General features: G+C 75.3%; 55 protein-coding genes and 1 pseudogene. 38 read left to right on the plus strand and 18 right to left on the minus strand.

Annotated features, from left to right (window positions below; all coding sequences use genetic code 11):
• Positions 1-122 precede the first annotated feature (122 nt).
• Together ABZ249_RS19380 and ABZ249_RS19385 are read left to right on the plus strand one after the other, a co-directional pair.
• Positions 123-719, plus strand: coding sequence for a hypothetical protein (locus tag ABZ249_RS19380; protein ID WP_355264635.1), 597 nt, complete (start codon positions 123-125; stop codon positions 717-719).
• Positions 716-1,660 carry an aminoglycoside phosphotransferase family protein gene (locus ABZ249_RS19385; protein WP_355264638.1) on the plus strand — a complete coding sequence of 315 codons (945 nt, stop codon included), beginning with the start codon at positions 716-718 and terminating at the stop codon, positions 1,658-1,660. The genes ABZ249_RS19380 and ABZ249_RS19385 overlap by 4 nt, the downstream gene beginning before the upstream one ends.
• A 76-nt stretch (positions 1,661-1,736) precedes the next feature.
• Here ABZ249_RS19385 and ABZ249_RS19390 read toward each other — a convergent pair whose 3' ends face one another.
• The 3 genes from ABZ249_RS19390 to ABZ249_RS19400 all read right to left on the minus strand — a co-directional run bounded on the left by ABZ249_RS19390 (position 1,737) and on the right by ABZ249_RS19400 (position 4,765).
• Entirely contained in the window at positions 1,737-2,987 is a 1,251-nt protein-coding gene (locus tag ABZ249_RS19390; RefSeq protein WP_355264641.1) for an aromatic acid/H+ symport family MFS transporter, read from the minus strand.
• Between the two features lie 294 nt (positions 2,988-3,281).
• Positions 3,282-3,596 (minus strand): hypothetical protein, encoded by a 315-nt coding sequence (locus ABZ249_RS19395; protein ID WP_355264644.1) that lies wholly within the window; start codon positions 3,594-3,596, stop codon positions 3,282-3,284.
• Between the two features lie 293 nt (positions 3,597-3,889).
• Positions 3,890-4,765 carry a helix-turn-helix domain-containing protein gene (locus tag ABZ249_RS19400; protein WP_355264647.1) on the minus strand — a complete coding sequence of 292 codons (876 nt, stop codon included), beginning with the start codon at positions 4,763-4,765 and terminating at the stop codon, positions 3,890-3,892.
• 162 nt (positions 4,766-4,927) lie between these two features.
• Here ABZ249_RS19400 and ABZ249_RS19405 point away from each other — a divergent pair, with 162 nt between their 5' ends.
• From ABZ249_RS19405 to ABZ249_RS19415, 3 genes are all read left to right on the plus strand, one after another.
• Entirely contained in the window at positions 4,928-5,143 is a 216-nt protein-coding gene (locus tag ABZ249_RS19405) for a 4-oxalocrotonate tautomerase family protein (RefSeq protein WP_355264650.1), read from the plus strand.
• A 333-nt stretch (positions 5,144-5,476) separates the two neighbouring features.
• Positions 5,477-5,656, plus strand: coding sequence for a hypothetical protein (locus ABZ249_RS19410; protein WP_355264653.1), 180 nt, complete (start codon positions 5,477-5,479; stop codon positions 5,654-5,656).
• The gene (locus ABZ249_RS19415) at positions 5,653-6,474 is read left to right on the plus strand and encodes an alpha/beta fold hydrolase (RefSeq protein ID WP_355264655.1); all 822 of its coding nucleotides are present in this window, start codon (positions 5,653-5,655) and stop codon (positions 6,472-6,474) included. Before ABZ249_RS19410 ends, ABZ249_RS19415 begins: the two co-directional genes overlap by 4 nt.
• A gap of 34 nt (positions 6,475-6,508) precedes the next feature.
• Here the strand turns inward: ABZ249_RS19415 and ABZ249_RS19420 are convergent, their stop codons facing one another.
• Positions 6,509-7,285, minus strand: coding sequence for an SDR family oxidoreductase (locus ABZ249_RS19420; protein WP_355264658.1), 777 nt, complete (start codon positions 7,283-7,285; stop codon positions 6,509-6,511).
• Positions 7,286-7,482: 197 nt separating this feature from the next.
• Here ABZ249_RS19420 and ABZ249_RS19425 point away from each other — a divergent pair, with 197 nt between their 5' ends.
• A complete protein-coding gene (locus ABZ249_RS19425) occupies positions 7,483-8,352 on the plus strand; it encodes a helix-turn-helix transcriptional regulator (protein ID WP_355264661.1) in 870 nt (289 codons plus the stop codon).
• A gap of 39 nt (positions 8,353-8,391) precedes the next feature.
• On the opposite strand, the gene ABZ249_RS19430 is transcribed toward ABZ249_RS19425, so the two are convergent.
• Positions 8,392-9,188 (minus strand): IS5 family transposase gene (locus ABZ249_RS19430; RefSeq protein WP_355264980.1). Its coding sequence is split into 2 segments (ribosomal slippage): positions 8,392-8,852 and positions 8,852-9,188, totalling 798 coding nucleotides; the frame shifts between segments, so codons are not numbered across the junction.
• Between the two features lie 152 nt (positions 9,189-9,340).
• Here ABZ249_RS19430 and ABZ249_RS19435 point away from each other — a divergent pair.
• Both ABZ249_RS19435 and ABZ249_RS19440 read left to right on the plus strand, forming a co-directional pair.
• Entirely contained in the window at positions 9,341-9,709 is a 369-nt protein-coding gene (locus ABZ249_RS19435; RefSeq protein ID WP_355264664.1) for a VOC family protein, read from the plus strand.
• Positions 9,710-9,805: 96 nt separating this feature from the next.
• Positions 9,806-10,279, plus strand: a complete 474-nt coding sequence (locus ABZ249_RS19440; protein ID WP_355264666.1) for a carboxymuconolactone decarboxylase family protein — start codon at positions 9,806-9,808, stop codon at positions 10,277-10,279.
• Between the two features lie 57 nt (positions 10,280-10,336).
• Here the strand turns inward: ABZ249_RS19440 and ABZ249_RS19445 are convergent, their stop codons facing one another.
• Positions 10,337-10,966 (minus strand): LysE family translocator, encoded by a 630-nt coding sequence (locus tag ABZ249_RS19445; protein ID WP_355264669.1) that lies wholly within the window; start codon positions 10,964-10,966, stop codon positions 10,337-10,339.
• A gap of 149 nt (positions 10,967-11,115) precedes the next feature.
• Between ABZ249_RS19445 and ABZ249_RS19450 the strand changes: the two genes are divergently transcribed.
• The 5 genes from ABZ249_RS19450 to ABZ249_RS19470 all read left to right on the plus strand — a co-directional run bounded on the left by ABZ249_RS19450 (position 11,116) and on the right by ABZ249_RS19470 (position 15,119).
• Positions 11,116-12,684: a GMC family oxidoreductase N-terminal domain-containing protein gene (locus ABZ249_RS19450; protein ID WP_355264672.1), complete on the plus strand. Its 1,569-nt coding sequence runs from the start codon at positions 11,116-11,118 to the stop codon at positions 12,682-12,684.
• A 187-nt stretch (positions 12,685-12,871) separates the two neighbouring features.
• Positions 12,872-13,084, plus strand: a complete 213-nt coding sequence (locus tag ABZ249_RS19455) for a helix-turn-helix transcriptional regulator (protein WP_220561926.1) — start codon at positions 12,872-12,874, stop codon at positions 13,082-13,084.
• 114 nt (positions 13,085-13,198) lie between these two features.
• Positions 13,199-13,879, plus strand: a complete 681-nt coding sequence (locus ABZ249_RS19460) for a YceI family protein (RefSeq protein ID WP_355264675.1) — start codon at positions 13,199-13,201, stop codon at positions 13,877-13,879.
• 2 nt (positions 13,880-13,881) lie between these two features.
• Positions 13,882-14,412: a sigma-70 family RNA polymerase sigma factor gene (locus ABZ249_RS19465; RefSeq protein WP_355264678.1), complete on the plus strand. Its 531-nt coding sequence runs from the start codon at positions 13,882-13,884 to the stop codon at positions 14,410-14,412.
• Positions 14,409-15,119, plus strand: coding sequence for a zf-HC2 domain-containing protein (locus ABZ249_RS19470; protein ID WP_355264681.1), 711 nt, complete (start codon positions 14,409-14,411; stop codon positions 15,117-15,119). Before ABZ249_RS19465 ends, ABZ249_RS19470 begins: the two co-directional genes overlap by 4 nt.
• Before the next feature lie 11 nt (positions 15,120-15,130).
• On the opposite strand, the gene ABZ249_RS19475 is transcribed toward ABZ249_RS19470, so the two are convergent.
• Complete coding sequence (locus ABZ249_RS19475; RefSeq protein ID WP_355264684.1) at positions 15,131-16,480, minus strand: TIGR01777 family oxidoreductase; 1,350 nt, start codon at positions 16,478-16,480, stop codon at positions 15,131-15,133.
• A 108-nt stretch (positions 16,481-16,588) separates the two neighbouring features.
• Positions 16,589-17,368: an alpha/beta hydrolase gene (locus tag ABZ249_RS19480; protein ID WP_355264687.1), complete on the minus strand. Its 780-nt coding sequence runs from the start codon at positions 17,366-17,368 to the stop codon at positions 16,589-16,591.
• A 162-nt stretch (positions 17,369-17,530) separates the two neighbouring features.
• On the opposite strand from ABZ249_RS19480, the gene ABZ249_RS19485 reads away from it, so the two are divergent.
• The 13 genes and pseudogenes from ABZ249_RS19485 to ABZ249_RS19545 all read left to right on the plus strand — a co-directional run bounded on the left by ABZ249_RS19485 (position 17,531) and on the right by ABZ249_RS19545 (position 30,614).
• On the plus strand, positions 17,531-18,043 hold the full coding sequence (locus tag ABZ249_RS19485) for a TspO/MBR family protein (protein ID WP_355264690.1): 513 nt from the start codon (positions 17,531-17,533) through the stop codon (positions 18,041-18,043).
• Between the two features lie 216 nt (positions 18,044-18,259).
• Positions 18,260-19,249, plus strand: coding sequence for a substrate-binding domain-containing protein (locus tag ABZ249_RS19490; RefSeq protein ID WP_355264693.1), 990 nt, complete (start codon positions 18,260-18,262; stop codon positions 19,247-19,249).
• A gap of 46 nt (positions 19,250-19,295) precedes the next feature.
• A complete protein-coding gene (locus tag ABZ249_RS19495; protein WP_355264696.1) occupies positions 19,296-20,816 on the plus strand; it encodes a sugar ABC transporter ATP-binding protein in 1,521 nt (506 codons plus the stop codon).
• A gap of 14 nt (positions 20,817-20,830) precedes the next feature.
• On the plus strand, positions 20,831-21,841 hold the full coding sequence (locus ABZ249_RS19500) for an ABC transporter permease (protein WP_355264699.1): 1,011 nt from the start codon (positions 20,831-20,833) through the stop codon (positions 21,839-21,841).
• 20 nt (positions 21,842-21,861) lie between these two features.
• Positions 21,862-22,950 (plus strand): zinc-binding dehydrogenase, encoded by a 1,089-nt coding sequence (locus ABZ249_RS19505; protein ID WP_355264702.1) that lies wholly within the window; start codon positions 21,862-21,864, stop codon positions 22,948-22,950.
• Positions 22,947-24,155 (plus strand): DUF4380 domain-containing protein, encoded by a 1,209-nt coding sequence (locus ABZ249_RS19510; protein WP_355264704.1) that lies wholly within the window; start codon positions 22,947-22,949, stop codon positions 24,153-24,155. The genes ABZ249_RS19505 and ABZ249_RS19510 overlap by 4 nt, the downstream gene beginning before the upstream one ends.
• Before the next feature lie 71 nt (positions 24,156-24,226).
• A complete protein-coding gene (locus ABZ249_RS19515; protein ID WP_355264983.1) occupies positions 24,227-24,982 on the plus strand; it encodes an SDR family NAD(P)-dependent oxidoreductase in 756 nt (251 codons plus the stop codon).
• A 22-nt stretch (positions 24,983-25,004) separates the two neighbouring features.
• Positions 25,005-25,736, plus strand: a complete 732-nt coding sequence (locus ABZ249_RS19520; protein WP_220561936.1) for an FCD domain-containing protein — start codon at positions 25,005-25,007, stop codon at positions 25,734-25,736.
• Complete coding sequence (gene dgoD, locus ABZ249_RS19525) at positions 25,733-26,878, plus strand: galactonate dehydratase (RefSeq protein ID WP_220561937.1); 1,146 nt, start codon at positions 25,733-25,735, stop codon at positions 26,876-26,878. The genes ABZ249_RS19520 and dgoD overlap by 4 nt, the downstream gene beginning before the upstream one ends.
• 89 nt (positions 26,879-26,967) lie before the next feature.
• Positions 26,968-27,591, plus strand: a pseudogene (locus ABZ249_RS19530) (SMP-30/gluconolactonase/LRE family protein); the annotation flags it as partial.
• A 159-nt stretch (positions 27,592-27,750) separates the two neighbouring features.
• Positions 27,751-28,731, plus strand: a complete 981-nt coding sequence (locus ABZ249_RS19535) for a sugar kinase (RefSeq protein ID WP_355264986.1) — start codon at positions 27,751-27,753, stop codon at positions 28,729-28,731.
• The gene (locus ABZ249_RS19540; RefSeq protein ID WP_355264708.1) at positions 28,724-29,320 is read left to right on the plus strand and encodes a bifunctional 4-hydroxy-2-oxoglutarate aldolase/2-dehydro-3-deoxy-phosphogluconate aldolase; all 597 of its coding nucleotides are present in this window, start codon (positions 28,724-28,726) and stop codon (positions 29,318-29,320) included. Before ABZ249_RS19535 ends, ABZ249_RS19540 begins: the two co-directional genes overlap by 8 nt.
• Before the next feature lie 115 nt (positions 29,321-29,435).
• Positions 29,436-30,614 (plus strand): saccharopine dehydrogenase NADP-binding domain-containing protein, encoded by a 1,179-nt coding sequence (locus tag ABZ249_RS19545; protein ID WP_355264711.1) that lies wholly within the window; start codon positions 29,436-29,438, stop codon positions 30,612-30,614.
• A 9-nt stretch (positions 30,615-30,623) separates the two neighbouring features.
• Here the strand turns inward: ABZ249_RS19545 and ABZ249_RS19550 are convergent, their stop codons facing one another.
• Positions 30,624-31,460 (minus strand): sulfite exporter TauE/SafE family protein, encoded by an 837-nt coding sequence (locus ABZ249_RS19550; protein ID WP_355264714.1) that lies wholly within the window; start codon positions 31,458-31,460, stop codon positions 30,624-30,626.
• Between the two features lie 65 nt (positions 31,461-31,525).
• Between ABZ249_RS19550 and ABZ249_RS19555 the strand changes: the two genes are divergently transcribed.
• The gene (locus ABZ249_RS19555) at positions 31,526-32,305 is read left to right on the plus strand and encodes a helix-turn-helix transcriptional regulator (protein ID WP_355264717.1); all 780 of its coding nucleotides are present in this window, start codon (positions 31,526-31,528) and stop codon (positions 32,303-32,305) included.
• Positions 32,306-32,432: 127 nt separating this feature from the next.
• Here the strand turns inward: ABZ249_RS19555 and ABZ249_RS19560 are convergent, their stop codons facing one another.
• Entirely contained in the window at positions 32,433-33,104 is a 672-nt protein-coding gene (locus ABZ249_RS19560) for a GntR family transcriptional regulator (protein WP_220561944.1), read from the minus strand.
• A gap of 102 nt (positions 33,105-33,206) precedes the next feature.
• On the opposite strand from ABZ249_RS19560, the gene ABZ249_RS19565 reads away from it, so the two are divergent.
• The 7 genes from ABZ249_RS19565 (at position 33,207) to ABZ249_RS19595 (ending at position 39,342) form a co-directional block, all read left to right on the plus strand.
• Positions 33,207-33,965: an aldolase/citrate lyase family protein gene (locus tag ABZ249_RS19565; protein WP_355264720.1), complete on the plus strand. Its 759-nt coding sequence runs from the start codon at positions 33,207-33,209 to the stop codon at positions 33,963-33,965.
• Positions 33,965-34,762, plus strand: coding sequence for a carbon-nitrogen hydrolase family protein (locus tag ABZ249_RS19570; RefSeq protein ID WP_220561946.1), 798 nt, complete (start codon positions 33,965-33,967; stop codon positions 34,760-34,762). Before ABZ249_RS19565 ends, ABZ249_RS19570 begins: the two co-directional genes overlap by 1 nt.
• Positions 34,763-34,766: 4 nt before the next feature.
• On the plus strand, positions 34,767-35,882 hold the full coding sequence (locus ABZ249_RS19575; protein ID WP_355264723.1) for a C4-dicarboxylate TRAP transporter substrate-binding protein: 1,116 nt from the start codon (positions 34,767-34,769) through the stop codon (positions 35,880-35,882).
• Entirely contained in the window at positions 35,879-36,490 is a 612-nt protein-coding gene (locus ABZ249_RS19580) for a TRAP transporter small permease (RefSeq protein WP_355264726.1), read from the plus strand. The genes ABZ249_RS19575 and ABZ249_RS19580 overlap by 4 nt, the downstream gene beginning before the upstream one ends.
• Positions 36,487-37,905 carry a TRAP transporter large permease subunit gene (locus ABZ249_RS19585; protein ID WP_355264729.1) on the plus strand — a complete coding sequence of 473 codons (1,419 nt, stop codon included), beginning with the start codon at positions 36,487-36,489 and terminating at the stop codon, positions 37,903-37,905. The genes ABZ249_RS19580 and ABZ249_RS19585 overlap by 4 nt, the downstream gene beginning before the upstream one ends.
• A gap of 32 nt (positions 37,906-37,937) precedes the next feature.
• Positions 37,938-38,585 (plus strand): RraA family protein, encoded by a 648-nt coding sequence (locus ABZ249_RS19590; protein WP_220561950.1) that lies wholly within the window; start codon positions 37,938-37,940, stop codon positions 38,583-38,585.
• A 121-nt stretch (positions 38,586-38,706) separates the two neighbouring features.
• The gene (locus ABZ249_RS19595; protein ID WP_355264732.1) at positions 38,707-39,342 is read left to right on the plus strand and encodes a histidine phosphatase family protein; all 636 of its coding nucleotides are present in this window, start codon (positions 38,707-38,709) and stop codon (positions 39,340-39,342) included.
• A 78-nt stretch (positions 39,343-39,420) separates the two neighbouring features.
• On the opposite strand, the gene aroQ is transcribed toward ABZ249_RS19595, so the two are convergent.
• Positions 39,421-39,894, minus strand: a complete 474-nt coding sequence (aroQ, locus tag ABZ249_RS19600; protein WP_220561952.1) for a type II 3-dehydroquinate dehydratase — start codon at positions 39,892-39,894, stop codon at positions 39,421-39,423.
• A gap of 138 nt (positions 39,895-40,032) precedes the next feature.
• Between aroQ and ABZ249_RS19605 the strand changes: the two genes are divergently transcribed.
• On the plus strand, positions 40,033-41,841 hold the full coding sequence (locus ABZ249_RS19605; protein ID WP_355264735.1) for an acyl-CoA dehydrogenase: 1,809 nt from the start codon (positions 40,033-40,035) through the stop codon (positions 41,839-41,841).
• 15 nt (positions 41,842-41,856) lie between these two features.
• Here the strand turns inward: ABZ249_RS19605 and ABZ249_RS19610 are convergent, their stop codons facing one another.
• From ABZ249_RS19610 to ABZ249_RS19625, 4 genes are all read right to left on the minus strand, one after another.
• Complete coding sequence (locus ABZ249_RS19610) at positions 41,857-43,380, minus strand: MFS transporter (protein WP_355264738.1); 1,524 nt, start codon at positions 43,378-43,380, stop codon at positions 41,857-41,859.
• Between the two features lie 734 nt (positions 43,381-44,114).
• Complete coding sequence (locus ABZ249_RS19615) at positions 44,115-44,471, minus strand: hypothetical protein (RefSeq protein ID WP_355264740.1); 357 nt, start codon at positions 44,469-44,471, stop codon at positions 44,115-44,117.
• Positions 44,468-45,238, minus strand: coding sequence for a MerR family transcriptional regulator (locus ABZ249_RS19620; protein WP_355264743.1), 771 nt, complete (start codon positions 45,236-45,238; stop codon positions 44,468-44,470). The genes ABZ249_RS19615 and ABZ249_RS19620 overlap by 4 nt, the downstream gene beginning before the upstream one ends.
• A gap of 93 nt (positions 45,239-45,331) precedes the next feature.
• Positions 45,332-46,594: an FUSC family protein gene (locus ABZ249_RS19625; RefSeq protein WP_355264746.1), complete on the minus strand. Its 1,263-nt coding sequence runs from the start codon at positions 46,592-46,594 to the stop codon at positions 45,332-45,334.
• A 459-nt stretch (positions 46,595-47,053) separates the two neighbouring features.
• On the opposite strand from ABZ249_RS19625, the gene ABZ249_RS19630 reads away from it, so the two are divergent.
• Positions 47,054-49,072, plus strand: coding sequence for an ABC transporter ATP-binding protein (locus ABZ249_RS19630; RefSeq protein WP_355264749.1), 2,019 nt, complete (start codon positions 47,054-47,056; stop codon positions 49,070-49,072).
• 332 nt (positions 49,073-49,404) lie between these two features.
• Positions 49,405-50,526, plus strand: coding sequence for an SDR family oxidoreductase (locus ABZ249_RS19635; protein ID WP_355264752.1), 1,122 nt, complete (start codon positions 49,405-49,407; stop codon positions 50,524-50,526).
• A gap of 557 nt (positions 50,527-51,083) precedes the next feature.
• Here the strand turns inward: ABZ249_RS19635 and ABZ249_RS19640 are convergent.
• Positions 51,084-51,584 (minus strand): DUF2975 domain-containing protein, encoded by a 501-nt coding sequence (locus ABZ249_RS19640; RefSeq protein ID WP_355264755.1) that lies wholly within the window; start codon positions 51,582-51,584, stop codon positions 51,084-51,086.
• A gap of 146 nt (positions 51,585-51,730) precedes the next feature.
• Entirely contained in the window at positions 51,731-52,492 is a 762-nt protein-coding gene (locus tag ABZ249_RS19645) for an MBL fold metallo-hydrolase (protein ID WP_355264759.1), read from the minus strand.
• A gap of 229 nt (positions 52,493-52,721) precedes the next feature.
• Between ABZ249_RS19645 and ABZ249_RS19650 the strand changes: the two genes are divergently transcribed.
• Positions 52,722-53,618, plus strand: a complete 897-nt coding sequence (locus ABZ249_RS19650) for a dihydrodipicolinate synthase family protein (protein WP_355264762.1) — start codon at positions 52,722-52,724, stop codon at positions 53,616-53,618.
• 116 nt (positions 53,619-53,734) lie between these two features.
• On the opposite strand, the gene ABZ249_RS19655 is transcribed toward ABZ249_RS19650, so the two are convergent.
• A complete protein-coding gene (locus tag ABZ249_RS19655) occupies positions 53,735-54,304 on the minus strand; it encodes a TetR family transcriptional regulator (protein WP_355264765.1) in 570 nt (189 codons plus the stop codon).
• Positions 54,305-54,447: the final 143 nt, after the last annotated feature.

Raw genomic sequence — 54,447 nt, forward strand, 5'->3', positions numbered from 1 at the left:
GCGCCCCGCGGCCCCAGCCGGGCCACGAAGCGGCCGACGTTGGTGGCCCCGCCCATCGGCACGATCGCCGCGCCCAGGAGCCGCGGGCCGGCCCGGGGCCGCCGCCCGACACGAGAGCACCGATGCTGCCCGCCGCACCCGCGCCCATCGCCTCCTGGTCCTGGGAGGTCTCCTCCGACACCGACGACCTCACCCTCGCCGACGCCTGCGACCGGCTGCACACCGCCGCCGACGTGCTGGCCGGCGAGGGCCTGTGCACCCCGCGCACCCTGCGGGTGTCCTGGCTGCGCCCGGGCGAGGGCTACTCCGGCTTCGCCTCGCTCATGGACCTGGACCCGGCGGCCGGGGCCACCGCCGCCGACCTGGCCGAACGGGTGCCGGTGGGCCGCCCGGCGGGGCTCCCGGACGCCGAGCCCCAGGCGCTCACCCTGGCGGGGCCGGGCACCTGGATCGACGCCGCGGGCGAGGAGCGCCGCGCCCACGGCCTGGTGGAGGCCACCGTGTACCTGGCGCCCTGGTTCCTGGAGGTCACCGTGGGGGTGCGGCACGACGTCTGGCTGCGCGCCGACTTCTCCGGCCGGCCCCACCCGCAGGTGTACCGCCGCAACGCCCCGCGGCTGGCCGCCGCCCTGGAGGGTATCGAGAAGGCCCTGGGCCTGGAGACCTCCCCGGGCGAGCCGACCCCGCACGGCGTCCCCGACAGGTACGGCATCTCATGACCGCGCCCGTCCACCGGAGCACCCCTCTGTCGGGCGGCACCTACAACACGGTGCACCTGCTCGCCCACACCGACGGCACCGAGACCGTGCTCAAGACCGAGCCGCCGGCCGCGCAGCCGCGCCTGTCCTACGAGCACCGGCTGCTGCACACCGAGGCGCGCTTCTACACCCTGGCCCGGCCCCTGCCGGGAGCGCTGCTCCCCGATCCCCTGCGCCTGGAATCCCTGCCCGGCGAACCGGAGCGGTACCGGCTGCTCCTGACCCGGCTGCCGGGAGTCCCGCTGGAGGAGGTGCGCGCGGGGCTGTCCCCGACCGGGCTGGCCGCCGTCCGCCGCGCGCTGGGCGGGGCCCTGGCCGAACTGCACACGCTCACCGGCACCGGGTTCGGCTACCCGGACCGCCCGGCCCTGGCGGCCGCCGCCTGGCCCGACGCGTTCGCGGCGATGGTCGGGGCGCTGCTGGCCGACGCCGACCGCACCGGGGTGGCGCTCCCCTGGGGCCCGGACCGCATCCGCGGCGCGGTCGACGACCACCGCGGCCTGCTGGGGGCGGTGGACACCCCGGTCCTGGTGCACTTCGACCTGTGGGACGGCAACATCCTCGTGGACGGGGCCCCCGACGCGCCCGCGCTGAGCGGGATCATCGACGCCGAGCGCGCCTTCTTCGGCGACCCGGCCGCCGACCTGGTCTCCCTCGCCCTGTTCGGGGACATCCGGGAGGACACCGCGTTCCTGGACGGGTACCGCGAGGCCGGCGGGACCCTGGAGTTCACCCCGGACCTGCTGCGCCGCCTGGCCCTGTACCGGGTCTACCTGCACCTGATCATGTACATCGAACCCGCCACCCGCGGCGTCCCGGCCGACCGCGCCGACCGGCTGCGCGCCTTCCTGCGCCCCCTCCTGGACGCCGACCTCGCGGTCCTGTCCCGCCCCCTCCCCTGACCCGCGGGCCGGGGAGGCCCGGGCGGCCGGGCACGGCCCGTCCCGGCGGGGCCGGGACGGGCCGTGCGGGCGGGGGTCAGGCGCGGGTTCCGGCCTCGGTCCCGGCCGCCGGGTCGCCCGCGGCGGCCGGGCGCTTGGCCGCGAACACCGCGAGCCCGCCGACCAGGCCGACCACCGCGAAGATGTAGAACCCCCACGGGTAGGCCAGCCCCGCCGTCAGCAGCACGCCGCCGATGATCGGGCCGGTGATCGCGCCCAGGCGCCCCACGCCCGCCGACCAGCCCAGCGCCGTCGCCCGGTTCGCGGGCGGGAACATGCGGCCGATATAGGCGTAGACCAGCACCTGGGAGCTGAACACGAAGCAGCCCGCCAGGAACACCGCCACGTACGCGCCGACGCCCGGCAGCTTGATGCTCAGCGCCGCCAGCATCAGCGCCGAGACCCCGAACCACACCAGCGCCGCCCGGCGCGGGCCGACCCGGTCGGCCACGGACCCGGCGACCAGCAGGCCCGCGACCGCGCCCGCGTTCAGCGCCAGCAGCAGGCCCAGGGCCGCGTCCAGCTCGTACCCGGCCTCGCGCATGATCTGCGGCAGCCACGTGTTCAGTCCGTACACCAGCAGCAGGCCGGTGAAGGACGCCAGCCAGAACGCCAGGGTGGAGCGCGCGAACCCGTTCTGGAACAGCGACTTCACCGAGGCCAGGCCCGCGCCCACACCGCCGGTCCCGGTCCTGGCGGCGGGGGTCCCGAAGGACTGCGACTCGGGCAGGTGGCGGATCATCAGCGGCACCAGCACCAGGGCGGGCAGCGCGCCGATGACGTACATGGCCCGCCACCCCAGGGAGGGCAGCACGATGATGCCGAGCAGGGCGGTGAGGACGGCGCCCACGTGGTAGCCGGTCATCAGCGTGGTGGTGGCGCTGCCGCCCTTGCCGTTGCGGGCGTACTCGGTGGCCAGGGCGATCGCGGTGGGCAGGCAGCCGCCCAGGCCCACGCCGGCCAGGAAGCGCAGCAGCCCGAAGACGAACAGGGTGGGGGCCACCGCGCACAGCGCGGTGAAGAGGGAGAAGCTCGCGACGGCGAAGATCAGCACCTTGCGGCGGCCGATGACGTCGGTGACGGTGCCGATGGACAGGGCGCCGATCGCCATCCCGGCCAGGCCCGCGGTCGACACGGCGGAGCCGCTGTTGGGGGTGATGCCCCACTGGCCCTCGTCGAGCAGGGTGGGGAGCGTGGTGCCGAGCACCACCATGTCGAAGCCGTCGAGCATGACGGCGGTCCAGCACAGGGGCATGAGCCACCCGGCACTGCGGGCGGTCTGGTTCACGGTGCGCCTCCTCGGTGTTCCGGGCGCGCGGGGGCGCCTCGACGTACGTGTCGTGGATGTGACGCAGGGAGGTCCACTGCGTGAAGCGCGACACAATCACGCATATTGCCACTGTTTCGCAGAACGCACAAAGGTTCGCATAGCGAACACGGGTGGATGTGGTTCTCCCCGTGCCCGAGAACGCCGACCCCACCGGGGCTCCCGCGCCGGGGGACGCGTCACGGTCCGGTCGAAAAAGGAGGAATCCGCCCGCGCCCCGGCCGCCGGAGACACCGGGGACGCCCGGGACACCGCTCAGCGGGTCCGCAGCGGCGGCCGCCCCAGCACCTCGACGTACACGATCCGGCCGAACACCACGTCCAGGTTGAGCATGCCGACCTCCGGCAGCAGCGCCACCGTCCGGTGCCCCTCCCCGAACTTCGTCCCCGGGGGATGGTCCGCCGTGTAGAAGCTCTGGCAGAAGTCGTCAACGCACTCGCACGCACGCACCAGCCGGATGTCGTGGGCGACGATCGCCAGGTCCCGCTCGCCCTCCGCCTCCAGCAGGGCGGCGAGCTCGGCGACCAGCTCCGGGTGGACCTCGCGCACCAAGGGGGGTTCACGATCCATGGGCCGAGCCTAGGACGCCGCCCCGACATCCCGCCGCAGTACCTCCGCCGACGGCCGCGCCGCCCCGGGTGCCCCGAGCACGACACCGCCGGCTCCGGCCGGGCGAAGGCCCCGCACCCGGTCCAGGTGGTCGGCGGGCGCCGTCCGCGCCTCCGGGTGCCCCGTGATGCCGGAGCACGGGCCGCCGGACCGGCCTGCCCTGTGGGTGCGCCCCTTCGCCCGCTGCGCCCCGGGCGTTCGCCCGGTTCGACCTGACGGACACGTACCCCGCCCCCGGGCATCACCGCCCTGGGCTACGAGAAGGCGTGATCGTTCCCGGGCCGGGTGTCCGGCCCGAGGTCCTGGGTGCCCAGGACCGAGAGCAGGTCCAGCTGCTCCGCCGCCCCGGTGCCGATGACCGGGCTGAACCACAGCAGCCGCTGTCGGCCGTCCTCACCGAACAAGGTCAGACAGTTCACATCGACGGCGCCCAGGCGCGGATGCAGGATCCGCTTCCGGTCACCGCGGCGCACGGCGATGTCGTGCCGTTCCCACAGGGCCGTGAACTCGGCGCTGCGCCGCAGCAGGTCGGCCACCAGGGCATCGGCCTCCTCCCGTTCGCGACCGCTGCGGCGGGCGATCGCCGCGCGCAGGTCCGCGACGAACGTCCACGACTGGCGCGGGTGGTCCTCCACCGGGTAGAGGGACCGCGCCGCGGGGTCGGTGAACCACCGGTGGACGAAGCTCGCCCCCATGCCGGTGGCGGGCGGGGCCGCCCCGAACAGGGCGACGGCGAGGCGGTTCTGCACGAGCGTGACGTGCAGGTCGGTGATGACCTGGGCGGGTGTGGTGGTCAACCGGTCGAGCAGGTCCAGCATGCCGGGGTGGACGTGCGAGGACGGACCTCCGGAGGGCGGGACCGGGCGTCCGGCCAGGTGGTACAGGTGGTCCCGCTCGTCCGCGTCCAGGCGTAGTGCGCGGGCGAGCGCCACCGCCATCTGCTCGGAGGGCTGCGCGCTACCGCGTTCGAGCTCGATGTAGTAGTCGACGGACGCCCCGGCCAGCTGGGCCACCTCCTCCCGGCGCAGCCCCGGCACCCGCCGCCGGGGCCCGCCGGGCAGGCCGACGTCCGCCGGGCGGATCCGGTCGCGCCGCGACCTCAGGAAGACACCGAGTTCGGTCAGGTTCATCTTCCAAGTCTCCGGCAGGCGCGTGCGCTGATCCAGGGGGTGGCACCCCCCGGGTGAACGGCCACTGGAACCGCGGCGCCGGCACGGCGAGTCTGGTGCCGACACGAAGAGGGGCCGGCCATGAGCGCCGGCGGCACCACGGCATCACCAGGAGGAACGACCATGCCCTACGCCAACTTCAAGGTCCCCGCGGGCACGCTGACCGAGGAGCAGAAGGAGGTCATCGTCCACCGCACGACGGACCTGTACGCGGAGATCTACGGCGACCGGGTCCGCCCCAACACCATGGTCCTCGTCGAGGAGGTCGCCGACGGCGGCTGGGGGATCGGCGGTGACGTGCTGACGCTCGCCATGATCCAGGGACCGCCCCGGGCCTGACGGGCCCTCCCCCGCCCGTGTGCGACGACCGCACACGGGCGGCCTCCGCCCGCGGTGCCCGTATTCCATGACGATGGGATCCCGGGAACACCCGAGGCCCCCGTCGCCGTGGGAACGGGAAGGAGGCGCACAGGCGGACGCGGACGCCGGCCTCCCGCTGCGTCCACCGGTTCGCCCGAGGGGCCTGGCGGGGGCCGGAGCGGGGCGGTCGTGGCCGGAACCGGCATGGCCCCCCTGTCCCGACACGGTTTCTGCGATCATCGTGGCCGACCCGTCCCTGCACGCCGCCGTCCTCGGGCACGGCCCGTCCGGTTCCCCTGGGCGGAACCGGTCGTGAGGAACCACAGCGGCCCGCCGTACACCTCCGAGTTCACCCCGGCCGTCTGGGGCAGTATGGCCCTGCACCTGCCGGTCGTCCCGACCGTCGTGGCCACCGTCCTGTTCGTGCGCAGGCCGGGGGCCATGCAGGCGTCCCGGCTCACCGCCCGCCCCGAACGACAGGAGCACCCGTGACCGCGCACACCACCACTCCCGAGGGCGTCCACGTGTGGGAGGCCGCCGGGCCGCCCCGGGCCCTGGTCCAGCTCCAGCACGGCTACTCCGAGTACTCCGAGCGGTACGTCACCCTCTACGGCGGCCTCATCCCGCACCTGGTGGAACTCGGCTTCGAGGTGTGGGCCCAGGACCTGGAGGGACACGGCGACTCCCCCGGCCGCCCCGGGTCGCCGGACGTGCGCCGGTCCGTGGTCGACCACGTGCTGACGCGGCGGCGCATGCGCGAACGGGGCCTGCCGGTCCTGCTCTTCGGGCACTCCCTGGGCGGGCTGGTGACGGCGGGCTCGGTCACCGTCGACCCGCAGGACGTTGCGGGCGTGGTGCTGACCTCCCCGGCCCTGATCCCGCTCCCGCCGCCACCGGTACTCGAGGCCGTGAAGCTGGCGGGGCTGCTGTTCCCCCGGCTGCCCGCGCCGATCCCCCGGCGCGGACCCGCCCGGCTCACCCGCGTCGCGGAGTACGTCGAGGCGGGCGAGCGGGACACACGGGTCTTCCGGGGGCGCATGCCCCTGCGGACTGCGGCGAGCGTGCTGGAGGTCAACGCGGGCGTCCGCCGAAGGATCGCGCACTGGCGCACCCCGTGCCTGGTGGTGCACGGCACCGGGGACAACGTCACCGACGCCGGGCAGAGCCGCGCGTTCGTGGAGTCCCTGCCCGTCGAGGACAAGGAGTTCCACGCGGTGGAGGGCGGCTACCACGAGCTCCTGCACGACATCGACGGGGCGCGGACCCTGGAGCTGGTCACCGCCTGGCTGGACCGCCGCGCCCGCCGCTGACCGCGGCACCGCGGCGGGACGCGGTCTCCGGCGGTCAGCCGGCCTGGCCGGTCGGCATGATCGTGACCTGCTGGAGGTTGACCCGCGGCGGAAGAGAGGCGAGGAACCCGACGCTCCGCGCGATGTCCTCGGGCGTGAGCCACTCCATGGTCTCCTTGGAGCCCTCCAGCCACGCGCGAGCGCCCTCGTCGGTGACATGGCTCTGCAGCTCTGTACCGACGATGCCGGGCTCGATCGCCGAGACCCGCACCCCCTTCGCCCCCAGCTCGGCCCGCAGGTGCCGGGAGAGGTGGGTGACGTACGCCTTCGTCGCGGAGTAGACGGCGAAGTCCGGGAAGATGTTCTGCGCCGCGATCGACGACGTGTTGACCAGGTCGGCGACACCGCGCTCCTCGGCGGCCCTCACCAGCTGCGGCGTGAACGCACCGATGACGTTCATCAGGCCGGTGATGTTGAGGTCGATCTGGTGCCGCCACTGGCCGGTGGCCAGCTCCTCGATCGGGGCGGGCAGCATCACGCCCGCGTTGTTGAACAGCAGGTCGGCCCCGCCGGACTCGGCCGCGACCCGGTCTGCCGCCGCCCGTACCGCCGCCGCGTCGGTCACGTCCAGGGCCAGGGGGCGGGCCTGGCCGCCGTCCTTCTCGATCCGGGCCGCCAGCCGTTCCAACCGGTCCGCACGCCGGGCCAGGACGACGACGCGGGCGCCGAGTCCCGCCAGGTGCTCGGCCGACGCCTCGCCGATACCGCTGGAGGCGCCGGTGACGACCGCGACACGGCCGGTCAGGGGGCGGGCGGAGGTCTGCGTGGTCATGGGGCACACCTTTCGAGGTGGGTGGGATGGGGTCGGGGCCGCGGCCTGTCGCCGCCGGCTCCTCCACCAGAACACCACCCCGGGACGCCTCACGGGGCGCCGGAAAAGGCCCTGACCAGGCAGGTATCCACAAGAAAGGTACCGACAGTGCCACCCGGGCCGGGGCGCGGCCCGTTCCCGCCCGCCACACTGGGGACATGGACGACCGTGGCAACGAACTCGCCGACTTCCTGCGCACCCGCCGCGCCCGGGTCACCCCCGACCAGGCGGGGCTGCCCGACGACGGCCGGGCCCGCCGCGTGCCCGGCCTGCGCCGCGACGAGGTCGCCAGGCTGTCCGGGGTCAGCACCGAGTATTACACCCGCATCGAGCAGGGCCGGGCGCAGAACCCCTCCCCCGAAGTCGTCGAAGCCCTCGCCGTCGCCCTGCGGCTGGACCCCTCCGAGCGAGAGCACCTCACCGACCTCCTGGCACGGCCCGCGCCGGCCCGCCGCGCCCCGGCCGCACCCCAGCGCGTGCGACCCGGGCTGCACCTGATGCTGCAGACCCTCGACCACGTTCCCGCGTTCGTCCTCGGTCGGCGCACCGACGTCCTGGCCTCCAACCGCCTGGCCCGCGAGATCCTCACCGACTTCGACGCCCTGCCCACGCCCCGCCGGAACCTGGCCCGCTACTACCTCCTGGACCCCGAGGCCCGCGAACGGGTCGGCGACTGGGAGCGGATCGCCGCCGAAACCGTCGCGATCCTCCGTCTGGAAGCCGGCCGAAGCCCACAGGACCGCCGACTCGCCGACCTCGTCGGCGAACTCACGTTGAAGTCACCGGAGTTCTCCGCGTGGTGGAACGACCACCGGGTGCTGCGCCGGACCCACGGCGCGAAGCACTACCACCACCCCCTCGTCGGCGACCTGCACTTCTCCTACGAGTCGTTCCAGGTGCCCGGTGACAGGGACCAGACGCTGTGCGTCTACAACGTCGAACCCGGCTCCGAAACCGCCCGGGCCCTGCGGCTCCTCACTGGTTGGACGGCCCCGCAGCCGACGGAGGCACCGGAACGGGGTGCGTAGTGGACCGGGCCGCCGAGGTCCGGGACCTAAGAGCTCATCTCATTTGGTGAGTCGGCGGTAGCAGATCAGTGTGCAGGCGATGCCGGCGAAGGCCAGGAAGTGGTCGGCCTTGCGCTCGTAGCGGCGGTGCAGTCGGCGGCATCCGGCCAGCCAGGCCATGGTGCGTTCCACCTGCCACCGGTGTCTGCCTAACCGCTGCGAGGACTCCACACCCCGGCGGGCCAGCCGGTGCACGATCCCCCGGCACCGGAGCCAGCGGCGCAGGTGGGCGTAGTCGTAGCCCTTGTCGCCGTGCAGCTTGCCCGGTCTGCGCCGCCGGGGTCCGCGACGGGAGCGGATCGGAGCGATCCCTTCCACCAGGGGCTGCAGCGCCTGGCTGTCGTGGGTGTTGGCCCCCGAGATCGCCATGGACAGGGGCAAACCCTGCCGGTCGGTGATCAGGTGGATCTTCGACCCCTTCTTGCTTCGGTCGACAGGATTCGGACCCGTCAGGTCCCCCCTTTGAGGGCCCGCATGTTCACCGAGTCGATCGCGCACCGCGACCAGTCCAGCTCACCGCGAGAGCCGAGCTCGTCCAGGACCAGGCGGTGGAGCTTGGCCCACACCCGGGCCCGGGTCCACTCGGTGAAGCGCCGGTGCGCGGTGGGCCCGGAGGGGCCGAACACCGGCGGGAGCTGAGCCCAGGTACAGCCGCTGGTGGCCACGAAGATGATCGCGGCCAGCACTTGGCGGTCACCGTGTCTGCGCCGCCCACCGCCCTGGGGGCGGGTGGGCGCCTCGGGCACCACCCGCTGGAACAGTTCCCACACCTCGTCCGGCACCAGCCGTTCCACCATCGACACAGGAGCAGGCTACCGAGAAACCAAATGAGATGAGCTCTAAGGAAGCACCACCTGGACAATGTAGATCAATACGGACACGCCGGTCGGGCGACCCGCCCCGTCGTCCCGTGGTGTACAAGGGAACGGTCCCCGAATTGGAAACCGGAGTGCCCGTGCGCATGCGCCCCACCGCCGTCACCCTCGACTGCGCCGACCCCCTGGAGCTGGCCGCGTTCTACTCGCGGGCCACCGGCCTGCCCCTGGACCCGCGGTCCACCGCCGACTTCGCCGCGCTGGAGCCCGGGGACGGCATCGCCCTGGCCTTCCAGCGGGTCGACGGGTACCGGCCGCCGCGCTGGCCCGGGCAGGAGGTCCCCCAGCAGATCCACCTCGACTTCGCGGTCGGGGACCCGGACGCCGCGCAGGCCGAGCTCCTGGCCCTGGGCGCTACCGCGCCCGCCGGGCAGCCGAACGCGGAGCGGTGGCGGGTGCTGCTGGACCCCGCCGGCCACCCGTTCTGCCTGGTCCGGGGCTGATCGGCGGACTCCTTTCCCGGAGGTGTCACAGAACGCGGGTCCGCCGTGTCTTCAAGGGCACCAGTGCATCACCACCGATGACAAGGAGTGCCCTCCATGGAAGCCCGTCTCAAGCTCCTCGGCAACCCGGCCGCGGAGAAGGCCCTCAAGCACCTCGCCGCGGTCGGCCGGGCCCTCGACGAATCGCCGCTGTCCGGCGTCACCCGGGAGCTGGTGCTGCTCCGGGCCAGCCAGATCAACGGCTGCGGTGTCTGCGTCGACATGCACACCAAGGACGCCGAGCACGCGGGCGAGACCTCCACGCGCCTGCACCTGGTCTCGGCCTGGCGCGAGGCGACGGTGTTCACCGACGCCGAGCGGGCCGCCCTGGAGCTGACCGAGCACGCCACCCGCATCGCGGACGCCGCCGGGGGCGTGCCCGACGAGGTGTGGGACAACGCCGCCGCGCACTACGACGAGGAGGAGCTGACGGCGCTGGTGACGGCCATCGCCGTCATCAACGCCGCCAACCGCCTGAACGTCATGACGCGCCAGCCCGCGGGCGGCTACCGCCCCGGCATGTTCGCCTGACCCGACGGGAACACGGGCCCGGCCCCCGACCGCTGCGGCGGCCGGGGGCCGGAGCCCTCAGGCGTGGCGGCCCGACAGGGCGACGACGCCGCCCAGGCCGATCATCGCCACGCCGCCGCCGGCGGACAGGTCGGCCAGGCGCCGCGGGGAGCGGTCGAACCAGTGGCGGGCCCGCCCCGCCCCCAGCGCCCACAGGGCGTCGCACACCAGGGCGATGGCGACGAAGACCGCGCCGAGCAGGAGGATCTGCACGGGCACCGAGCCGGCGGCCGGGTCCGTGAACTGCGGCAGGACCGCCGCGAAGAACACCAGGGTCTTGGGGTTGGTCGCCCCGACGACGAAGCCCTGGGCCAGCAGCCGGGTGGCCGTGCCGTCCGCCGGCTCCGGCTCGGCCGCCCGGTGGCGGTGGCGGATCGCCGAGACGCCGAGCCAGACGAGGTAGGCGGCCCCGGCCAGCTTCAGGACGGTGAACGCCGTCGCGGAGGCGGCGACGACCGCCCCGACCCCGCAGGCGACCGCGACGATGAGGGGGAGGTTGCCCAGGGCGTTGCCGAGCACGCTGAGCAGGCCGCCGCGGCGGCCGAGGGAGAGGGAGCGCCCGACCACGAAGAGGACGCTGGGGCCGGGCACGAGGACCAGCAGAAGGGCGACGGGGACGAAGGCGAGGAGTTGTTCGGGAGGCACCATGCCCGCACGTTACTCCCCCGTGCGGCCGCCCCGCCCGCCGTTTTCCCGGCTCGCGCGTACCTCCGGGAGGGGTGAACCCTCCCCGGAATCGGGTACATTCCCGGCGCCCCGGGTTTCCCCTGCGGCGCCCCGGCCACTGGGAAGAGACCATGCACCACGAGAACACCCCCACTCACACCGGCACCGGAACCGGCGAGGGAGCCGACTACATCGTGGTCGGCACGGGCCCGGGCGGCTCCCCGGTGATCCGGCGGCTGATCGACGCCGGGCACCGGGTGACCGTCCTGGAGGCGGGCCCCACCGACGCCCGGCCCGGCATCGAGGACCCGCGCGCGGCGTTCTCCCTCTTCGGCACGGAGATCGACTGGGGTCTGCTCACCGAGCCGCAGGAGCACCTGGGCGGGCGCGCCCTCTACCTGCCGCGCGGCAGGGTCCTGGGCGGGACCAGCGCGATCAACGGGATGGCCTACGTCCGCGGCGCGGCCGCCGACTTCGACGCCTGGGAGGCCACCGGGGCCGCCGGCTGGGCGTGGCGGGACGTGGAACCGTACTTCCGCAGGCTGGAGGACTTCGGCCCCGGGCCGGGCGCCGGGCGCGGAACCGGCGGGCCGCTGCCGGTCCGGCGCAACGACGACCCCGACCCGGTGGCCGCGGCGTTCGTCGCGGCGGCCGAGGGGGCGGGGTACCCGCGCAACGACGACTACAACGACGACGGCGGGCCCCTCGGGGCGAGCCTCGTCCAGGCCACCCTCGTGGACGGCGGCCGGGTCACCGCCTGGCGCGCCTACGTGGCCCCGGTCCTGGGCTCCCCGCTGCTGACCGTGGTCACCGAGGCGCACGTGACCCGCGTCCTGGTCGAGGACGGCCGCGCCGTCGGCGTGGAGTACCGCGGCCCGGACGGGGAGGCCCGGACCGTGCGGGCCCGGCGCGAGGTGGTCCTGGCCGCGGGCGTGTTCGGCACACCGCAGATCCTCCTGCTCTCGGGGGTGGGGCCCGCCGGGCACCTGCACGAGCACGGCATCACCCGGGTCGTCGACCTGCCCGGGGTCGGCGAGAACCTGCGCGACCACGCGGTCGTCCCCGTGGTCTGGGAGCGGGCCGGCGCGGCGCCCGGGGTCCCGGGCATGGGGGTGCAGGCGCAGCTGGTCCGCGAGGGCACCGAGAACTCGATGATCCGCCCGGACCGGCAGGGCATCGTCATCCCCTACGTCTACTCGACCGTGCGGGAGGGCCTGCCGGACTCGGGGTTCACGACGGTGGCGGTCGTGCTGCACCCGTACAGCACGGGCACGGTGCGGCTGCGCTCGGCCGATCCCGCCGACCCGCCGCGGATCGACCCCGCCACGCTGTCCGATCCCAGGGACGTGGAGGCCCTGATCGAGGAGGTCGCGGTGCTGCGGGAGCTGGTGCGCCGTCCGGAGCTGGCCGCCCACGTGGCCGCCGAGGTGCACCCCGGCGAGGCGGACCTGCGGGCCTACGTGCACGCGGCGGCCGACGCCGGGCACCACCAGGTGGGCACCGCGCGCATGGGGACCGACGCCCTCGCGGTGGTCGACCCGCGGCTGCGGGTGCGGGGTGTGGCGGGGCTGCGGGTCGCGGACGCCTCGGTCATGCCGTTCACCCCGGCGGGCAACACCGCCGGCCCGACCTTCATGATCGGCGAGCGCGCGGCGGACCTCCTCCTGGAGGACCTCGCCGCGGCCCCGGACCGGCCCTGAGCACGTACGAGGCCCCGCCCCCCTTGCCCTACTTATCGAATTTCGATAGATTCCTATCGTTGTCCGATGGAGGGGAGTCCATGGAAGACCCGGCCGCGCCGCCGTGCGCCGCTCCCGGGACGGTGTTCGGTATCGTCGGCAGCGCCGAGGCCCCCCGGACGCAGGCCGAACCGAAAGAGGTCGTGTGATGCCGATCGTCGTCGACATCGACGTGATGCTGGCCCGGCGCAAGATGTCCGTGGGCGAGCTGGCCGAGCGTGTCGGCATCACCCCCGCCAACCTCGCCGTCCTCAAGAACGGCCGGGCCAAGGCCGTGCGATTCACGACCCTGGACGCCCTCTGCGAGGCACTCGACTGCCAGCCCGGCGACCTGCTGCGCCGGGAGCCCGCCGCCGAGTGATGCCGTTCATACCCCCCGGCGTTGAACCGGAGGACCCCCTCCCCCGTTTCCCGGGGTGAGGAGTCGGACGCACCGGGTGCGGACGACCGGTGATCCACGAACCCGAGGGGGACCATGCGAACCGGAACGAAGATCGCGGTCGGGGCGGGCGCGGCCGTCGTGGTGCTGGGCGGGGCGGCCCTGGTGTTCGGCCCCGGCCTGTACGCGGGGATGAACGCCGACCGGGCCGCCGAGGAGCCCGCCGTCGACTCCCCCGGGGTGGCCGACGTGACCGATGTGTCCGAGTTCGACGGCGACTGGACCGTGGCCGGGGGCGAGTCCTACGCCGGGTACCGGGTGGACGAGGTGCTCCAGGGCGAGGACGTCACCGTCACCGGCCGCACCCCGGACGTGACGGGCACCGTCTCCGTCGCGGACGGGTCGGTCACCGCCGCCGAGATCACCGTGGACATGGCCACGGTCGCCACCGACAGCGACGCCCGCGACGCGTACTTCCGCGACAACGCCCTGAACACCGACGAGTTCCCGACCGCGACGTTCGCGCTGACCGAGCCGGCGGCCGTGGAGCCGGGCGCCGAGTCCGTGGCACTGGTCGGGGACCTCACCGTCCACGGGGTCACCCTGCCGGTGACCGTCGACGCCGAGGTCGGCCTCACCGAGACCGGGGCGCGGGTCGCCGGGAGCGTCCCCGTCACCTTCGCCGACTTCGGCGTCCAGGCCCCCGACCTCGGCTTCGTGTCCGTGGAGGAGGCCGGCGAGGTCGAGTTCCTGCTCGACCTCGTGCAGAATCCGTGACCATGGACCCGCGCGGCCCCGGCGGGCGGGCGGGTCCCCGGGAGGACCTGCTCACCGCGCTGCACGCGGCGCACGCCGACAGGCTGCACCGGTACGTGCTGCGGCTGACCGGCGACGTCCCCCTGACCCAGGACGTGGTCCAGGAGACCCTGCTGCGCGCCTGGCGCCGTCCCGAGGTCATGGCGCGCGAGGAGGGCGCCGTCCGGGCCTGGCTGTACACGGTCGCCCGCAACCTCGTCATCGACGAGAGGCGCAGCGCACGGCACTCCCGCGAGCTCACCACCGACCGGCCGCCGGAGAGCCCCCAGGCCGACCGCAGCCAGGCGGTGCTGGACGCGTGGCTGGTCTCGGACGCCCTGTCCGCGCTGTCCGCCGAGCACCGGGCCGTGGTCGTGGGGGCGTACTACCGCGGCCGGTCGGTGGAGGAGCTCGCCGCCGAGCTGCGGATCCCGGCGGGGACCGTCAAGTCCCGCCTGCACTACGCCCTGCGCGCCATGCGCCTGGCCCTCCAGGAGAAAGGAGTCTCGCCATGACCTCCCCGGTGGCGGGCGGGGGCGACCCGTACCGCGAGTGGGACGGAGCGTACGTCCTGGGCGCGCTGAACCCGCGGGAGCGCCGCGAGTTCGAGGAGCACCTGCTGGTCTGCGGCTCCTGCCGGGAGGCCGTCGCGGAGCTGGCCGGCATGCCCGGCCTGCTGGGCGCGGTGCCCGCGGAGGAGGCCCTGGCCGCGGCGGACGGCCCGCCCGCGCCCGGGGTGCCGGACGCCGTCCCGCTGGCGTCGGTGGCCGCGGCGGCCCGGCGGCGCCGGAACCGGGGCCGGGCGCTGCTGGCGTCGGTCGCGGCCGGCGCGGTCCTGGCGGCCGGGGCCGGCGGCTGGGCCGCGGGCCGGGGGGCTCCGGAGCCCGCCGCGCCGGTGGCGCAGGCGCCGCGGACCGTCGAGTTGAGCCCGGTGGGCGAGGTCGAGCTGCGGGCGTCGGTGACGGCCACCCCCACGGCCTGGGGGACCCGGTTCGACTGGACCTGCGACTACCCGGCCAGCGGCGGGGACGAGGGCATCGTGTACACGCTCGTCCTGGTGGACGAGGAGGGCGGGCGGTCGACGGCGGCCACATGGTCGTGGTCGGAGTCCGGCTCCCCCTCGGGGCTGGGGGCCTCCACCGCGCTGCCCCTGGACCGGATCGACAGCGTCGAGATCGGCCTGGCGGGGACCGGGGACGCGCTGGCCTCCGGCCGGGTGTGACCCGCCCCGGGTCAGGACCGCACGGCGCGGCCGAACAGGTGGGCCAGCGCCCCCTCCAGGTACGGGTACCGGAACCGGTGGCCCGCCGCCAGCAGGCGGGTGGGCACCACCCGCTGGTCCGCCAGCGCGACCTCGTCCGCGCCCTCCCGGCCCAGCACGACCGCCGGGGCCCACCCCGGGACGGGCAGGAGCGCCGGGCGGCGCAGGGTGCGGGCGAGGGTCCGCGCGTGGTCGGCGCCGCGCACCGGGTAGGGGGTCACCCCGTTGACGGGGCCCGACAGGTCCTCGTCGAGGACCGCGCGCACGTAGACGTCGGACAGGTCGTCGGCGCCGATCCACGACAGCCACTGCCGCCCGTGGCCGATCCGGCCGCCCAGCCCGGCCTCGAACAGCGGGTACTGGAGTCCCAGCACCCCGCCCGCCGGGGTCTGCACGATGCCGGTGCGCACCTGGACGCACCGCACGCCCGCGGCGACGGCCGGGCCGGTCGCCGCCTCCCAGTCGGCGACCAGGTCGGCCAGGAACCCGTTGCCGCGGGGGCTGTCCTCGGTGAGCACCTCGTCGCCGCGGTCGGGCCCGTAGTAGCCGATCGCGGAGGCGGTGACGAGCACGCGCGGGCCGCCGTCCCCGGCCCGGGCGGCGACCAGTTCGGCCAGTGCCCGGGTGGGCCCGACCCGGCTGGCGCGCAGCGCGTCCTTGTGCCCGTCGGTGAAGCGGCCGAACAGCGGCTCCCCCGCTAGGTGCACCAGGGCGTCCACTCCGTCGAGCAGGTCGGGGGCGGGCGCGGCGGGGTCCCAGCGCCGTTCCCCGGCGTCGCGCGGGTCGCGCCGCACCAGCCGGACCACCCGGTGGCCGGAGGTGGTGAGCAGCGCGCACAGGTTGCGGCCGACCAGGCCGCCCGCCCCGGTGACGGCGACGGTCACCGGGCGGTCCGACCAGGCGCGGGAGCGCTCCAGTGCGGCCAGGTCGTCGGCGAGCTGGGCGTGCCGGTAGGCGAACATGGGCCGCAGCACCGCGTCGGGCAGGGAGGTGGCGACCCGGTCGACGACGCGGGTGCCGTCCCCGTCCTCCTCGAAGTCGTGGGCGTGCGTCCACCGCAGCACCGCCGACAGCGGCGGGGCGGCCAGCCGGTCGGCGAAGCGGCGGGGCGGGTCGTAGCGTTCGGGCAGGTGGGCGGCGACCCAGCGCAGGCCGCCGGGGAAGGTCAGCACCGCCGTCCCGTCGCGCAGGGAGTCGGCCTCGGCGGTGAGCCGGACCGGCTGCCAGGGCGGGCTCAGGCGCGCGAACGCCCCCGGCCGCCCGTGCCAGGCGAAGACCTCGTCCCGCGGTGCGGGCACCACGCTCTCGTACCGGAAGACCATGCCGCTCCTCGCGTCGTCGCCTCGCGGCCTCGCCGCCTGTGGACACGCTAGCGCGGGAGCGGCCGCAGTCCAGCGGACGGGCCGGGCGGGGCCCGATCCGCCGGTTCCTCAGTCCCGCCCCTGCCCCGGGTCCTGTGCGAGGAAGGCGGTCACGGCCTCGGCCAGGGCGCCGCGGGCGTCGGTGTCGGAGATCCGGGCGGTCCCGTCCCCGGACTGGTCCCCGTAGGCGCCGAACTGGGCGTGGTTCATGCCGTCGATCTCCACGCGTTCCGCGTCGGCGGGCAGGTGGGGGCCGTTGGCCTCGATCGTCGCCGGGTCGGACAGGGCGTCCTCACTGCCGGAGACGGACAGCACCCGCAGGTCGTCGCGGTCGGCCAGCCCGGCCCCCTCGGTGGCGTAGGAGCCCCACAGCACGAGCCCTGCGAGGGCGAGGTCGGGGTCGCCGCCGGCGTGGGAGGCGGCCATGGCCCCGCCGAGGGAGTGCCCGCCCAGGTACCAGCGGTCCACGCCCTCGCCGTGGGCGGCCGCGGCCTCGTCGGCGCGGTCGGGGTCCAGGACCGCGAAGTTGAGGGGCATCCGGGGGATGACCACGGTGACCCCGGTGTCCTGGACGATCGGCGCCCAGGACGCGGCGTAGGCCTCGGCCTCCACCCGGGCGCCGGGGTAGAACACGACCCCGGTGCCGTCCCCGCCGTCGGCGGGGGCGAGGACGACGGCGTCGTCGGCGATCTCGGTCCGCACCCCGGGCAGCGCGAGGGCCTCCCCCAGGGGGGCGGGCTCGGCGCGGTAGGCGTTCAGGCCCCAGGCCGCGAACCCGCCGACCGCCGCGGCCAGGAGGGCGAGGACGACCGCGGCCGCGATGAGCGTCCGGCGCAGCGCGGGGCTCACCGGGGCCCTCCCGCGGTTCCCGGGAGCCGGGAGTCCGTCACTTTCAGTGATTCGGGCATCGCTTTTCGTGGATTTAGCACGGAATCCAAGATACTTTCTTGTCAGGACTTCCGGTGACGGACACGTCCGCCACCGGTGCACGCCACGACCCCGGAGGACTCCATGGGAACCGCAGCACCCCGCGACACGGACCCGCGCCCCTCGGTCCCGGCCCAGGCCGCGGCACTGGCGGTACTGCTGGCCGCGGCCTTCGGCAGCGCCCTCATCGGCGTCCTGGCCAGCCCCGACACCGCCGGCGAGTACGCGAGCCTGACCCGGCCCGGCTGGGCCCCGCCCTCCTCGGCGTTCGGCCCGGTGTGGACCGTGCTGTACGCCGCGATCGCGCTGGCGGGGTGGCTGGTGTGGCGGCGGGGAGCCCTGCGCGGCACCGCCCTGGCCCTCTTCGCGGGGCAGCTCGTCCTCAACGCCCTGTGGACGCCGCTGTTCTTCGCCGCAGGCCTGCGCGGCACCGCCCTGGTGGACATCGTGCTGCTGCTCGCGCTGATCACCGCGACGATCGCGGTCTTCCGGCGGACCTCGGCCGCCGCCGCCCTGCTCCTGGTCCCGTACTGGGCGTGGGTGGCGTTCGCGACCGCGCTCAACACCGCGATCTGGTGGCTCAACCGGGGCGCCTGACCCCCGGGAACCCCCCGGCACGACCCCGGAAGGCCCCGCGGCACACGGCGCCCCGCCGCCCGCCGCGGGGCCTCCCCCATGCCTCCGAGCGCCCGAAAAAATAATTAATTACTATTTATTCTTGACGTTACCTGGGCCACTCTGCCATGCTCTTGCGCAGTTGAGGAAGGCGTTCGCGCAGGTGAGCACGTACGCCCTACGCCAAGGAGGTCCCCCATGGGCAGACGGCCACCACGACGGCCGCTCGCCGCTCTCGCCGCCGTCATGTGCGTGCTGGTGCTCGCCGGCTGCGGCGCCCGGCTCGGCGAGGACGGGCGCATCGGCGTCGTCTACATGGACGCCCAGGGCTTCTACGCGGGGGTCCGCCAGGGCATGCAGGACTACGCCGAGGGCTCGGGCAGCGAGATCCAGCTGCTGGAGCTCAACGCCCGCGGCGACGCCTCCGAGGAGAGCACCTTCGTCGACATCGCCTCCTCGGCCGACGTCGACGCCCTGGTCCTGTCCCCGGTCTCGGCCACCGCCTCCATCCCGGCCGTGCGCCTGGCGCACGAGAGCGGGGTGCCGGTGGTCTGCTACAACACCTGCATCGAGGACGAGGCCGCACGGGAGTACGTCACCTCCTACATCCTGGGCGACCCCCACGAGTTCGGCCGCCTGCTCGGCGAGGCCGCCGCCGACCACTTCGAGGCCGAGGGCGTGGACGACCCCTCCATCGCGGTCCTGAACTGCGAGTTCGTCGAGGTCTGCGTGCAGCGCCGCGAGGGCTTCGAGGAGGCGCTCTTCGACCGCCTGCCCGACGCCGAGATCGTCGCCAACCAGGAGGGCGCCACCATCGACGAGGCCGTCGACGTGGGCGAGCGCCTGCTCACCGCGCACCCCGGCCTCGACGCCTTCTACGGCGAGGCCGGCGGCGCCACCATGGGCGCGGTCCGCGCGGTCACCAACCGGAACCTGGCCGGGGAGGTCGTGGTCTTCGGCAGCGACATGTCCACCGACGCCGCCCGCGCGCTCGCCGACCACCGGATCCTCAAGGCCAACGTCGACATCTCCGGCACCGCGGTCGGCCTGCTGGCGGGCGAGACCGTCCAGCGCATCATCGCGGGCGACGCGCCCGAGGAGTTCGTCACCCCGGCGCCGATCGACCTCTACACCACCCCCGAGGACGGCCAGGAGTGGCTCCAGGCCCACCCGGACGGCATCCCGTGACCGGCCCCCGTCCCACCGTCCGTCCCGTCCCACCCGTGGAGCACCCATGAGCGACACCCCAGCCGCGGCGGCGCCCGACACCGAGGTCGTGGCCCGCGTCCGCGGAGCCACCAAGAGCTACCCCGGCGTCACCGCCCTGGACGGCGCCGACTTCGAGATCCGCGCCGGAGAGGTCCGCGCCCTGCTCGGGCGCAACGGCGCCGGCAAGTCCACCCTGATCCGGCTGCTGTCGGGTGTGGAGGCGCCCGACACCGGCGACATCGAGATCGGCGGCACCCCGCTGGCCGGCGGCGGCATCCGCCGTGCCGCCGAACTGGGCGTGGGCACCGTCTACCAGGAGCTGAGCCTGGTCCCGGAGCTGTCGGCCGCGGAGAACCTCTACCTCGGCTCCTGGCCGGGCGGGCGCGGCCGCATCGACTACGCCGCCATGCGCGCCGGCGCCGAGGAGGTCTTCGCCGAACTCGGCGTCGGCATCCCCCCGAGCGCCCGGGTCGGCGAGCTGCCGCTGGCACAGCAGCAGCTCGTGGAGATCGCCCGCGCCTTCCGCGCCCGGCCCCGGCTGCTCATCCTGGACGAGCCCACCAGCGCCCTGGCCGCGGCCGAGGCCGAGACCGTGCTGGAGGCCGTCGCCCGCGTCGCCTCGCGCGGGGTGGGGGTCATCTACGTCAGCCACCGGCTGGACGAGATCCGCCGCGTCGCCGACACCGTGACCGTCATGCGCGACGGCGCCGTCGTGGAGACCGTGCCCGTCCGGGGCGCCACGACCGCGCACATCGTCTCCCTCATGCTGGGCGAGGGCGGCGCAGAGGAGCAGGCCCCGCCGAAGCGCCGCACCCGCACCGGGGACACACCGCTGCTGTCGGTCCGCGGCCTGTCGGTGCCGCCCAAGGTCGAGGAGGTCTCCTTCGACCTGTACCCGGGCGAGGTCCTGGGCCTGGGCGGCCTCATGGGCTCGGGGCGCACCGAGCTCCTGCGGGCGCTGGCCGGGTTCGCCCCCTCCAGCGGCACCGTGGAGGTGGACGGGGCGCCGGTGGCGCGCCCGACCCCGCGCGCCATGCGGCGCCTGGGCGTGGGCATCACCCCCGAGGACCGCAAGGGCGAGGGCGTGGTCCCCCTGCTGGGGGTCTCCGAGAACATGGTCATGACCTGGTTCGGGGGCGCCTCGCGGGCCGGCACCGTGCTGCCCTCGCGGGTGTCCTCCATCGGCCGCGACCTCATCGGCCGGCTGTCGATCAAGGCCGCCGGCCCCGACACCCCGATCGTCAACCTCAGCGGCGGCAACCAGCAGAAGGCCGTCATCGGCCGGTGGCTGCACGCCGGGAGCCGCATCCTCCTCCTGGACGAGCCCACGCGCGGCGTGGACGTGGAGGCCAAGGCGCAGATCTACGGCATCGTCCGCGAGCTCGCGGAGCAGGGCGCGGCCGTCCTCTTCGTCTCCAGCGAACTGGAGGAGCTCCCCCTGGTGTGCGACCGCGTACTGGCCCTGCGCGCGGGGCGCCTGCACGGCGAGTTCACCGGCGAAGACATCACCCTGGACAACATCATGGCCGCCGCGATGGCGGCGTGAACGGCGAGGTAGCAATGACCACCACCACCAAGGTCACCGGCGCGGCGGTCCCTGCCCGCGGCGACTTCATCGGCCGCCACGGCCACCGCCTCAACGAGATCGGCCTCCTGGCCGCCATCGCGCTCCTGTACATCGTCCTGGGGCTCACCGCCTCCGGGTTCCTGAGCCTGGACAACCAGCTCGGGCTGCTGCGCAACGCCGCCACCATCGGCATCGCGGCCTGGGGCGTCACCCTGGTGATCATCGCCGGGGAGATCGACATCAGCATCGGCCCGGCCGTCGCCTTCGCGTCCGTCATCGTCGCCACGGGCGCCACCGAGTGGAACCTGGGCGTGATCGGCGCCATCCTGGTCACCCTGGCCATGGGCGTGCTGTGGGGCGCCCTCGCCGGGTGGCTCAGGGCCCGGTTCAACGTGCCGTCCTTCATCACCACGCTGGGGCTGTGGAGCGTCCTGGGCGGCATGGCCCTGTACATGACCGACGCGCTGCCCGTCCCGCTGCCCGAGAGCGCCCTGCTCGACGTGCTCGGCGGGTCCGTGCTCGGCATCCCCACCGCCGCGCTCGTCATGCTGGCCCTCTTCGGCGTCTTCGCCTACGTCGCCAAGTACACCGCCTACGGGCGTTCGGTCTACGCCATCGGCGGCAACGCGGCGGCCGCCCGGCTGGCCGGCCTCAACGTCACCCGGGTCCGCGTCCTGCTGTTCGCGACCACCGGCCTGCTCGCCGCGATCACCGGCGTGCTGCTGGCGGCCCGCCTGGGCTCGGGCAACGGCGGCGCCGCCGCCGGCCTGGAGTTCGACGTCATCGCCGCCGTCGTCATCGGCGGCACGGCGCTGGCCGGCGGGCGCGGCTCGCTCGGCGGCACCTTCCTGGGCGTCGTCTTCATCACCGTCATCGCCAACGGCCTGGTCCTGCTCGGGGTCAACTCCTTCTTCCAGGACGTGGTGCGCGGCCTCATCATCGTCGGGGCCGTCCTGATCAACGTCGTCATCAGCAGGCGCAGCGCCGCCAACCGGCTCGCCTAGCCCGAACGGGGGGAACAACAGTGAACACGAAGGACTCCGGTCCCCTGCCCGCCACCATGCGCGGGGTGCGCCTGCCCGGCGACTCCACCGCGGTCGTGGACACCCTGCCCGTGCCCGAGCCCGGACCGGGCCAGGTGCTGCTCAGGGTCGGCGCCTCGGGCATCTGCGGCAGCGACATCGGCTACATCTACCGCGAGCACAAGACGCACCGCGGCATCGACGGCCCCGCCTACCGGGGCGTCGTGGCGGGCCACGAGCCCTCGGGCACGGTCGTCCGGACCGGCCCCGGGTGCCGCCGGTTCGGCACCGGCGACCGGGTCATCGTCTACCACATCGCGGGCTGCGGGCTGTGCGACAACTGCCGCCGCGGCTACATGATCAGCTGCACCGACCCGGGCCGGGCCTCCTACGGCTGGCAGCGCGACGGCGGCCACGCCGAGTACCTGCTGGCGGAGGAGTCGACCCTGGTCCCGCTGCCCGACGAGCTGTCCTTCGTGGACGGCGCGCTCATCGCCTGCGGGTTCGGCACCGCCTACGAGGGCCTGCGGCGCATCGGCGTCAACGGCGACGGCGACCTCCTGGTCGTGGGCCTGGGCCCGGTCGGGCTGGCCGCGGGCATGATCGGCCGCGGCATGGGCGCCGCCCGCGTCATCGGGGTGGAGCCCGCCGACAGGCGCCGGGAGTGGGCCCGGTCCCTGGACGTCTTCGACGCCGTGGCCTCCCCGGAGGAGGCGGCCGAGGAGATCGGCCGGGTCACCTCCGGGCGGGGCGCGGCCACCGCCATCGACTGCTCCGGCTCCCGCGCGGGCCGCTCGCTCGCCCTGGAGGGTGCGGCCGAGTGGGGCCGGGTGTCCCTGGTGGGCGAGGGCGGCACCCTGGAGACCGAGGTGTCGGACACCCTGCTGCACAAGCAGCTCACCCTGTACACGTCGTGGGTGACCTCGCTGCCCGCCATGGCCGAGCTGTCGGTCAACCTGGTCCGCTGGGGCCTGTCCCCCGAGCGGGTGGTCTCGGACCGCTTCGAGCTCTCCGAGGCGGACGCCGCCTACCGGCTGGCCGCGGGCGAGAGCCGGGGCAAGGTGTGCCTGGTCAACGGTGAGGCCGCGTGAGCGGCGTCGAGGTCCGCCGCGAGGGCGCGGGGGCGCACGAGCGGATCGTCCTGGACAACGGGGCGGTCCGGCTGACGGCCGCCCCCGGCCTGGGCGGGCGCCTGCTGTCGGTGCGCTTCGGGGGCCGCGAGCACCTGTACCGCAACCCGCGCCTGCTGGACGCGGACCTGCGGCCCGTGGAGGGCGTGGAGCTCGGCCCGGTGGACGGGCCGATGAGCGTGTGGAACAACGTGGGCGGGGACAAGACCTGGCCCGCGCCCCAGGGGTGGGACGGGCCCGGCCAGTGGGCCGGTCCCCCCGACCCCGTCCTGGACTCGGGCGCCTACACGGCCGAGACCGTGACCGCCCCCGACGGCTCCGCCGTGCTCACCCTGACCAGCGGGGACGACCCGCGGTCGGGGCTGCGCCTGCGCCGCCGCATCACCCTGGAGCCCGGCACCGCCGGGTTCCGGCTGGACCTGGAGGCGGCCAACACCTCCGGCACCGCCCGCCGGTGGGCGCTGTGGAACGTCACGCAGATCGACGGCTCCGGCGCCGGCCCGGACGCGGGCGGCGTGTTCGTGGGGGTGGGCGGGCCGGGCCCGCACACCGTCCCGCTCGTGGCGGGCAACGGCAACCCGGAGGTCCTGGGGCACGCCCCCGGCGTCCTGCGGGTCCCCGCCCAGGACGTGGTGGGCAAGGTCGGCTTCCCCACGGCGACCGGGTGGCTGGCCCACGTGGGCGCCGCGGGCACCCTGACCCAGCGCTTCGCCGTGCACGGGGAGGCCGAGTACCCCGACTCCGGGTCGCGCGCCGAGGTGTGGCTGGAGGCGCCGGTGGAGCGGCCGCTGGAGCACCTGGGCGGGCTGTGCCCGGTCGACCGGGTGACCGAGGTCGAGGCGCTGGGCCCCCTCACCGACCTGGCGCCGGGCGCCGCCACGGCCCTGACCATCGCCTTCGGCCTCGGCACGGGCACGGGGCCCGTCGCCGGGGTGACCCCGGACGGCTTCTGGGGGGAAGTGCCCCACTGGGCCGGGCCGGGGACCTCGCCCGCCCGCCTGGCCGGGACGTTCACGGCCCTGCGGGCCGGCTCCCTCGTGCACCGGGCGTCCGGCACCGAGCTCGCGCGGGCCCTGCCCGGCGAGCCCGTCCGGTTCGACGCCCCGGTCCCCGGGGCCGGGGCGGACACCCCGACCGACGTGGACTTCGCCCCGGAGCAGCGGTGACCGGACCGGTGCCCCGGGGGGACCGGCGCCCGCCGGGCGCACCCACCGACCGACCAGGAAACGGAGTGAGCATGACGGACGGCAGGCACACGGGGGCGACCGCCGTGGTGACCGGTGCGGCGCAGGGCATCGGGGAGGCCACCGCGGCCCGCCTGGCCGCCGAGGGCGCCTCGGTGGTGCTGACCGACCTGTCCCCCGCCGTGGAGGAGGCCGCCGAGCGCATCCGCGCCCGCGGCGGCCGGGCCCTCGCGCTGCGGGCCGACGTGGCCGACGAGGCCTCCTGGACCCGGGTCGTGGACCGGGCCCGCGCCGCCTTCGGGCCGGTGGGGGTCCTGGTCTCCAACGCGTACACCTTCGAGCAGGCGCCCGCCCACGAGACCTCGCTGGCCTCCTGGGAGCGCCAGCTCTCGGTCAACCTCACCGGCGCGTTCCTGGGGGTGCGCGCCTGCCTGGAGGACCTGTCCGTGTGCGGCGGCAGCGTCGTCATCACGTCCTCGGTGCACGCCTGGTTCGGCCTCCCGGGGCGTCCGGCCTACGCCACCACCAAGGGCGGGCTCACCGCCCTGACCCGCCAGCTGGCGGTGGAGTACGGGCCGCGCGTGCGCGTCAACTGCGTGCTGCCCGGCCCCGTGCTCACCGCCGCCTGGGAGGGGGTGGGCGAGGAGGATCGGCGCGCCAGCGTCGAGCAGACCGCGGCGGGCCGCTTCGGCGACCCGGGCGAGGTCGCCTCCGTCATCTCCTTCCTCGCCTCCGCGGAGGCCTCCTACGTCACCGGCGCGAGCCTGCCGGTCGACGGAGGGTGGAGTATCTACAAGGCGTCGTCGTAAGGCGCCCGGAACGGAGGATGTGATGGCGGCCTACTCGGGGCGCGGTGTGCACGGCCAGACGGTGCGGTTGCTGGGAGAGCGCGTGCTCTCCGGCCGGATCGGCGAGGGGGAGACGATCGACCTGGCCGCGCTCAGCGACGAGCTCGACCTGAGCCTCACCGCGATCCGCGAGGCGATCAAGGTCCTGGCGGCCAAGGGCCTGGTGGGCTCGCGGCAGAAGAAGGGGACGTTCGTGCGCCCCCGCGGCGACTGGAACCTGCTCGACCCGGACGTGGTCCGGTGGCAGATCGCCGCGGGGGCCGGCGACGTCTTCTTCCGCGACCTGGCCGAGCTGCGCGACGCGCTGGAGCCCGCCGCCGCCCGGCTCGCCGCCGTGCGCCGCACCGACGCCGACACCGCCGAGCTGCGGGCCGCCCTGGAGGAGATGGCCCTGACCGCCGACGGCCCGGCCGAGGAGGCCGTCAGCGCCGACCTGCGCTGGCACCGCGCCCTGCTGGCCGCGACGCACAACGAGCTGTTCACCCGCACCGACGTCTTCTTCGCCGCGGGGCTGTCCGAGCGCGACCGCCTGGTGCACGGGGGCGCCCACAAGGACCCGGTGCCCAGCCACGGCGCCGTCACCGACGCCGTGGCCGCCGGGGACCCCGCCGCGGCCGAGGCCGCCATGCGCTCCCTGCTCGCCCAGGCCCGGGAGGACCTGCTCCGCGTCACCGAGGACGACGCGCACGAAGACGATCTGGAGAGACCGCAGTGAAGATCACCCGTATCGAGACCTTCCTGGTCCCGCCCCGGTGGCTGATGTGCCGGGTGGAGACCGACGAGGGTGTCGTCGGCTGGGGCGAACCCGTGGTGGAGGGGCGGGCCGAGACCGTGCGGGCCGCCGTCGGGGAGCTGTCCGACCTCCTGCTGGGCCAGGACCCCCGCCCCATCGAGCACCATTGGCAGCGCCTCACCAAGGCCGCCTTCTACCGCGGCGGCCCGGTGCTCTCCAGCGCCGTCGCGGGGCTGGACCAGGCGCTGTGGGACATCGCGGGCAAGAGCCTGGGCGTCCCCGTGCACCGGCTGCTGGGCGGCCCGGTCCGCGACAGGGTCCGCGTGTACGGCTGGGTCGGCGGGGACGACCCGGCCGAGCTGGCCGACGCCGTCGCCGAGCGCGTGGAGTCGGGGCTGACCGCCGTCAAGATGAACGCGGCCGGGATCGTGGGCCGCTCCGCCACCGTCCGGGAGATCGACGGCATCGTCGAGCGGCTGGCCGGGGTGCGCGAGGTGCTGGGCCCGGACCGGGACGTGGCCGTGGACTTCCACGGCCGGTTCAACGCCGCCACCGCCCGCCGCGTCCTGCCCCTGCTGGAGCCGCTGCGCCCGATGTTCGCCGAGGAGCCGGTGCTGCCCGAGTACGGGCACCTGCTCGCCGACGTGGTGCGCAGCAGCCCGGTGCCGATCGCCACCGGCGAGCGGCTGTTCGGCCGGAGCGAGTTCCTGCCCGCGCTCCAGGCGGGCATCGCGGTCGCCCAGCCCGACCTCTCCCACGCGGGCGGGATCTCCGAGGTGCGCCGGATCGCCTCCCTGGCCGAGACCTACGACGCGCTGCTGGCCCCGCACTGCCCGCTGGGGCCGCTGGCCCTGGCCGCCAGCCTTCAGGTCGCCTTCGCCACGCCCAACTTCCTCATCCAGGAGCAGAGCATGGGCATCCACTACAACCGGGACGCCGAACTGCTCGACTACGTCTTGGACGCCGGCGTCTTCGCGTTCCCCGACGGGCACATCCACCGCACCGAGGCCCCCGGCCTGGGCGTGGAGGTGGACGAGGACGCCGTGCGGCGGGCGGACCGCACCGGCCACCGGTGGCGTCCCCCGGTGTGGAGCCACGCCGACGGCTCCTTCGCGGAATGGTGAGGGGAGCGGAGCACATGACGGTCGAACCGTGGAGCGCGGACCGCTTCGAACTGGGCGAGGGGCTGCGCCTGCACGGCCCCGACCTGCTGATGGTGGACATCCTCACCGGCCGGCTCCTGCGGCTGGACCCCCGGGAGCCCGGACCCGCCGGGACGGTCGCCGCCCTGGACGTCCCGCTGGGCGCGGTGGCGCCCGTCCGGGACCGGCCGGGCGCGTACGTCGCGGCGGCGGGCACCGGCGTGGCGCTGCTGTCCGGGGGCCGCGTGGCACAGTGGCTGGCCCGCCCCGAGGACGGCGCGGCCACCCCGATGCGGATGAACGACGGCTGCTGCGACCCGCACGGCCGGTTCTGGGCCGGGTCGATGGCCTACGACGGCACCGCCGGCGCCGGGTCGCTCTACCGCGCCGACCCCGGCGGCCGGGTCACCCGGGTCCTGGAGGGCTACACCGTGCCCAACGGGCCCGCGTTCACCCCCGACGGGACCCGCATGTACCTGGCCGACAGCGCCGCGGGCCGCATCGACGCCTACGACGTGTCCGCGGACGGCGGGCCCGGGCCGCGCACGGTCTTCGCCCGTACGGACCACGGGAGCCCGGACGGGATGCAGGTCGACGCCGAGGGGCACCTGTGGGTCGCGGTGTGGGGCGCCGGGCGGGTCCACCGCTACGACCCCGACGGGGCCCTGGAGCGCGTGGTCGAGCTGCCCGCCTCCCAGCCCACGAGCGTGTGCGTCGTCGAGGCCCCCCAGCCGAGGCTGTTCGTCACCTCCGCCTCGACCGGCCTCGCCCGCCCCGGCCCCGGCGACGGCGCCGTCTTCTCGGTCCCCGCCGACGTCCCCGCACCGGCCGGCCCGCGCCTTCGGAGGGAACCCGTGACACCGCAGATCACCTGTGTCGGTGAGACCATGCTGCTGCTCACCGCGGCCGAGCCGCTCCCCCTGGACCGGTCCCCGCTGCTGGCCATGGGCGTCGCGGGCGCCGAGTCCAACGTCGCGTGCGGCCTGGCCGCCCTCGGGCACCGCGCCGCCTGGCTGGGCGGGGTGGGCGACGACCCCTTCGGGCGGATCGTCGTGGAGGGCCTGCGGGAGCGGGGCGTCGACGTGTCCGGCGTGCGGGTCGACCCCGACCGCCCCACGGGCCTGTTCGCCAAGGACGCGGCGCCGACGGGGAGCACCGTCCACTACTACCGGGCCGGGTCGGCCGGGTCGGCGCTCGGCCCGGAGGACGCCGGGCACCCGCTGGTGCGGACCGCGGGGGCGGTGCACCTGTCGGGGGTGACCCCGGCGCTCTCCCCGGGGTGCGACGCCCTCACCGAGAGCCTGCTGTCCGACCCCGCGCTGACGGTGAGCTTCGACGTGAACCACCGGCCGCGGCTGTGGGGCCCCGGCGAGGCGGCCCCCCGCCTCCTGGCCCTGGCCCGCCTCGCCGACACCGTCTTCGTCGGCCGGGACGAGGCCGAGGCGCTGTGGGGCACCCCCACCGCCCGCGACGTGCGCGACCTGCTGCCCGAACCGCCCCGGCTGGTGGTCAAGGACGCGGGGAACGGCGCCACCGAATTCGAGGGCGACCGCGAGGTGTACGTGCCGGCGCCGCCGGTGGAGGTGGTCGAGCCGGTCGGCGCGGGCGACGCGTTCGCCGCCGGGTACCTGGCGGGGGGCCTGCGGGACCTCGACGCCCGGGGGCGCCTGCGCCTGGGGCACCTGTGCGCCGGGCGCGTCCTGCGGGTGGCGGGCGACCTGGCCGCCCCTCCCCCGGCACGGCTGGTGGACGAACTCTTGGCGGTCCCCGACGAGCGGTGGACCGAGCGCGCTGCGGCGGCCGCGGCCGCCGCGGGAGGAGGAGCAGATGAGTGACGGGGGCCTGGACGGCCTGTTCGAGGGGCACCGCGTGCTGGCGATCCTGCGGGGCATGCCGGTGGAGACCACCGTCGCGCTGGCCCGGCGGGCGTGGGAGCTGGGGGTCACCGCGATCGAGGTGCCCGCGCGCGACGAGGCCGGCCTGGAGGCGCTGCGCGCGACCGTCCGGGCCGGGGCCGAACTCGGCCACCCCGTGGGGGCCGGCACGGTGATCACCCCCGACCAGGTGCGCGCCGTGGCACGCGCCGGGGCCGCGTTCACCGTCGCGCCGGGCTTCGACGCCGAGGTCATGGCCGCGTCGGAGGGGTCGGGCATGCCCCACCTGCCCGGCGTGGCCACGCCGACCGACGTGCAGGGCGTGCTGCGGGCGGGAGGGCGCTGGGTGAAGGCCTTCCCCGCGACGGCGCTGGGCACCGAGTGGTTCCGCGCCATGCGCGGGCCCTTCCCCGACGTGCGGATCGTGGCCACCGGCGGCATGGACGCGCACAACGCGCGGGAGTACCTCGGCGCCGGAGCGCGCATGGTGGCGGTCGGCTCCGCCCTGTCCGACCCCGAGCAGATCCCGCTCCTGGCCGGGCTCGTCTGATCCGGGCCCCGGGCCCGCCGGGCGCCGCCGCACGGGTTCGGGCGGGCCGGTGCGGCGGGCCCGGGCGCCCGCTGCCAGACTGGTCGGCGCAGCCGACCGATCCCGGGGAGTCACGGTGGAACGCGACCACGACCTCGTCCTGTTCGGCGCGACCGGGTACACCGGCGCGCTGACCGCCGGATACCTGTCCGTGCACCTGCCCGCCCGGACGCGGTGGGCGCTGGCCGGGCGCGACCGGGACAGGCTCGCCGCGCTGCGCGAGCGCCTGGCCGCGCAGGCCCCCGGGACCCCGCCGCCCGACCTGCTGGTGGCCGACGCGAGCGACGCGGGGTCCGTGCGCGCCATGGCCGCGTCGGCGCGGGCGGTCGTCTCCACCGTCGGCCCCTACTCCGTCCACGGCGCGCCGCTGGTCGCGGCCTGCGCCGCGGAGGGCACCGACTACCTGGACCTGTGCGGGGAGCCGGAGTTCGTCGACCGCATGTACGTCGAGCACCACGCCGCCGCCGTGGAGAGCGGGGCGCGGATCGTGCACGCCTGCGGGTTCGACTCCGTCCCGCACGACCTGGGCGCCCTGTTCACCGTGCAGCGGCTGCCCGAGGGCGTGCCGCTGCACGTCGAGGGGTTCGTGCGGGCCAAGGGCACCCCGTCCGGGGGGACCCTCCATTCGCTGCTGGGCGCGTTCGCCGACCCCGGCCGCACCCTGGCGGCGGCCCGGGAGCGGCGCCTGCTGGAGGAGCCGCCCGCCGGGCGGCGGGTGCGCGTGGACCGGCGGGGCGTGCCGCGCACCCGGCTGGCCCGGGGGTGGACGCTGCCGATGCCGTCCCTGGACCCGCAGGTGGTGGTGCGGTCGGCGGCCGCGTCGGAGCGGTACGGGCCGGACTTCTCCTACGGGCACTACGCGGCGTTCCTGCGCCCGGCCAGCGCGGCCGCGGCGGTCGCGGGCGTGGGCGGGCTGCTCGCGGCGGCGCAGGTGCCCCCGCTGCGCGAGCGGCTGCTGGCGCTGCGCGCCCCCGGCGAGGGCCCCACCCCCGAGCAGTTGGCCGCGGGCTGGTTCACGGTGCACTTCGCGGGCCGGGGCGGCGGGCGCCGGGTGTACACGCGGGTGTCGGGTCCCGAGCCCGGCTACGCGGGGACCTCGGTCATGCTCGCGGAGTCGGCGCTGTGCCTGCTGTACGACGACCTGCCCGCGACCCGCGGGCAGGTGACCCCGGCGACGGCCATGGGCGACGCCCTGATCGGGCGGCTGCGGGCCGCCGGGTTCGGGTTCGAGGTGCTGGACGCCGCCGGGGGCTGAGGGCCCGCCTCAGACCAGGAGCACGGCCACCAGGGCGAGCACGAGCAGGACCACGAAGGCGACGGCGTGCACGCGGTCCGGGACCCGGCCCACGTGGCGGCGGGCCACCGCGATGGCGGGCAGCGAACCGGCCAGCAGCAGCCCCGCGGCGACCAGGTCGACCGACCCGGCGTACCCGGACCCCGCCCCGCCGCCGCCCAGCAGCGCGTAGACCGCGGTCCCGGCCAGGGCGACGGGCAGGCTGAGCGGGTTGGCCATGGCGGTGGCCTCCAGCATGGGCAGCCCGCGGCGGCGCAGCAGCGGGACGGTCATGACGCTGCCGCCCACCCCCAGGAAGCCGGTCACCGCGCCGATGCCCGCCCCGACCACCGGGGTGGCCGCGCGGCCGGGGGCCCGCGGCGCCTCCCCGGCGGGGCGGGCGAGGAAGCCCCTGCGCAGCAGGCTGTCGGCGATGGTCACCACCAGGTAGGCGATGAAGAGCACGTGCTGGACCGCTCCCCCGGCCAGGGTGGCGGCCCACGCCCCGGCCGCGCTGCCCAGGCCGATGTAGGCGGCCAGCGGCCACAGGTGTTCGCGGCGCAGCCGCCCGGCCCGGTACTGGGCCCAGGTGGCGACCGAGGAGTTGACGACCATGACGGCCGTGGAGGTCGCCACGGCCACGGCCATGGCGTCCGTCTCCGGGCCGCCCCGGGCCGCCGTGACGGCGTAGACGACCGGGACGGTCACGAAGCCGCCGCCGAAACCGAAGGCCACGGTGGTGAGGCCGCTCAGGCAGCCCAGGGCCAGGAGCAGGAGGAAGGAGGTGAGCACCCGCTCCACGGTACGGGCGGGGCGGGTGGCGCGCATTCGGTGAAGCGACAGGAACGATCGCCGAACGGACACGGCGGGCCGGACCGGTAGGGTCCGGTGCCGTGCGCAACATCCCCGTCTCCGAGGTGGAGGACATCGACCGGCCGGTCCTGGCGATCGGCACGGACTACCCGCCCGGGTTCGTGCTGGCCCGGCACCGGCACCGCCGGGCCCAGTTCCTGTACGGCGCCACCGGGGTGATGCGGGTGCGCACCGGGGACGGCGCGTGGACGGTGCCGCCGCAGCGCGCCGTGCTCGTCCCGGCCGGGACCGCCCACGAGGTGACCATGGAGGGCGTGAGCACCCGGAGCCTGTACCTGGAGCCGGCCGCGGTCCCCTGGTTCCCCGAGCGCTGCCAGGTGGTGGAGGTGTCGCCGCTGCTGCGCGCCCTGGTGTCGGAGGCGGTGGACATCGAGCCGCACTACGACGGGCGGGGGCGGGACGGGGCGCTGGTCGGGCTGCTGCTGCACGAGCTGCGGCGGCTGGTCCCGCTGCCGCTGGACCTGCCGCTGCCGGTCCACGAGGGGCTGCGGGCCCTGTGCGAGGAGTTCCTGGAGGCGCCCGACGTGCACGACCCGCCCGCGCGGTGGGCGGCGCGGCTGCACGTGGGCGAGCGGACGCTGCACCGGCTGTTCCGGGCCGAGACCGGCATGGGGTTCGCGCGGTGGCGGCGGCGCGCCTGTGTGCTGCGCTCGCTGCCCGCGCTGGACCGGGGCGAGCCCGTCGCCCGGGTGGCCGCGGACCTGGGGTACGGCAGCCCGGCGGCGTTCTCGGCGGCCTTCTCCGCCCTGCTGGGCGCGCCGCCCCGGGACTACCGGGCGGCCGGCCGCCCGGTCCCCTGAGCCGGATCCGGGCCGTCCCCGGGCACGCCGCGGGGCCGTGTCGCGGGATCGGGCCGCGGGCGCGCGCCGCGCGCCCGCGAGCTGCCGGGCGGGGTCCGGGGCGTGTCCCCCGCCGCGGGCGGGGCCGTCAGCCGGGGAAGGCCCGCACGACCTCGGGGACCTCGCGCAGGTGCGTGGCGAGGACGGCCACGGCCGCCTCTCCGTCGTGCTCGGCCAGCCGGTCGGCGATCATCCGGTGCTCGCGCTCGATGGTGTCCAGGCGCTCGGGGGCCTCGGTGATGGTCCGCACCGACAGGCGCACCTGCCGGGGGCGCATCGCCTCGTACATCTCGGCGAGGACGGCGTTGCCGCGGTGGCGGACGATCGAGCCGTGGAAGGCCTGGTCGAGGCGGGCCATCGTGTTCCAGTCGCGTTCGCGCCCGGCGGCCTCCATCGCCTCGATCAGCCCGCGGGCGTCGGCGGGGGCCCCGCGCCGGTGCCGGCAGATCTCCGTCGCGGCGTGCGACTCGATGACGAAACGGGCCTGGTAGATCTCCTTCATCTCGGTGGAGGTGACGACACGGACCTGCGCGCCGCGGCGCGGGACCAGCTCCACGAAGCTCTCGGCCTGGAGCCGGTGGAGGGCCTCGCGCACGGGGGTGCGCGAGGTGCCGACCTCGCCGGCCAGCGCCACCTCGTCGAGGAACTGCCCCTCGGCGTACCTTCCCGAAAGGATGGCCTCGCCGATCCATTCGTAGGCGCGTTCGCGCGCGGACCGCCTTACGGTGCCGGGGTTTCCGCTGTTCGCTTGTTCTTCCACCTTCCCACCCTACCTTTGCACTCGGTGGATGCACCATGTATACATGTTGTCCACAGCACAGGATTTCATGCTGTGGATCACAGTCGTTCGGCAAGGAGCAGTGTGAGCGCGCAAGGAGACAAGAGGCACGCCGTCTGGTTGACGGAGCCCTCGACGGCGGCCGTGGAGATGGCCCACCTGGCCGGATTCGGCACCGTCGTCCTCGACATCGAGCACGGCCTGTTCGACCTGGCGGCCCTGGACTCCCTCATCCCGTTCATCCGGGCCAAGGGCATGGACGTCATCGCCAAGGTGCTGGGGCCCGAGCGCGGCCCGATCCAGCAGGCCCTGGACTTCGGGGCGACCGCGGTGGCGATCCCCCACGTGGAGTCGGTGGAGCACGCCGCCCGGGTCTGCGGGTACGCCAAGTTCCCCCCTCTCGGGGACCGCTCCTTCGCAGGTGGGAGGACCTCCGGCTACCGTGGCTTCACCGACGAGTGGGTGACGCGGCAGGACCGGGGGACGCGCTGCTACCCGATGATCGAGGACGCCTCGGCGTTCGCCGACATCGAGGCCATCCTGGAGCTGCCCGTCGTCGACGGCATCTTCATCGGCCCCTCGGACCTCTCCCTGCGCCGCGACCGCGGCGCCTACGGGGTCACCGAGGCCGACCTGGACGACCTGCGGCACCTGGCCCGGGCCGCCCGCGCCGCCGGGAAGCCCTGGATCCTGCCCGCCTGGAGCCCGGCGGAGCAGCGCCTGGCCGTGGAGGAGGGGGCCGCGACCATCGTGACCACCATGCAGTACGGCGCCATGTTCGCCGGATTCACCGGGGCGATCGACGCCCTGCGCACCATCGAGAACGACCTGAGGAGCCGTTGATGACCCTGAACGTCGCCGTCGCCCAGTTCGCCCCCACCGAGGACAAGGGCGCGAACCTGGCCGAGATCGAACGCCTCCTGCGCGAGGCCGCCGCCCGCGGCGCACGCCTGGTCGTCCTCCCCGAGTACGCGGTGTACACCGCCCCCGCCATGGACGACCGCTTCGTCGACAGCGCCGAGCCCCTGGACGGCCCCACCGTGTCCCGGCTCCGGAAGCTGACCGCCGAACTCGGCGTCTTCGCCATCGCCGGGGTCAACGAGACCGCCGGGCGGGGCCGCATCCACAACACCCTCGTCGCCCTGGGCGAGGGCGAGGTCCGCGCCGTCTACCGCAAGGTGCACCTCTACGACGCCTTCGGCTACAAGGAGTCCGACCGCGTCCTGGCCGCCGACCCGGCCGCGCCCGAGCTGCTGGAGGTCGACGGGTTCACGGTGGGCATGCAGACCTGCTACGACCTGCGCTTCCCGGAGACCACCCGGACCCTGGTGGACGCCGGCGCGGACGTCGTCGCCCTGCCCGCCGAGTGGGTCCCCGGCCCGCTCAAGGAGTACCACTGGAACACCCTGCTGCGCGCCCGGGCGATCGAGAACACCGTCTACGTTCTCGCCGCCGACCAGAGCGGCCCGACCGGCTCGGGCAACAGCGCGGTCGTGGACCCCATGGGCATCGCCCTGGCCTCGCTCGGCGAGGCCCCCGGCGTCGGGACGGCCGTCCTGGAGCGGTCGCGCCTCGACGCGGTCCGCAAGGCCAACCCCGCCCTGTCCCTGCGGCGCTACCGCGTGACACCAGCGAAGTGACGCCATGAAGGCATTCGGATCCCACACCCCGAACAGGGTCCGGCGGCGGCTCCGGTGGGCCGCCGCCGGCGCGGCCCTGGCGATCACCGCGACCGCGTGCTCCGGCACCCCCGGCACCGACGGCACCTACGTCCTGCACTACACGACGTACTCCAACTCCACCTCCGACCAGTCCCGCGCCATCCAGCGGTGGGCCGAGGAGGTCGAGGAGGCGACCGGCGGCGGCGTCACCGTCCGCTTCCACTACTCGCAGAGCCTGGTGGGCGCGGACGAGTCGGTGCAGGCCACCCTGGACGGCCGCGCCGACATGGCCCAGGTCGGCTCCATCTACGCCGCCTCGGACCTGTCCATGTTCACCGTCATCGAGCTCCCGTTCGAGACCAAGAACCCCGAGGTGCAGATGACCGCCATCGAGCGCCTCTACGAGGAGAACGAGGTCTACCGGGAGGACTTCGACCGCCAGGGCGTGCGCCTGCTCTTCCCCCTGCCGCTGGGCATCGCCGCGGTGGGGCTCCAGGAGGAGGCGGACGACCTGGACGACCTGCGCGGCCGGAGCGTCCGGGCGGGCGGCCTGACCTCCGAGGTCATGCTCGCCGCCGGGGCCAACCCGGTCGCCATGACGGCCAACGACATCTACGAGTCCATGTCCCGGGGCGTGGTGGACGGCTACACCTCGCTGGCCATCGCCAACCTGCCCACCTTCGGCCTGTCCACGAGCACCCCGTACGTCATGGACCCCGGGATCGGGGCGTACTCGTCCTCGATCGTGGTCATCAACGAGGAGCTCTTCCAGTCCATGCCGCAGGAGTACCGCGACGCCCTGACGGAGGCCTCCTCCCGGGGGATCTCCCACGGTCTGGAGGAGATGGACGCCCTGGGCGGGACCGCCTGCACGGAACTGAAGGAGTCCGGGGCGCGGTTCTCCTCGCTGCCCGAGGAGCAGGTGGCCGAGCTGCGCGACGAGGTGGACGCCGCCGAGACCTGGGTCGCCCGCTACGAGGAGCGCGGCTACGACGCCCGGTCGGTCCTGGACGACTACCGGCGGATCATCGCCGAGGAGACCGAGTCCTCCGACTACGCCGACCCGCTGATCGCCTGCATGGAAGGGGAGGACGCATGAACCGGCTCCGTCCGCCGCGGCCCCTCACCGCCGTGTCGACCGCCTTCGGCCTCGCCGCGGGCCTGCTGCTGCTCGCCCTGATGCTGCTGACCGTGGCCGACGTGGTGAGCCGCAACGCCCTGGGCAGCTCGATCCTGGGCACCGTCGACATCTCCACGCTGCTCCTGGTGATGGTCGCCTTCCTGGGACTGGCCGCCGCCGAGATCGACGGCAGGCACGTCTCCGTGGGCCTGATCGAGACGCGCCTGGGCGAACGCACCCGGACGGTCCTGTCGGGCCTGCGCGCCCTCCTGCTGCTGGTCATCGGCGGGCTGATGGTCTGGGGTCTGGCCGAGGTGCTGTTCAGCGCCGTCGACCGCAGCGAGACCACCAACGACATCCTGCGCCTGGCGACCTGGCCGGCCAAGCTCGTCCTCTTCGTGTCCTTCCTGCTGTTCTTCGCGGCGGCCGTCTGGCGGGAGGTGCTCGAACTCCGGGCCCGCCTGGCCGGCGAGGCCTCCGGGGACGCGGTGGCGGACCTGGTCGAGGCGGCGGGTGTCCCCGAGGCCGCGGACACCGCCCCGGAACCGGTGTCCGCGGCCCGCCACGACGAGGAGGTCGGACGATGACCGGGGGAACGCTCCTGATCCTGCTCGCGGTGGTCGCGGTCTTCCTGGGGCTGCTCGCGATCAGGCTCCACGTCGGGCTCTCGCTCATGCTGGCGGGCCTGCTCGGCATCGTGCTCATGCGCAGCACCGACGCCGCGGTCAGCACGGTGGCCAACCAGCCCTACTCCACGGCCGCCGACTACTCGCTGACCATCATCCCGCTGTTCATCCTCATGGGCGTGTTCGCCGTGCACGCCCGGCTCGCCCAGGCGGGGTTCGACCTCGCCTCCCGGGTGCTGCGCCGCCTGCCGGGCGGCACCGCGCTGGCGTCGCTGTCCGGGTCGGGGCTCTTCGCCGCCGTCACGGGCTCCAGCGTCGCCACCGTGGCGACCATGGCGCGGGTGTCCACGGACGCCATCGTCAAGGCCGGGCACGGCCTGCGCCTGGCCGCGGGCGTCGTCTGCGCCGGGGGCACGCTCGGCGTGCTCATCCCGCCGTCGATCGTGCTGGTGCTGTACGGCGTGGTGACCGAGGAGAACATCGGGCAGCTGCTGCTGGCGGGCATCGGCCCGGGCCTGCTGACGATCCTCGTCTACGCGGTCACCATCATGCTGCTCGTCGCGGCCGGCAAGCGCCGCCGGGCGGCGCGCGCCGCGGAACGCGAGAAGGTCGGGGCCGCGGCGCCCGGCTCCGCGGGCTCCCCCGCGGCGGCCGCGGACGGCCCGGACGCGGACCCCGCGCCCGAGGCCGGCCCCGAGGGGAACCGCCCCCCGCCCCTGGACCTGGTCGGCTTCGGCTTCCTGGTGGTCATCTTCGCCGTGTCCATCGGCACGATCTACCTGGGCGTGGCCACCGCCACCGAGGCCGCCTCGTTCGGCGCCGTGTCGGCGTTCGTCATCCTGCTCCTGCGCACCCGCCCGCCCCGGTGGATGCGGGTGGTGAAGGAGTCGGTGACCGAGGCCGTCGGGCTGACCGCCATGACGTTCCTGCTCATGGTCGGCGCCGGGGTGTTCACCTACTTCCTCGCCCTGTCCGGGGCGAGCACCGCGGTGGTGAACGCGGTCCTGGCCGCGGACCTGCCCCCCTACCTGGTCCTGGTGCTGTGCCTGCTGGTGCTGCTGCCGCTGGGCATGTTCCTCGACGGGATCTCCATGATCCTCATCGCGGGGCCGCTGCTGCACCCGATCCTGGTCGGCTACGGGTTCGACGGCATCTGGCTGGGCGTGCTCATCGTGAAGGTGGCCGAGATGGCGCTCATCACGCCGCCGGTCGGCATGAACGCCTTCGTGTACTCCGGCGCCGTGCCCGAGGCCGGGCTGGGGCGGATCTTCCGCGGCATCGTGCCCTTCATCGTCGCCGACGTCATCGTCGTGGCCGTCCTCATCCTCGTCCCCGAGATCACCACCTTCATCCCCTACCTCTCCAGCGCGCAGTAGGCACGCGCCCCACCGACCGGAAAGGACCCGACTTGTTCACCGTCAACGACATGCCGCGGCAGATCGACGCGTCCATCGTCTCCGAGCTGTCCCAGGTGTGCGTCTCCACCCTCGGCCACCTGCGCGACCACGGCTTCGCCCTGGGGCTGACGCCCAACCGGCGCCCGCTGAAGTTCGTCGGCACGGCCGTCACGGTGCGCATCCCGCACCTGGACTCCACGGCCGTCCACATGGCCGCGGACATGCTGCGGCCCGGCGACGTGCTCGTCGTCGACCAGTCCGGCGACCTCGCGCGGTCGTGCTTCGGCGGCCTGGTGTCCTACACCGCCAAGGCCCGCGGCGCGGTCGGCGCGGTCATCGACGGCTCGGTCAACGACCACGACGAGACCCTCGCCTACGACCTGCCCGTCCTCTCCCGCGGCTACAGCCCCCTGACCACCCGCATCGCCGGGATCGAGGGTGCGATCAACGTCCCCGTGAGCATCGCCGGCGCGGTCGTGCGCCCGGGGGACGTGGTGTTCGCCGACTCCGACGGCGTGGCGTTCCTGGCGCCGGAGGAGGCGGTGGGCCTGGGCGCCCTGCTCAAGGCCAAGGAGGACGCCGAGATCCCGGCGCGGGAGTCCATCTCCGCGGGCGGGTCCATCGCCGAGTTCTCCGGGGCCGCCGCGTACCGGCCCTGACGGACGCCCCGCGGAGGGGCCGGGGACCGTCGGTCCCCGGCCCCTCCGCGTACCCGTCCCCGGTGCGCCTCGGCCCGCCCCCGGGCGCCGCGGCCGCGGGCCGCACTCGTACTCTGGGGCGATGCCGAGCATCTACCTCATCCGCCACGGCAAGGCATCGCCGGAGGCGGAGGACTACGACGAGCTGAGTCCCACCGGATACGAGCAGGCGCGGCTGCTGGGCGCCGAGCTCGAGCGACGCGGGCTGCGCCCGGGCCCCGTGTTCTCGGGGTCGCTGCGCAGGCAGCGCCAGACCGCGGCGGCCGCCCTGGCCGAGGCCGGGATCGACGCCGAGCCGACGGTCGACGAGCGCTGGAACGAGTACGACCACCTGGGGCTGCTGGCCCGGCACCCCGTCGCCGAGGGCACCCTCCAGGAGCGGTTGGACGCCGGGCTGTCGGCGTGGATGGCCGCCGGGGGCGACGGGCCGGGCAGCTGGGAGGCGTTCCGCGGCGGGGTGCGGGCGGCGCTGGAGGACACGGTCGCCGGACTGGGCCGGGGCGAGACGGCCCTGGTGTTCACGTCGGCGGGGGTGGTCGCGGCGGTGTGCGCGGCGCTGCTGCGGGCCCCGGCGCACGGGTTCCTGGAGCTGAACCGGATCGTGGTGAACGGGTCGCTCACCAAGGTGGTGCACGGGCGCGGCGGCACCCGGCTGCTGTCGTTCAACGACCACGCGCACCTGGAGCAGGCCGGGGCGGCGCTGACGACCTTCCGCTGAGGCGGGTGTGCCGCGCGTCCGTGCGCCCCATGGAAACCGACCGGTCGGTACCGGGGGGCGCACGGACGCGCGCGGGCCTCAGCCCAGGGTGCCGCGTTCGGCCGCCCGGCCCAGGACCGCGCGCAGCGCCAACTCGTAGCCGGGCACCCCGCAGCCGGCGATGTACCCGGCGGCCACCGGGGCGGTGACCGAGGTGTGCCGGAACCCCTCGCGGGCGTACACGTTGGAGATGTGCACCTCCACCACGGGCGCCTCGATGGCGTCGACGGCGTCGCGCAGGGCGATGCTGTAATGGGCGTACGCGCCGGGGTTCATGACCACGCCGGCCCAGCCGCGGGCGGCGTGCAGCCGGTCGACCATCTCCCCCTCGCCGTTGCTCTGCGCGCAGACCACCTCCACGCCCAGCTCCCTGCCGAGCGCGGCGACCCGGGCCTCGACCTCGGCGAGGGTGGTGGTGCCGTACTGGCCGGGGTCGCGGGTGCCGAGCAGGTTGAGGTTGGGCCCGTTGAGCAGCAGGACGGTGCGGGACGGGTCGGCGGCGGGAGTGGACACGGGGCTCCTTGTCGAAGGCGGTCGGACGTGCACGCCCAGCGTAGGACCCCGGGGCCCCCGCCGCCCCGGCCGCCCGGCGGGTTCCCCGAACGGATACCATACCGACCAGTCGGTCAATCACTCCGAGGAGGCGACCCCGTGGCATCCACCCTGCTGTCCGCGCGCGACCTGCGATTCCTGCTCTACGAATGGCTCGACGCCGAGTCCCTCACCCGGCGCCCCCACTACGCCGACCACTCCCGCGAGACCCTCGACGGCGCCCTGGAGCTGGCCGAACGCGTCGCCACCGACCACTTCGCCCCGCACAACAAGGCCAACGACGCCAACGAGCCGCGCTTCGACGGCGAACGCGTCCACGTGATCCCCGAGGTCAAGAAGGCCCTGGAGGTCCTGGCCGAGACCGGCCTCAACGCGCTCGGCCTGCCCGCCTCCGTGGGCGGCGGGCAGATCCCCCACGTGGTGGCCAGCGCGTGCAGCGCCTGGTTCCAGGCCGCCAACCTGGGCTCCTCCGCCTACCCCTTCCTCACCGTCGGCAACGCCCGGCTGCTGCTCGCCCACGGCACCCCCGAGCAGGTCGACACCTACGTGCGGCCCATGGTGGAGGGCCGGTTCACCGGCACCATGTGCCTGTCCGAGCCGCAGGCCGGCAGCTCCCTGGCCGACATCACCACCCGCGCGCAGGACGCCGGGGACGGCACGTACCGGCTGTTCGGCAACAAGATGTGGATCTCGGCGGGCGACCACGAGCTCACCGAGAACATCGTCCACCTGGTGCTGGCCAAGATCCCCGGCGGCCCGCCCGGGGTCAAGGGCATCTCGCTGTTCATCGTGCCCAAGTACCTGGTGAACGCCGACGGGTCGGTCGGCGAGCGCAACGACGTCGTCCCCGCCGGCCTCAACCACAAGATGGGCTACCGCGGCACCGTCAACGCGCTGCTCAACTTCGGCGAGGGCGCGCACACCCCCGGCGGGGAGCCCGGCGCGGTCGGCTACCTGGTCGGGGAGCCGCACCAGGGGCTGCGCTACATGTTCCACATGATGAACGGCGCCCGGATCGGGGTGGGGGCGGGCGCCGCCGCCGTCGGCTACACCGGGTACCTGAAGTCGCTGGCCTACGCCCGCGAGCGCCTCCAGGGCCGCCCGCTGGGCGACAAGGACCCGGCGAACCCGCCGGTGCCGATCATCGAGCACACCGACGTGCGGCGGATGCTGCTGGCGCAGAAGAGCTACGTGGAGGGGGCGATGGCCCTGGTCCTGTACTGCGCCCGGCTGGTCGACGAGGCCGCCACCGCCGACGGCGCCGCGGACCGCGAGCGGGCCGACGCCCTGCTGGACGTGCTCACCCCCCTCGTCAAGAGCTGGCCCTCGCAGTGGTGCCTGGAGGCCAACAGCCTGGCGATCCAGGTGCACGGCGGCTACGGGTACACGCGCGAGTACGACGTGGAGCAGCACTACCGGGACAACCGGCTCAACGCGATCCACGAGGGCACCCACGGGATCCAGGCCCTGGACCTGCTGGGCCGCAAGGCGGTGCAGGGCGGCGGGGCCGGGCTGGGGCTGCTGGTGGAGACCGCGCGCGCCGCCTCCGCCCGGGCCCGCGGCCTGGGCGGGGACGAGGCGGAGTTCGCCGGGCTGCTGGACGCCGCCCTGGACCGGGTCGTGCGGACCACGGCGGAGGCCTGGGCGAACGGCGACCCGGCGGAGGCGCTGGCCAACGCCACCCCCTACATGGAGGCCGTCGGGCACGTGGTGGTGGCGTGGATGTGGCTGGAGCAGCTGGTGGCCGCGCACGGCAGGAGCGACGCCCCGGGCGAGGCGTTCTACGCGGGCAAGCGGGCGGCGGCCGCGTACTTCTTCCGGCACGAGCTGCCGCGCACCGGGCCGCAGTTCGACCTGGTGTCCTCCCGCGACCGCACCGTCCTGGACACGCCGGCCGACGCCCTCTGACCCGGGCCCCGGCCCTCACCCGCGGTCACCCGCCGCCACGGCGGCGGGTGACCCGGCGGGGGCGACGAGGGCGCCCAGCAGCGCGACGGCCCCCAGGGCGAAGAACACCGGCGCGTAGCCGCCCGCGGCCCCGGCGGCGAGCGCGCACACCCCCGGCGCGAGCGCGGCGGCGAGCGCGATCGGGGTGTGCATGATGCTGTTGAGCGTGGTGTAGTGCTCGGGGCCCCACCGGTCGGCGATCGCCGTGGCCTGCACCAGCGTGAGCAGGCCGCGCCCGGCGCCCACCGCGAGCGCCGCCGCGAACAGCGCGGCCGGGGCGGCGCCCGCCAGGGCGAGCACCGCCGTGAGCACGGCCCCCGACGCGCAGACCAGCAGCACCGCCACCGCCCGCGTCCCCGGACGGCTGCGGAGCTCCCAGGGGGCGTAGACGAGGCGGCCCAGCACCTGGCCGATACCGGTGGCGCCCAGGACCCAGGCCGCCTCGGCGGTGCCGAACCCGTGCTCCCGCAGGAACGGGACGAGGTCGACGACCACCGCGTGGACGGTGAAGGCGCCCAGTGCCAGGGCCGCGGTCAGCGCCCAGAACGCCCGCCCGGCCATCACCCCGCGCACGGCCCGGCGGCCGGACTCCGGGTCGCCGTGGGGCGTCCACTCCGCGCGCAGCGCCCACAGGTGCAGGGGCGCCACGACCAGGGCGACGAGGGCGGCCAGGGCCAGGAGGGCGCCGCGCCAGCCGAGGTGGGCCTCCAGCAGCGCGGCGAGCGGGGCGAACACCGTCCCGGCGAACCCCCCGACCAGGGTCAGGGTGGTGACCGCGCGGACCCGGGCCGACCGGTACCAGTGGGTGAGGGCGGCGAACGCGGTCGGGTAGAAGAGCCCGGCGGCGGCGAGCCCCGCCGCCTGCCAGGCCGCCGCGAACACCCACAGCGACGGCGCCAGGGCGCAGGCGGCCAGCGCCGCCGCGCCCAGGACCGCGGCGGCGGTCATCACCGGCCGGGGGCCGCGCAGGCGCAGCCAGCGGCCGACCAGCGGGGCGACCAGGGCCGCCAGCACCTGGGAGCCGGAGAAGAGCGCGGTGAGGACGATGAGGGACCAGCCGGTGCCGAGGGAGACCGCGGGGGCCAGCACGGGGAAGGCGTAGAACAGCGCGCCCTGGCTGACGGTGACGGTGACGCACAGGGCGGGCAGCGCCCGCCGCGCCCCCGGCACCGGACCGGGGGCCGCGGCGTCGGCGGGCGCGTCCGCCCGGCGGGCGGACGCGGGACCGCCGGGGGGCCGGCGGGGCGCGCGAGGCGCGCGGCGTGCGCGGGCGGGCGGGTCCGGCGGGTCCTCCCCCGCCGGCCGGGCCGTGTCGTCGGTGCTCGGGCGGGGGCCGGGGACGGCGCCCGGCCGGGGCGGGGCGGCGCGGCGGTCGCGCCCGGGAGCCCGGAGCCGCGCATGCGTCTCCGGGGCCGCCGTCCCCGCGTGGACGGGGGCGTCCACGGAGGCGTGCGGCAGGGGGAAGGGCTGGTGGGAGGGGGGATCGATCTGTACGGTCACTGCGTTCCACGCTTTCCGGTGGTCGGGGCGGCGTCGGGAGGCGCCCCGTTTCCGGGTACGGCAAGGGCCCGGGCGGTGGTGTCGGGATGCCGCTCGGGGGTCGCCGAAGGACCGCGGGTGTTGTGCGGGGCACCGGCGGTGCGGACGCGGCCGGGGACCGGCCGCGCGTCACGGGGCGCGTCGGGAGGGGGCGGTCCGGGGGCGTGCCGGACACGGGGCGCGCGGTGCGGGGGCCGGTCCGGGAGGACCGCCGCGGGGACGCGGTGCGATGACCCGCCGGGGAGCGGGCCGTGCCACCCCGCGCGCCGCCCTCCTCAGGAGCGGGAGGGTCCGCCCGCCGCGGCGGCGGGCGCGCGGCGGGGCCCGGGTCTTCTCACCGGGCGGGAGCGGGCGCGGGGACGGGCGAACGGAACGGGGGCAGGGATCCGTCGGGTCTGCAAAAGTCTCCTGTCGGGAACATTCCGGGGGAACCGTACACGGAGGGTCACGTTGTGTGTTCCCTACCCCGATCACCGAGGATTCCATTCATCTCCCGGCCACTTTCCCGTCACCTGGAATTCCAGGTCGCCCCCGCCGAGCAGCCGCCCGGGGCCGCCGCCCACCGGCGACGGCCCCGGGCCGGGGCGCTCCGCTCCGGCCGCGAGGACGGGAGGGCGGCGGACCCCTCGGCCGGGCGGGCCCGTCCGCCGGGCGGCGGCACGGCGCCCCGGGTCCCCAGCCTCGGCGACCGGCGCTCAGGCGGGGCGCAGGCGGCCGGGCTCGGGGACGTCCAGCGTGAAGACGTGCCCCAGGTCGGCCTCCTCATAGCCGAAGTCGGCGTTGGCCACCCGCATGCGGTCGGGGCCCACCTCCACGATCCGCACGGCGACCGGCTCGGCCCGCCCGGGCAGCTCCAGCAGCCAGCGGTCGGCCAGGTAGGCCAGCCCGCGGGCGTCCAGGGCTGCGCGGGCCTCGGCCTCGGCGGACGGGGCGCCCGCCGCGTGCCCGAACGGGGTCATCGGGGTGTAGGCCCCCGCACCCGCCGGGGCGAGGTAGCCCAGGACCTCGCCGTCCTCCTCCCGGCGGTGCGCCGTCCAGTGGGGCGGGATCACGTCCCCTCCCTCCGGGTGTCCAGGCGGGCCAGGGCGTAGGCGGCCATGGCCTCGCACTGGTAGTCGGCCAGCCCCGGCGCGACCGCCTCGTACACCTCCCGCCAGGGCCCCTCCTCGGCGTACACGCGCCCCAGGTGGGCGAAGGCGTCGGCGTCGGGCGTCCACATGCGGGAGACCCGCAGGTAGTGGTCGTGCACCTCCGCCTGCACGGCCGGGTCGGTGACCGGCCGCCCCGCCGCCAGGTGGGCGGCCATCCGCTCCAGCTGGGCGGCCAGTCCGGCCCGGTCCGCCTCCCAGTCGGCCGGGGCCCGGCCGTCGGCGGCGCGGGCCGCCTGCTCCCACTGGGCCGGCCACTGCGCGCGGGCGCGGTCCGTGTAGGCGGCGGTGTCGAATCCGGCGAAGAGCGTCTCGGGGTCGAGTGCGCCCATGGTCCCCTCCTCCTCCAGTGCGTCCAGGGTGCGGCGCACGGTGGTGACGAGGGTGTCGATGCGGTCGCGTTCGGCCAGCAGGTCGCGCAGGTGGGTGCGCAGCGCCCCGGCCGGGTCGCCGCCGGCGTCGAGCACGGCGGCGATGTCGGCCAGGGGCAGCCCCAGCTCGCGCATGAGCAGTATGCGCTGGAGCCGCAGCAGCTCGGCGCGGCCGTAGTGGCGCACCCCGCCGGCCCCCACCGCGGCGGGCCGCAGCAGGCCGATGCGGTGGTAGTGCCGCAGGGTCCGCGAGCTGACGCCGGTCATCCGGCACACCTGCCCGGTCGGCCAGGTCGGCATGACCGCTCCCCTCGTCGGACCGGTACCTCCGGTCCGGTCACCGACGTTAGGCGTTGACCCCGCGTCAACCGCAACCCCGGACGCGCCGGCCCGTCAGCCGGGCGGCCCAGGGCGCCAGCGGCCGAAGCGCCGGGGCCCGCCCGGCCTGCGCGGTCCCGGCCCCCAGCGGGCGAAGCGGTCCCGGACCGGTCCCAGGCGGGGGTGCCAGCGCAGCCACGGCAGCCAGGGCACCCCCGGCGGCGGCGGGATCCTCGGGTCCTCCAGATCTCCCTGGAGGACCTCCTCCACCTCCTCGAACCGGATGCCCGCGAACAGCATGATGTCGGTGGCGACCATCTCCACCGCCAGGTGGGTGGCCTGGGTGACCTGGTCGTCGTCGGGCCGTCCCGGCCCGTACATGCGCGCGGTCATCAGCGCCTGCTCCACCGCCTGCTCGCGAGCCTCCCGGCTGCTGAGGTCGTCGGCGAGGGTGGCCAGCACGTCGGCCATGCCGGACACGATCGGGACCAGCTCGCGGCGTTCGTGGGCGCCCATCGCGGCGGTGCTGCGGCACAGGAACAGGCAGCTCTCGCCGAGCAGGATGAGGCGCTCGATGATCTCGTCCTCGTCCAGCACCGGCTGCGGGTCGCCCCAGCGGATCGTGGACAGCCGGATGGTGGTCATGCTGGCCTCGCGGGCGCGGCTCAGCTCCGCCATCGGCCGGCTGAGGTCGCCGAGCCGGTTGACCATCTGCTGGCTGGAGACGTCGCCCTCCTCGTCCAGGGCCTGGGCGACGCCGGTGAGCATGCCCGACATCTCGCCGAGCGCGTCCACCTCGATGCGCCGCAGCAGCGCGACCAGCCGGGCGGGGAACAGCAGCTGGCTGAACACCAGGGCGACGCCCGCGCCGATGAGGGCGTCGACGAGCCGGTCGATGCCGGGGCTGCCGTCCCCGATGAAGATCGTGGTCAGGATGGCGCTGGCCGCGGCCTGCCCGATGACGATGCGCTCGGCGTTGATGGCGACGGCCACGAGCATGGCCAGCAGGGTGGCCGCGCTCATGGTGACGAGCTCGCCGACGTCCACGGCCAGGGCGAGCTCGCCCGCGCCGATGCCGATGAACACCCCGGTGAGGAGTTTGAGGGCGTTGGAGCCGCGTTCGCCGCCGGAGGCGTTGAGCGCGATGACGGCGGCGATGGGGGCGAAGAACGGGCTGTGGTCCTGGACGAGGCCGCCGGCGACGGTCCAGGCGATCACGGCCGCGAGGGTGGCCTGCACCACCGACCAGGTGTGGGCGGTGAGGCGGTCGCGGACCACCGCCGCCGTCTGCTCGATCCGGTGCCGCAGGTCACGGGTGCGCGCCCGAAGACCAGCCATGTACCACCTCTCCCTCACCGGAGTCCGGACGCCGTGGCGGGGGGCGGGCGCGGTCGCGGTTCCATTGATATCGGCACGGGTCGGGAGAGTGCGGGTTCTGCGTGATCGCCGCGTTTCGCGCGGGGCGCGTACCCGGACACGGAACCCGAACGGGCATCAAGGCGACAAAAGGCCTCTTGGTACTCAAAGGGCGAACTCCGTGACGCTCTCCCCCGGTCGGTGACAGGCGGCGCGACGGCCCCCGGAAGGGCACCGGAGACCGCATCGAACACGGATTCGGATCGCCCCTTACCCGGCCGGTCCGGGCCCGTCCCGGCCGCCGGACGCGCGCGTGCACCCCCGGCGGGACCCTCCGTGGCCCGATGCGGTCGGACCGCAATCGGTCGCCCCCTCCCCCGGCGACGGACCGGACCGTCATGATCGGCCTGTCCCCGCCACGGAAACGGAGAGGAACGCCTGTTGCACGACCACGACACCAACGCCGGCTCCGGCGCCGACACCGGAGCCGGGAACGATCCAGGGCACGACGCCTCCTCCGACTCCCCCGACGCGGACGCCGAGCGGCTCGCCACCTCGGAGTACCGGATGTTCCGCGAACGGGCCCGCCAGGCCACCTGGTGGTCGATGGCGCGCCGGATGCCCGTGCTGGTCGGCCGGGCCCTGGCCGTGGGCCGCCGGTCGGGGCCCGGAGACCTGGCCGCCACCGTCGTGTTCGGGCTGGGGATGGGCGCGGCCACCGCGTGGGCGCTGGTGGCGACCAACGCCGTCCTGGAGGAGGTGTTCGCGGCCGTGCCCACCCCCGACCGGGTCCGGGCGGCGCTGCCCTCGCTGCTCCTGCTCGCGGCGGCCCTGCTCGCCCGGGGCGCGTGCGGGGCGCTGGCCGGGCGCGCCCAGGCCCGGCTGGAGCCCAAGGTGGTGCTGGCCGCCGAGCGCCGTTTCAACGAGACGGTCACCCGGGTGGAGGCGGCGGCCTTCGACGACAGCGCCTTCAACGACCACGTGTTCCGCGGGTACGCCACCGGCTGCGACCAGATGGGGGTGCTGGTCCGCACCAGTCTGGACGTGCTCACCGGCCTGGTGGCGATCGCCGCGGCCGCGGGTGTGCTGGGCACGCTGCACCCGGTGCTGCTGCCGCTGATCCTGGTGGCGATGGTCCCCCAGTGGTGGAGCTCGGCGGCGTCCGCCCGGCTGCGGTACCGGCTGACGCTGAGGCTCACCGAGGTCATGCGCCGCAAGTTCATGCTCCAGCAGCTGATGATCGACCGGCGCACCGCCGCCGAGCTGCGCTCGTACACGATGGGCCCGCGGCTGCGCGCCGAGTTCGACCGGTTCGCCGAACGGGAGCTCCAGGCCCGGTTGCGGCTGGCGACGCGGATGGCGCTGATCCGGGTGGCGGGCGGGGCCCTGGGCGGGGCCGCCACGGTGGTGGTGTTCGTCGCGCTGGGGGTGCTGCTGGTCGAGGGGGTCGTGCCGATCGCGGCGGCCGGGGCGGCCGTGGTGGCGGTGCGGGTCGCCCAGGGCGCGCTGGGCACGGTGCTGGTGTCGGTGGGCCAGGTCTACGAGGCGGGGCTGTACGTCGCCGACCTGGTGGAGCTGGAGGAGAAGGCCCGCGAGCGCACGCCCCGCCGGGACCTTCCGCCCGCCCCGGAGGGGTTCGCGGAGATCCGGGTGGAGGACGTGACGTTCTCCTATCCCAAGGCGGACGGGGACGGGGACGGCGCCACGGGTCCGGCGCTGGCCGGGGTGGACCTGGTGCTGCCCCGGGGGCGGACGGTGGCGCTGGTCGGCGAGAACGGGTCGGGCAAGAGCACCCTGGCCAAGCTGCTGTCGGGGCTGTACACGCCCGACGCCGGACGGGTGTGCTGGGACGCGACCGACCTGGCGGGAGTGGACGCCGACGACCTGCGCTCGCGGATCGCGGTGATCGCCCAGGACCACACGCACTGGCCGATGACGGCGCGCGGCAACGTGGTGATGGGCGGCCCGGAGGACGACCCGGAGCGGTTGGCGCGGGCGGCCGGGGCGGCGCACGCCGACACGGTGGTGGCGGACCTGCCGCGCGGGTGGGAGACACTGCTGGACAAGCGGTTCGCGCACGGCCACGAGCCGTCGGGCGGGCAGTGGCAGCGGCTCGCGGCGGCCCGGGGGTTCCACCGGGGCGACGACGGGTCGGCGGTGCCGCTGCTGATCGCGGACGAGCCCACGTCGGCGCTGGACGCCCGGGCCGAGCACCGGTTCTTCTCCTCGCTGCACGCGCACGCGGGGCGGACGGGGGCGACGGTCGTGCTCATCACGCACCGGTTGGCGTCGGTGCGGATGGCCGACGTGGTCGTGGTGCTGGAGCGGGGGCGGGTGGTGGACCGGGGGTCCCACGAGGAGCTGATGGAGCGGGGCGGCGTGTACCGGGAGCTGTGGGACCTCCAGGCGCAGGCCTACCGGGAGCGGGAACGCGCCCAGGAGCCCGACCCCACCGGCTGAGCCGGAGCGGCGGTGTTCGGCGGGCGGCGGGCGGCGGGCGGCGGCCCCGCCGGTCGCCGGTCGTGGCCTCCGCGACCCGTTCCGCTCCGGGGCGGCACGGGGCGGGACGGGGCGGCACGGGGCGCCCGCTGTTTCGGCCCGTACGGTCCCGGGTAGCCGCGTCCCTACACGGCGGGTCCACAGGACGGCGGTGCTCGGGGGCGCCGCCACGGGGGACCGCAGGGGCCGCGTCCGGCGCTCCCCGCCCGAGGGCCTGTGGGGGTTCGCTCCGCGGGAACGGACCGGCCGCGCGGAACGCGGAACCGGAGCAGACGCGAAGGAGGCGACCGGTGATGAAGGCGAAGACCGTCCTGGTCCCGCTCCTGACGGCCCGGGCGGCGTCCCGGCTCCGCCGGGACGAGCCACAGCAGGCGCGGCGGAGCCGGAGCGGCGGGGTACTGCCCTGGGCCGCGGCCGGCGCCGCGCTGGGCGTCGGAGCGGCGGCGCTGGCACCACGGCCGCACACCACACGGCTCGCCGGGCGGGTCGCCCTGGTCACCGGCGGCTCGCGCGGGCTCGGCCTGAGCCTGGCCCGGGAGTTCGGCGAGCGCGGCGCGTCCGTGGTGGTCTGCGCGCGCGACGGCGACGAGCTGGACCGGGCCGTGGCCGACCTGGAGGCGCGCGGCGTTCCGGCCCGCGGCATCCGGTGCGACGTACGCGACCCGGAGGGGGCCGAGCGCCTGGTGAAGGAGGCCGAGGCGGCCTTCGGCCACCTGGACTTCGTCGTCAACAACGCCGGGATCATCCAGGTGGGCCCGCAGGAGGTGCTCACCGAGGAGCACTTCCGCGACGCGATGGAGACGATGTTCTGGGCCCCGCTGCGGATCTCCCGGGCCGCGATCGGCCCGCTGTCGCGGACCGGCGGCTCGCTGGTGACCATCACGTCCATCGGCGGCCACCTCAGCGTGCCGCACCTGCTGCCGTACTCGTGCGCCAAGTTCGCCGAGGTCGCCCTGTCGGAGGGGCTGGGCGCGGAGCTCGCGCGCCGGGGGGTGCGGGTCACCACGGTGGTGCCGGGGCTGATGCGCACCGGTTCGCACCGGGCGGCGGTGTTCTCGGGGAACGCCGAGCGCGAGTACAGCTGGTTCGCCCTGGGCGCCGGCCTGCCGCTGGTGTCGGCGGGCGCCGGGCACGCCGCCCGCCGGATCGTCGAGGCGGCCGCGCGCGGGCGCCCGTACCTGGTGATCACGCCGCTGGCGGCGGCGGTCGTCGCGGCGCGCGGGCTGTGCCCGTCGCTGGTGCAGCGGCTCATGCGGGTCATGGCCGGGGTCCTGCCGGGCCCGCCGGAGGAACCCGCCGAGAAGCGGGGCGCCGAGGCGGACGAGGGGATGGTCAACGGCGCCGTGCGGACGGCCGCCGTGCTCAACGAGCGGGCCGCCGACGACCTCAACCAGGAGCCCCGGCACGGGAGCTGACCCGGCGGCCCCGGCGTGGCCACTCCGGCCGCCGCGCGGCCCGCCGGCGAAGGGACGTGTGACCGGGCGGCCCCGGTACGGCCCGGAACCCGGCACGCGCGCCCCTACCGGCTCCCGCGCGAACGACCGCGGCAAGAGCCCATGCGGGGGCGGTCCACCGGCTCCCCCGCGAACGATCGCGACAGACGTCCACGGGCGCGCGCCTACTGGCTCCCGAGCTCGATCACCCGCTCGGCGCCGCGGTGCCGGGCGGCTAGGCGACAAAGGAGTCGCGCGGCCGGGCAGCACCACGGCCTCCTCCCCCGGTTCCGCCGACCGTTCCGGCAAGGCCACCGTCCGGCAGCCCTCGTGCGCCGTGGACGATCGGGGCGCGAGCGGGGGCGGGATCGGGGCCCAGAGCCCGCGCGTACCGATTCGGTGGGCCGATCCCACCATCCGGATAAGCCATCCGGCTCGGCGGTTTGATCCGACCAACCGGATCGGCCATCCGGTTCGGCCAACCGGATAAGACATCCGCTTCAAGGAGTCGAAGCACTCGACCGGATACACCATCCGCTTCAGACGACCTCGGACATCTCCGTCTGCAGGTCGGCCGCCTTGCGCAGCAGTCCGCGCATGAGGATGAGCAGCAGGGCGAAGGCGATGCCCCCGGCAGTGGTGACGACGGCGGCGCCCAGTGCGCCGATCAGCTCCATGCCGTCGGCGGGAGAGGGGATATTCGAGTCCACCAGCAGGTGCACGGTGACCCCGGCGGTGATCAGGGACGCCGCGAGGGTGGCCCCGATGATGACGTCCACCCAGAAGAAGGCCCGGCGGGTGAAGATCGCATCGCGCTCGACCATCGCGAGCAGCGCCCACACGGCGACCAGGGCGACCTGCACACAGGCGACGCCGAGAACGGCAAGGATGACATAGGGGAGTTCGTAGGGGGCGTAGGGAGGGAAGCTTTCGACCTCGCTGGCGGCGACACCGGGGATGACGACGATCTGGCCGAAGAGGCCGGTGAGGATCGCCATCGCGACGCCGGCCCGCAGGACCAGGGTGATGTAGCTGCGCATGCATCGAGTATCGATAGATACCTATCGAAAGTCAATAGGTCCGGTGTAACTCGTTCGTCCGGGTAGACAGCCGTGAACGCCCCGCGGTTCTCCCCCGATCCGGCGGGCCCTGCCCGGCACCGCCGCGCGGACACCCCCGGGCGGCCCTACTGGATCCCGCGCGCGATCGCCTCCTCGGCCGCCGCGCGCGGCCCGCCGGTGAAGGGGTCGCCGTGGCCGGGCAGCACCACGGCCTCCTCCCCCAGTTCCGCCAGCCGCTCCAGCGAGGCCATCGCCTGGGCGCCCTTGTGCGTGGACATCCGGCTGATCGTGGTCGGTCCCTTGCGGCCGGTGGTCGGGTCGTAGGTGACCAGCGCGTCCCCCGTGAACACCACCCCGCGGTCGTCCCAGACGAACGCGGCGCTGCCCGGGGTGTGCCCGGGCGCGCCCACCACCCGCGGGCTTCCGGGCACCTCCTCCAGGACCTGGCCGTGGACGAACGTGGAGTACTCCGGCACCGGCGGCGCGTTGAACGCCCCCGACCCCTCCAGGTGAGCGAGCAGGCGGGCGGCCCGCGGACGGCGCAGCAGGTAGGGCAGCATCGAGCGCTCGGGAGGGGCGTGCACGATCGCCTGCGCGGGGCCGCCGCCCAGCAGCGGCGCGTCGCCCTCGTGCACCCACACCGCCGTTCCCGAGTGCTCCAGGACGCGGGCGGCCAGACCGATGTGGTCGGGGTGGCCGTGGGTGAGCAGGACGGCCCGCAGCCGCCCGCCCACCCGGGACGCCGCGTCCAGGAACGCGGAGCTGTGCGTGGGCAGCCCGGCGTCGACGAGGACCAGGCCCTCGTCGGTGTCCACCAGGTAGAAGTTCACCACCTCGTCGCCGAGGCGGAAGACACCGGGGGCGACCTCGTCGGGGATGCTGCCCATATGGTCCTCTCGACGGCTGAAGGAGCGCGTCGCCCACCGGGGGCGTCCCCCTTTCTCTATCGGAGCGGCCGCCGAAGGTGGGCGAGCGACACTCCCCGCGACCGGGCGATCACCGTCACAGGGCGCCAGGGGCGAGGGGTGACGCGGTAGTCTTCCCGCCGCCGGGTCCCGGACCCGGCCCGCCCGGCGGCGCCCCCGCCGGTCCGCCCGACGATCCACGGAAGTGCCCATGTTCACCGGCCTCAGCGCCTTCCCGCTCACCCCGATCCACCGCGACCGCGTCGACGAGGCCGCCTTCGCCGGCCTGGTCGGGCGCCTGGCCAGGGCCGGCGTCGACTCGATCACCGCCCTGGGGTCGACCGGCTCCTACGCCTACCTCACCCGCGACGAGCGCGCCCGCGTGGTCCGGCTGGCCGTGGAGCACGCCGGGGAGGTGCCCGTCCTGGCGGGCATCGGCGCCCTGCGCACCTCGCACGTCCTGGAGTTCGCCGAGGACGCCCAGCGGGCCGGGGCGTCCGGTGTGCTGCTGGCACCGGTGTCGTACCAGGAGCTCACCCCGGACGACGTGTACGGCCTCTACGAGGACGTGACCCGCGCCCTGTCCGTGCCGCTCGTCGTGTACGACAACCCGCGGACCACGCACTTCTCCTTCACCGACGACCTCTACCGCGACGTCGCGCGGCTGCCCGGCGTCGCGTCGCTGAAGATCCCCGGGGTGCCCGCCGACCCCGCGGAGGCCGCCCGGCGGGTGGCCCGGCTCCGGGAGCTCCTGCCCCAGGGCGTCACGGTCGGCGTGTCCGGGGACGCCTTCGGCGCCACCGGGCTGAACGCGGGCTGCGACGCCTGGTACTCGGTCGTCGGCGGCACCCTGCCCGCCCCTGCCTTGGAGATCGTGCGCGCAGCCCGGTCCGGCGCGGCGGAGCGGGCCGAGGAACTCTCCGCGCGCCTTGGGCCCCTCTGGGACCTGTTCGCCCGGCACGGCAGCCTCCGGGTGGCCGCGGCGATCGCCGAGCACCTGGGGCTGGTGCGCGGCCCGAGCCTGCCGCTGCCGCTGCGCGGCCTCGGTCCGCAGGACCGCGACCGCGTCGCCCGCGTCGTCGAGGAGCTGGGGCTGGGACAGGAGTAGGGGCCGGGACCGGGCCCCGGGCAGGCCGTACGACCCCGGAACCGGAAGCCGACGCGCGGGCGGCCGGGCGCACCATCCGCCCGAACCGCCCCGAGCGGTCGCCGTTCGGGACGTCCTCAGCCCGCGGCGGGGCCGCCCGGCGACGGGACGGCGGTGATGCGGGCGACGGCGTCCGCCGTCAGCGCGCGGTCGTGGGGCTCCAGCTCCAGGGCGCGGTGGATGGTCAGCCCCTCGATGAGCGCGTCGACCTGCCGGGCGGTCAGCGGGTCGAAGTGGAGTTCCAGGGCGCGCCTGCTGCGGAGCATCCACGCCCGGGTGAGCTCACGGTAGGCGGGGCGGCGGGCGGCCAGGGTGTACAGCTCGTGGGTGAGGACCAGCTCGCGCGGGGAGGTCATCAGCTCGTCGTGGACCAGGGCGGTGACGGCCTCGCGGGCCTCCTCCAGGTTCCGGGCCCGGGCCAGGCGCTGCTCGAACCTGCGGCTGAGGTCCTGGGCGAAGCGGGAGAACACCTCGCGCAGCAGCTCGTCCATGCCCGCGAAGTGGTAGGTCATCGAGCCCAGCGGGACTTCGGCGCGGGCGGCCACCTTGCGGTGGGAGGTCCCGGCCACGCCCTCCTCGGCGATGAGGTCGGCGGCGGCGGCGATGATGCGCTCCCTGCGTTCGGGGTCCACCCGTCCGGTCGCCACCCTGACTCCTCTCCGCCGCCGGTTCCGACGGGGCCATTCTCGCGGATCCCCGGGGGGGCGCGGTCTCGATCCGCGCCTCCCCGGAGTGTACGATCGTACGCGACAGGTGTACGGTCGTACACCTTCTGCCGTTCCCCTGGAGG

This window comes from Nocardiopsis sp. NPDC006139, assembly GCF_040614155.1.
GTDB classification, from domain to species: domain Bacteria; phylum Actinomycetota; class Actinomycetes; order Streptosporangiales; family Streptosporangiaceae; genus Nocardiopsis; species Nocardiopsis changdeensis.

What these genes read in the sequence shown, in the direction of transcription:
- ABZ249_RS19465 (WP_355264678.1), top strand. Translation starts at nt 13,882, where the DNA reads ATGGACCCGCGCGGCCCCGGCGGGCGGGCGGGTCCCCGGGAGGACCTG.
- ABZ249_RS19515 (WP_355264983.1), top strand. Translation starts at nt 24,227, where the DNA reads ATGACGGACGGCAGGCACACGGGGGCGACCGCCGTGGTGACCGGTGCG.
- ABZ249_RS19595 (WP_355264732.1), top strand. Translation starts at nt 38,707, where the DNA reads ATGCCGAGCATCTACCTCATCCGCCACGGCAAGGCATCGCCGGAGGCG.
- ABZ249_RS19620 (WP_355264743.1), bottom strand. Translation starts at nt 45,238, where the DNA reads ATGCCGACCTGGCCGACCGGGCAGGTGTGCCGGATGACCGGCGTCAGC.
- ABZ249_RS19440 (WP_355264666.1), top strand. Translation starts at nt 9,806, where the DNA reads ATGGAAGCCCGTCTCAAGCTCCTCGGCAACCCGGCCGCGGAGAAGGCC.
- ABZ249_RS19500 (WP_355264699.1), top strand. Translation starts at nt 20,831, where the DNA reads ATGACCACCACCACCAAGGTCACCGGCGCGGCGGTCCCTGCCCGCGGC.
- ABZ249_RS19640 (WP_355264755.1), bottom strand. Translation starts at nt 51,584, where the DNA reads ATGCGCAGCTACATCACCCTGGTCCTGCGGGCCGGCGTCGCGATGGCG.
- ABZ249_RS19470 (WP_355264681.1), top strand. Translation starts at nt 14,409, where the DNA reads ATGACCTCCCCGGTGGCGGGCGGGGGCGACCCGTACCGCGAGTGGGAC.
- ABZ249_RS19460 (WP_355264675.1), top strand. Translation starts at nt 13,199, where the DNA reads ATGCGAACCGGAACGAAGATCGCGGTCGGGGCGGGCGCGGCCGTCGTG.
- ABZ249_RS19635 (WP_355264752.1), top strand. Translation starts at nt 49,405, where the DNA reads ATGAAGGCGAAGACCGTCCTGGTCCCGCTCCTGACGGCCCGGGCGGCG.
- ABZ249_RS19575 (WP_355264723.1), top strand. Translation starts at nt 34,767, where the DNA reads ATGAAGGCATTCGGATCCCACACCCCGAACAGGGTCCGGCGGCGGCTC.
- ABZ249_RS19395 (WP_355264644.1), bottom strand. Translation starts at nt 3,596, where the DNA reads ATGGATCGTGAACCCCCCTTGGTGCGCGAGGTCCACCCGGAGCTGGTC.
- ABZ249_RS19650 (WP_355264762.1), top strand. Translation starts at nt 52,722, where the DNA reads ATGTTCACCGGCCTCAGCGCCTTCCCGCTCACCCCGATCCACCGCGAC.
- ABZ249_RS19455 (WP_220561926.1), top strand. Translation starts at nt 12,872, where the DNA reads ATGCCGATCGTCGTCGACATCGACGTGATGCTGGCCCGGCGCAAGATG.
- ABZ249_RS19540 (WP_355264708.1), top strand. Translation starts at nt 28,724, where the DNA reads ATGAGTGACGGGGGCCTGGACGGCCTGTTCGAGGGGCACCGCGTGCTG.
- ABZ249_RS19495 (WP_355264696.1), top strand. Translation starts at nt 19,296, where the DNA reads ATGAGCGACACCCCAGCCGCGGCGGCGCCCGACACCGAGGTCGTGGCC.
- ABZ249_RS19450 (WP_355264672.1), top strand. Translation starts at nt 11,116, where the DNA reads ATGCACCACGAGAACACCCCCACTCACACCGGCACCGGAACCGGCGAG.
- ABZ249_RS19490 (WP_355264693.1), top strand. Translation starts at nt 18,260, where the DNA reads ATGGGCAGACGGCCACCACGACGGCCGCTCGCCGCTCTCGCCGCCGTC.
- ABZ249_RS19485 (WP_355264690.1), top strand. Translation starts at nt 17,531, where the DNA reads ATGGGAACCGCAGCACCCCGCGACACGGACCCGCGCCCCTCGGTCCCG.
- ABZ249_RS19580 (WP_355264726.1), top strand. Translation starts at nt 35,879, where the DNA reads ATGAACCGGCTCCGTCCGCCGCGGCCCCTCACCGCCGTGTCGACCGCC.
- ABZ249_RS19445 (WP_355264669.1), bottom strand. Translation starts at nt 10,966, where the DNA reads ATGGTGCCTCCCGAACAACTCCTCGCCTTCGTCCCCGTCGCCCTTCTG.
- ABZ249_RS19625 (WP_355264746.1), bottom strand. Translation starts at nt 46,594, where the DNA reads ATGGCTGGTCTTCGGGCGCGCACCCGTGACCTGCGGCACCGGATCGAG.
- ABZ249_RS19420 (WP_355264658.1), bottom strand. Translation starts at nt 7,285, where the DNA reads ATGACCACGCAGACCTCCGCCCGCCCCCTGACCGGCCGTGTCGCGGTC.
- ABZ249_RS19585 (WP_355264729.1), top strand. Translation starts at nt 36,487, where the DNA reads ATGACCGGGGGAACGCTCCTGATCCTGCTCGCGGTGGTCGCGGTCTTC.
- ABZ249_RS19425 (WP_355264661.1), top strand. Translation starts at nt 7,483, where the DNA reads ATGGACGACCGTGGCAACGAACTCGCCGACTTCCTGCGCACCCGCCGC.
- ABZ249_RS19475 (WP_355264684.1), bottom strand. Translation starts at nt 16,480, where the DNA reads ATGGTCTTCCGGTACGAGAGCGTGGTGCCCGCACCGCGGGACGAGGTC.
- ABZ249_RS19645 (WP_355264759.1), bottom strand. Translation starts at nt 52,492, where the DNA reads ATGGGCAGCATCCCCGACGAGGTCGCCCCCGGTGTCTTCCGCCTCGGC.
- ABZ249_RS19570 (WP_220561946.1), top strand. Translation starts at nt 33,965, where the DNA reads ATGACCCTGAACGTCGCCGTCGCCCAGTTCGCCCCCACCGAGGACAAG.
- ABZ249_RS19400 (WP_355264647.1), bottom strand. Translation starts at nt 4,765, where the DNA reads ATGAACCTGACCGAACTCGGTGTCTTCCTGAGGTCGCGGCGCGACCGG.
- ABZ249_RS19520 (WP_220561936.1), top strand. Translation starts at nt 25,005, where the DNA reads ATGGCGGCCTACTCGGGGCGCGGTGTGCACGGCCAGACGGTGCGGTTG.
- ABZ249_RS19405 (WP_355264650.1), top strand. Translation starts at nt 4,928, where the DNA reads ATGCCCTACGCCAACTTCAAGGTCCCCGCGGGCACGCTGACCGAGGAG.
- ABZ249_RS19380 (WP_355264635.1), top strand. Translation starts at nt 123, where the DNA reads ATGCTGCCCGCCGCACCCGCGCCCATCGCCTCCTGGTCCTGGGAGGTC.
- ABZ249_RS19550 (WP_355264714.1), bottom strand. Translation starts at nt 31,460, where the DNA reads ATGCGCGCCACCCGCCCCGCCCGTACCGTGGAGCGGGTGCTCACCTCC.
- ABZ249_RS19385 (WP_355264638.1), top strand. Translation starts at nt 716, where the DNA reads ATGACCGCGCCCGTCCACCGGAGCACCCCTCTGTCGGGCGGCACCTAC.